The sequence below is a fragment of the Streptomyces sp. NPDC031225 genome (assembly GCF_055570355.1).
In genome coordinates this window covers 120481-176700 of sequence record NZ_JBVIHJ010000021.1, presented here as the reverse complement: position 1 = coordinate 176700, position 56220 = coordinate 120481, and the positions used below count along the sequence as shown (strand labels likewise).

At 71.3% G+C, this 56220-nt stretch carries 52 protein-coding genes (1 of these 52 only partly in view); 26 read left to right on the top strand and 26 right to left on the bottom strand.

What is annotated here, in order from left to right:
* Positions 1-574, top strand: partial view of a DUF3048 domain-containing protein gene (locus tag ACZ48Z_RS31700; protein ID WP_468739313.1) — the 3' portion only. Its footprint begins 419 nt before the window's first position; 574 of the gene's 993 nt are visible here — the last part of the coding sequence; the start codon falls outside the window, past its left edge; it ends in the stop codon at positions 572-574.
* 3 nt (positions 575-577) lie between these two features.
* Here ACZ48Z_RS31700 and ACZ48Z_RS31695 read toward each other — a convergent pair whose 3' ends face one another.
* Positions 578-1042: a MarR family winged helix-turn-helix transcriptional regulator gene (locus ACZ48Z_RS31695; RefSeq protein WP_468739312.1), complete on the bottom strand. Its 465-nt coding sequence runs from the start codon at positions 1040-1042 to the stop codon at positions 578-580.
* Positions 1043-1235: 193 nt separating this feature from the next.
* On the opposite strand from ACZ48Z_RS31695, the gene ACZ48Z_RS31690 reads away from it, so the two are divergent.
* From ACZ48Z_RS31690 to ACZ48Z_RS31655, 8 genes are all read left to right on the top strand, one after another.
* Positions 1236-2018, top strand: coding sequence for a CoA transferase subunit A (locus ACZ48Z_RS31690; protein WP_468739311.1), 783 nt, complete (start codon positions 1236-1238; stop codon positions 2016-2018).
* Positions 2018-2662 (top strand): CoA transferase subunit B, encoded by a 645-nt coding sequence (locus ACZ48Z_RS31685; protein WP_468739310.1) that lies wholly within the window; start codon positions 2018-2020, stop codon positions 2660-2662. The genes ACZ48Z_RS31690 and ACZ48Z_RS31685 overlap by 1 nt, the downstream gene beginning before the upstream one ends.
* Positions 2659-3861 carry a thiolase family protein gene (locus ACZ48Z_RS31680; protein WP_468739309.1) on the top strand — a complete coding sequence of 401 codons (1203 nt, stop codon included), beginning with the start codon at positions 2659-2661 and terminating at the stop codon, positions 3859-3861. Before ACZ48Z_RS31685 ends, ACZ48Z_RS31680 begins: the two co-directional genes overlap by 4 nt.
* A 144-nt stretch (positions 3862-4005) precedes the next feature.
* Positions 4006-4779, top strand: a complete 774-nt coding sequence (gene pcaH / locus ACZ48Z_RS31675; protein WP_468739308.1) for a protocatechuate 3,4-dioxygenase subunit beta — start codon at positions 4006-4008, stop codon at positions 4777-4779.
* 6 nt (positions 4780-4785) lie between these two features.
* Complete coding sequence (gene pcaG / locus ACZ48Z_RS31670) at positions 4786-5391, top strand: protocatechuate 3,4-dioxygenase subunit alpha (RefSeq protein ID WP_468739307.1); 606 nt, start codon at positions 4786-4788, stop codon at positions 5389-5391.
* Positions 5388-6719 (top strand): 3-carboxy-cis,cis-muconate cycloisomerase, encoded by a 1332-nt coding sequence (pcaB, locus tag ACZ48Z_RS31665; RefSeq protein WP_468739306.1) that lies wholly within the window; start codon positions 5388-5390, stop codon positions 6717-6719. The genes pcaG and pcaB overlap by 4 nt, the downstream gene beginning before the upstream one ends.
* Positions 6716-7849, top strand: a complete 1134-nt coding sequence (pcaDC, locus tag ACZ48Z_RS31660; protein WP_468739305.1) for a bifunctional 3-oxoadipate enol-lactonase/4-carboxymuconolactone decarboxylase PcaDC — start codon at positions 6716-6718, stop codon at positions 7847-7849. The genes pcaB and pcaDC overlap by 4 nt, the downstream gene beginning before the upstream one ends.
* Before the next feature lie 64 nt (positions 7850-7913).
* Positions 7914-8705, top strand: a complete 792-nt coding sequence (locus tag ACZ48Z_RS31655) for an SDR family NAD(P)-dependent oxidoreductase (protein ID WP_468739304.1) — start codon at positions 7914-7916, stop codon at positions 8703-8705.
* A gap of 260 nt (positions 8706-8965) precedes the next feature.
* Here ACZ48Z_RS31655 and ACZ48Z_RS31650 read toward each other — a convergent pair whose 3' ends face one another.
* Entirely contained in the window at positions 8966-11650 is a 2685-nt protein-coding gene (locus tag ACZ48Z_RS31650) for an ATP-binding protein (RefSeq protein WP_468739303.1), read from the bottom strand.
* Between the two features lie 738 nt (positions 11651-12388).
* Between ACZ48Z_RS31650 and ACZ48Z_RS31645 the strand changes: the two genes are divergently transcribed.
* On the top strand, positions 12389-13396 hold the full coding sequence (locus ACZ48Z_RS31645) for a DUF2510 domain-containing protein (protein WP_468739302.1): 1008 nt from the start codon (positions 12389-12391) through the stop codon (positions 13394-13396).
* 151 nt (positions 13397-13547) lie between these two features.
* Here the strand turns inward: ACZ48Z_RS31645 and ACZ48Z_RS31640 are convergent, their stop codons facing one another.
* On the bottom strand, positions 13548-14162 hold the full coding sequence (locus ACZ48Z_RS31640; protein WP_468739301.1) for a TetR/AcrR family transcriptional regulator: 615 nt from the start codon (positions 14160-14162) through the stop codon (positions 13548-13550).
* A 232-nt stretch (positions 14163-14394) separates the two neighbouring features.
* On the opposite strand from ACZ48Z_RS31640, the gene ACZ48Z_RS31635 reads away from it, so the two are divergent.
* Positions 14395-15213 carry a phosphatase PAP2 family protein gene (locus ACZ48Z_RS31635; protein WP_468739300.1) on the top strand — a complete coding sequence of 273 codons (819 nt, stop codon included), beginning with the start codon at positions 14395-14397 and terminating at the stop codon, positions 15211-15213.
* The gene (locus ACZ48Z_RS31630; RefSeq protein ID WP_468739299.1) at positions 15210-16157 is read left to right on the top strand and encodes a DMT family protein; all 948 of its coding nucleotides are present in this window, start codon (positions 15210-15212) and stop codon (positions 16155-16157) included. The genes ACZ48Z_RS31635 and ACZ48Z_RS31630 overlap by 4 nt, the downstream gene beginning before the upstream one ends.
* Before the next feature lie 42 nt (positions 16158-16199).
* Here the strand turns inward: ACZ48Z_RS31630 and ACZ48Z_RS31625 are convergent, their stop codons facing one another.
* The 14 genes from ACZ48Z_RS31625 to ACZ48Z_RS31560 all read right to left on the bottom strand — a co-directional run bounded on the left by ACZ48Z_RS31625 (position 16200) and on the right by ACZ48Z_RS31560 (position 31507).
* Positions 16200-17021: an LURP-one-related family protein gene (locus ACZ48Z_RS31625; RefSeq protein ID WP_468739298.1), complete on the bottom strand. Its 822-nt coding sequence runs from the start codon at positions 17019-17021 to the stop codon at positions 16200-16202.
* A 62-nt stretch (positions 17022-17083) separates the two neighbouring features.
* Positions 17084-19138 carry a phosphocholine-specific phospholipase C gene (locus tag ACZ48Z_RS31620; RefSeq protein WP_468739297.1) on the bottom strand — a complete coding sequence of 685 codons (2055 nt, stop codon included), beginning with the start codon at positions 19136-19138 and terminating at the stop codon, positions 17084-17086.
* A gap of 166 nt (positions 19139-19304) precedes the next feature.
* Positions 19305-20267 carry a sugar phosphate isomerase/epimerase family protein gene (locus ACZ48Z_RS31615; protein WP_468739296.1) on the bottom strand — a complete coding sequence of 321 codons (963 nt, stop codon included), beginning with the start codon at positions 20265-20267 and terminating at the stop codon, positions 19305-19307.
* Entirely contained in the window at positions 20264-20875 is a 612-nt protein-coding gene (locus tag ACZ48Z_RS31610; protein ID WP_468739295.1) for a nucleoside deaminase, read from the bottom strand. Before ACZ48Z_RS31610 ends, ACZ48Z_RS31615 begins: the two co-directional genes overlap by 4 nt.
* 22 nt (positions 20876-20897) lie before the next feature.
* Positions 20898-22409 carry a GMC oxidoreductase gene (locus ACZ48Z_RS31605; protein ID WP_468739294.1) on the bottom strand — a complete coding sequence of 504 codons (1512 nt, stop codon included), beginning with the start codon at positions 22407-22409 and terminating at the stop codon, positions 20898-20900.
* Between the two features lie 31 nt (positions 22410-22440).
* Positions 22441-23586, bottom strand: coding sequence for an ROK family transcriptional regulator (locus ACZ48Z_RS31600; RefSeq protein ID WP_468739293.1), 1146 nt, complete (start codon positions 23584-23586; stop codon positions 22441-22443).
* Positions 23580-24899, bottom strand: coding sequence for a carboxylesterase family protein (locus tag ACZ48Z_RS31595; protein WP_468739329.1), 1320 nt, complete (start codon positions 24897-24899; stop codon positions 23580-23582). Before ACZ48Z_RS31595 ends, ACZ48Z_RS31600 begins: the two co-directional genes overlap by 7 nt.
* A gap of 2 nt (positions 24900-24901) precedes the next feature.
* The gene (locus tag ACZ48Z_RS31590; RefSeq protein WP_468739292.1) at positions 24902-25729 is read right to left on the bottom strand and encodes a carbohydrate ABC transporter permease; all 828 of its coding nucleotides are present in this window, start codon (positions 25727-25729) and stop codon (positions 24902-24904) included.
* Entirely contained in the window at positions 25726-26667 is a 942-nt protein-coding gene (locus tag ACZ48Z_RS31585) for a carbohydrate ABC transporter permease (RefSeq protein WP_468739291.1), read from the bottom strand. Before ACZ48Z_RS31585 ends, ACZ48Z_RS31590 begins: the two co-directional genes overlap by 4 nt.
* A complete protein-coding gene (locus ACZ48Z_RS31580) occupies positions 26667-27971 on the bottom strand; it encodes an extracellular solute-binding protein (RefSeq protein WP_468739290.1) in 1305 nt (434 codons plus the stop codon). The genes ACZ48Z_RS31585 and ACZ48Z_RS31580 overlap by 1 nt, the downstream gene beginning before the upstream one ends.
* 209 nt (positions 27972-28180) lie before the next feature.
* Entirely contained in the window at positions 28181-29215 is a 1035-nt protein-coding gene (locus ACZ48Z_RS31575; RefSeq protein ID WP_468739289.1) for a chitinase, read from the bottom strand.
* Positions 29216-29518: 303 nt separating this feature from the next.
* Positions 29519-30526, bottom strand: coding sequence for a cytochrome c oxidase assembly protein (locus ACZ48Z_RS31570; protein ID WP_468739288.1), 1008 nt, complete (start codon positions 30524-30526; stop codon positions 29519-29521).
* Positions 30527-30689: 163 nt separating this feature from the next.
* Complete coding sequence (locus ACZ48Z_RS31565; RefSeq protein WP_468739287.1) at positions 30690-30968, bottom strand: STAS domain-containing protein; 279 nt, start codon at positions 30966-30968, stop codon at positions 30690-30692.
* A gap of 50 nt (positions 30969-31018) precedes the next feature.
* The gene (locus tag ACZ48Z_RS31560; RefSeq protein WP_468739286.1) at positions 31019-31507 is read right to left on the bottom strand and encodes a GNAT family N-acetyltransferase; all 489 of its coding nucleotides are present in this window, start codon (positions 31505-31507) and stop codon (positions 31019-31021) included.
* A gap of 185 nt (positions 31508-31692) precedes the next feature.
* Here ACZ48Z_RS31560 and ACZ48Z_RS31555 point away from each other — a divergent pair, with 185 nt between their 5' ends.
* From ACZ48Z_RS31555 to ACZ48Z_RS31545, 3 genes are read left to right on the top strand one after another with little or no spacing between them, the layout of a single operon-like run.
* Entirely contained in the window at positions 31693-32766 is a 1074-nt protein-coding gene (locus tag ACZ48Z_RS31555; protein ID WP_468739285.1) for a Rieske 2Fe-2S domain-containing protein, read from the top strand.
* Positions 32763-32981: a hypothetical protein gene (locus ACZ48Z_RS31550; protein ID WP_468739284.1), complete on the top strand. Its 219-nt coding sequence runs from the start codon at positions 32763-32765 to the stop codon at positions 32979-32981. Before ACZ48Z_RS31555 ends, ACZ48Z_RS31550 begins: the two co-directional genes overlap by 4 nt.
* Positions 32978-33916, top strand: a complete 939-nt coding sequence (locus tag ACZ48Z_RS31545; protein ID WP_468739283.1) for a PDR/VanB family oxidoreductase — start codon at positions 32978-32980, stop codon at positions 33914-33916. Before ACZ48Z_RS31550 ends, ACZ48Z_RS31545 begins: the two co-directional genes overlap by 4 nt.
* Here the strand turns inward: ACZ48Z_RS31545 and ACZ48Z_RS31540 are convergent.
* Entirely contained in the window at positions 33831-34685 is an 855-nt protein-coding gene (locus tag ACZ48Z_RS31540) for an IclR family transcriptional regulator domain-containing protein (RefSeq protein WP_468739282.1), read from the bottom strand. The two genes, ACZ48Z_RS31545 and ACZ48Z_RS31540, sit on opposite strands and share 86 nt — an antisense overlap.
* A gap of 205 nt (positions 34686-34890) precedes the next feature.
* Between ACZ48Z_RS31540 and ACZ48Z_RS31535 the strand changes: the two genes are divergently transcribed.
* From ACZ48Z_RS31535 to ACZ48Z_RS31520, 4 genes are read left to right on the top strand one after another with little or no spacing between them, the layout of a single operon-like run.
* Entirely contained in the window at positions 34891-35862 is a 972-nt protein-coding gene (locus tag ACZ48Z_RS31535; RefSeq protein ID WP_468739281.1) for an ABC transporter substrate-binding protein, read from the top strand.
* Positions 35859-36632, top strand: coding sequence for an ABC transporter permease (locus tag ACZ48Z_RS31530; protein ID WP_468739280.1), 774 nt, complete (start codon positions 35859-35861; stop codon positions 36630-36632). The genes ACZ48Z_RS31535 and ACZ48Z_RS31530 overlap by 4 nt, the downstream gene beginning before the upstream one ends.
* The gene (locus tag ACZ48Z_RS31525) at positions 36629-37408 is read left to right on the top strand and encodes an ABC transporter permease (RefSeq protein WP_468739279.1); all 780 of its coding nucleotides are present in this window, start codon (positions 36629-36631) and stop codon (positions 37406-37408) included. Before ACZ48Z_RS31530 ends, ACZ48Z_RS31525 begins: the two co-directional genes overlap by 4 nt.
* Before the next feature lie 26 nt (positions 37409-37434).
* Positions 37435-38253 (top strand): ABC transporter ATP-binding protein, encoded by an 819-nt coding sequence (locus tag ACZ48Z_RS31520; protein ID WP_468739278.1) that lies wholly within the window; start codon positions 37435-37437, stop codon positions 38251-38253.
* 112 nt (positions 38254-38365) lie between these two features.
* On the opposite strand, the gene ACZ48Z_RS31515 is transcribed toward ACZ48Z_RS31520, so the two are convergent.
* Positions 38366-39016, bottom strand: a complete 651-nt coding sequence (locus tag ACZ48Z_RS31515) for an MmyB family transcriptional regulator (RefSeq protein WP_468739277.1) — start codon at positions 39014-39016, stop codon at positions 38366-38368.
* A gap of 224 nt (positions 39017-39240) precedes the next feature.
* Here ACZ48Z_RS31515 and ACZ48Z_RS31510 point away from each other — a divergent pair, with 224 nt between their 5' ends.
* Complete coding sequence (locus ACZ48Z_RS31510; RefSeq protein WP_468739276.1) at positions 39241-39897, top strand: helix-turn-helix domain-containing protein; 657 nt, start codon at positions 39241-39243, stop codon at positions 39895-39897.
* A gap of 32 nt (positions 39898-39929) precedes the next feature.
* The gene (locus tag ACZ48Z_RS31505; protein ID WP_468739328.1) at positions 39930-40460 is read left to right on the top strand and encodes a toxin-antitoxin system, toxin component; all 531 of its coding nucleotides are present in this window, start codon (positions 39930-39932) and stop codon (positions 40458-40460) included.
* A gap of 37 nt (positions 40461-40497) precedes the next feature.
* Here the strand turns inward: ACZ48Z_RS31505 and ACZ48Z_RS31500 are convergent, their stop codons facing one another.
* Positions 40498-41529: an alpha/beta fold hydrolase gene (locus tag ACZ48Z_RS31500; RefSeq protein ID WP_468739275.1), complete on the bottom strand. Its 1032-nt coding sequence runs from the start codon at positions 41527-41529 to the stop codon at positions 40498-40500.
* A gap of 251 nt (positions 41530-41780) precedes the next feature.
* Here ACZ48Z_RS31500 and ACZ48Z_RS31495 point away from each other — a divergent pair, with 251 nt between their 5' ends.
* Complete coding sequence (locus ACZ48Z_RS31495) at positions 41781-42020, top strand: hypothetical protein (protein WP_468739274.1); 240 nt, start codon at positions 41781-41783, stop codon at positions 42018-42020.
* A gap of 27 nt (positions 42021-42047) precedes the next feature.
* Here ACZ48Z_RS31495 and ACZ48Z_RS31490 read toward each other — a convergent pair whose 3' ends face one another.
* Positions 42048-42728, bottom strand: a complete 681-nt coding sequence (locus ACZ48Z_RS31490; RefSeq protein WP_468739273.1) for a 4'-phosphopantetheinyl transferase family protein — start codon at positions 42726-42728, stop codon at positions 42048-42050.
* On the bottom strand, positions 42725-43585 hold the full coding sequence (locus ACZ48Z_RS31485) for a metallophosphoesterase family protein (RefSeq protein ID WP_468739272.1): 861 nt from the start codon (positions 43583-43585) through the stop codon (positions 42725-42727). The genes ACZ48Z_RS31490 and ACZ48Z_RS31485 overlap by 4 nt, the downstream gene beginning before the upstream one ends.
* Before the next feature lie 265 nt (positions 43586-43850).
* Here ACZ48Z_RS31485 and ACZ48Z_RS31480 point away from each other — a divergent pair, with 265 nt between their 5' ends.
* On the top strand, positions 43851-44993 hold the full coding sequence (locus ACZ48Z_RS31480) for an ATP-grasp domain-containing protein (protein ID WP_468739271.1): 1143 nt from the start codon (positions 43851-43853) through the stop codon (positions 44991-44993).
* Between the two features lie 372 nt (positions 44994-45365).
* Entirely contained in the window at positions 45366-47051 is a 1686-nt protein-coding gene (locus ACZ48Z_RS31475) for a carbohydrate binding domain-containing protein (protein ID WP_468739270.1), read from the top strand.
* 80 nt (positions 47052-47131) lie between these two features.
* Here the strand turns inward: ACZ48Z_RS31475 and ACZ48Z_RS31470 are convergent, their stop codons facing one another.
* The 4 genes from ACZ48Z_RS31470 to ACZ48Z_RS31455 all read right to left on the bottom strand — a co-directional run bounded on the left by ACZ48Z_RS31470 (position 47132) and on the right by ACZ48Z_RS31455 (position 53612).
* Positions 47132-48382, bottom strand: a complete 1251-nt coding sequence (locus ACZ48Z_RS31470) for an alpha-L-fucosidase (protein WP_468739269.1) — start codon at positions 48380-48382, stop codon at positions 47132-47134.
* A gap of 3 nt (positions 48383-48385) precedes the next feature.
* The gene (locus ACZ48Z_RS31465; protein ID WP_468739268.1) at positions 48386-51436 is read right to left on the bottom strand and encodes an alpha-mannosidase; all 3051 of its coding nucleotides are present in this window, start codon (positions 51434-51436) and stop codon (positions 48386-48388) included.
* Positions 51437-51513: 77 nt separating this feature from the next.
* Positions 51514-52851: a 6-phospho-beta-glucosidase gene (locus ACZ48Z_RS31460; protein ID WP_468739267.1), complete on the bottom strand. Its 1338-nt coding sequence runs from the start codon at positions 52849-52851 to the stop codon at positions 51514-51516.
* Entirely contained in the window at positions 52848-53612 is a 765-nt protein-coding gene (locus ACZ48Z_RS31455) for a DeoR/GlpR family DNA-binding transcription regulator (protein ID WP_468739327.1), read from the bottom strand. The genes ACZ48Z_RS31460 and ACZ48Z_RS31455 overlap by 4 nt, the downstream gene beginning before the upstream one ends.
* A gap of 127 nt (positions 53613-53739) precedes the next feature.
* Here ACZ48Z_RS31455 and ACZ48Z_RS31450 point away from each other — a divergent pair, with 127 nt between their 5' ends.
* Positions 53740-54756 carry a carbohydrate kinase family protein gene (locus tag ACZ48Z_RS31450; protein ID WP_468739266.1) on the top strand — a complete coding sequence of 339 codons (1017 nt, stop codon included), beginning with the start codon at positions 53740-53742 and terminating at the stop codon, positions 54754-54756.
* Between the two features lie 65 nt (positions 54757-54821).
* The gene (locus ACZ48Z_RS31445) at positions 54822-56099 is read left to right on the top strand and encodes an extracellular solute-binding protein (RefSeq protein WP_468739265.1); all 1278 of its coding nucleotides are present in this window, start codon (positions 54822-54824) and stop codon (positions 56097-56099) included.
* The last annotated feature ends 121 nt before the right edge of the window (positions 56100-56220 follow it).

Here is a 56220-nt window from a genome sequence, read left to right as displayed (position 1 = left end):
GCTCATGCCGCTGATCAACCGGGCGCCGCTGGACGCCCGGACCCCCGAGAAGGTGTCCGGAGCCTACTTCCGCGGCACCGCCAAGCCCGCCCCGCACAACCTCTATGTGCGCCCGAAGCGCCTGCTGCCCGCCACGCCGGGCGCGGACGCGCTGACCACCGGCTTCCGCTACGGCCCCGCGCCCGCCGGCGGTACGAAGGACACCTCCGAGACGGTCCGCTTCCCCGCCGCCCGCTTCACCTTCAGCTGGTCGGCGAGCCGGGAGCGCTGGCTGGTCTCGATGGACGGCGCACCGGACGTGACCACCGACGGGAAGCGGCTGGCACCCGCGACGGTCGTCGTGCAGTACGTGAAGGTGCGCCGGTCCGCCTTCCACGACTTCCTCGGCAACTACACGCCGTACACCCAGACGGTGGGCTCGGGAAGGGCGAAGGTGCTCCGCGACGGACGGTCCTTCGACGTGAACTGGAAGCGGCAGAAGGCCACGGACGGAACCGAGTTCACGACGAAGGACGGTGCTCCGGTGAATTTCGCGAAGGGCCAGGTCTGGGTCGTGTTCGCGAAGGTGTCGTAGCCGCTACGACGGTGCGGCCACGGGCTCCGCCGGGTTGCGGAGCCCCTCCGCCGCGTCCGAGACCCGGCGGATCAGCTCGAAGAAGAGGTCCTGTTCCTCGGCGGAGAGAGGGGCCAGGAAGACCTGGTTCATCCGGGCCGTGCGCACGGTCAGCTTGCGGTGGGTCCGCTCGCCGTCGCCGGTCAGGCGGAGCAGGAAGCGGCGGCCGTCCTGCGGGTCGCGGACCTTGTCGAGCAGTCCGCGCCGGCCGAGCCGGCTGATGACCTCGGCGATGGTCGACCGGTCGAGCCCCACCCGCTCCCCCACCGTGCGCTGGTCGAGCCCCGGCTCGGCGACGAGGGCGTTGAGGACCGCGAACTGCGGCGAGGTGATCTCCTCGGAGACCATCGTGTTCCACAGCAGGTAGTGCGCCTGCTGGAACCGCCGGGCGAGGTGCCCGGGGTGGGTGGTGAGGTCCACCGCCGCCATGTGCGCTCCCGAGGTCGAATTCGTTGGTGCACTGAACGATACCTGGAGCCTCCCGCATCCGTCTGTACCGCGGACTCGCCACTGACCTGCTTCTACGCAGAGGTCTTGACGCCCGGCTGTCGCGGTGACAGCGTGAGGGAGACCTCGCTGAAATACTCAGTGCCCTGAGTAATTGGAGAGATGGGGCTTTCGGATGGACAAGGTGGTCGCCACAGCCCGGGAGGCGGTGGCCGATGTGCCGGAGGGCGCGTCGCTCGCGGTGGGCGGTTTCGGGCTGAGCGGTGTGCCGAACGTGCTCATCCAGGCCCTGTACGAGCAGGGCACCGGCTCGCTGTCGGTGGTCTCCAACAACTGCGGGGCGATGGACTCCGGCCTCGCGATCCTGCTCGCGGCCGGTCGGATCGCCCGCGTGACCGGCTCCTACATCGGCGCCAACAAGGAGTTCGCCCGCCAGTACCTGGCCGGTGAACTGGAGGTCGAGATGATCCCGCAGGGCACGCTCGCCGAGCGGCTGCGGGCCGGCGGCGCCGGGATCCCCGCGTTCTTCACCCCGGCCGGGGTGGGCACCCAGGTCGCCGACGGCGGGCTGCCCTGGCGCTACGACGGCCAGGGCGGCGTCGCGCTCGCCTCGCCGCCGAAGGAGGTGCGGGAGTTCGACGGCGTGGAACACGTCCTGGAGCACGGGATCCGCACCGACTTCGCGCTCGTACGGGCCTGGCGGGGCGACCGGCACGGCAACCTGGTCTTCAACAAGTCCAGCCGGAACTTCAACCCGCTCGCCGCGATGGCCGGCAAGGTCACGATCGCCGAGGTGGAGGAGCTGGTGGAGCCCGGCGGGATCGATCCGGACGCGGTGCATCTGCCGGGGATCTTCGTCCAGCGGGTCGTCGCCCTCACCCCCGGACAGGCGGCGGCGAAGGGCATCGAGCGGCGCACGGTCTCCGCGCCCGCGGCACGGGGGACGGTGAGCGGCTGATGGCCTGGACACGGGAAGAGATGGCCGCGCGGGCCGCACGCGAACTCCGGGACGGCCAGTACGTCAACCTCGGCATCGGTCTGCCGACGCTGATCCCGAACCACCTCCCCGAGGACGTCGAGGTGATCCTGGAGTCCGAGAACGGCATCCTGGGCACCGGCCCCTACCCCACCGAGGAGCAGGTCGACCCCGATCTGATCAACGCGGGCAAGGAGACCGTCACCGTGCTGCCGGGGGCGTCCTTCTTCGACTCGGCACTGTCCTTCGGGATGATCAGGGGCGGGCACATCGACGTCGCCGTGCTGGGCGCCATGCAGGTGTCCGAGACCGGCGACCTGGCCAACTGGGCCGTCCCCGGCAAGATGATCACCGGGATCGGCGGGGCGATGGACCTGGTCCACGGCGCCCGCACGGTCATCGTGGTGATGACCCACACCGCCAAGGACGGCTCGCCGAAGATCCTCACCGAGTGCGCGCTGCCGCTGACCGGCAAGGCGTGCGTGAACCGGATCATCACCGACCTCGGCGTCCTGGACGTCACCGAGGACGGCCTGGTCCTCGTCGAGACCGCGCCCGGGGTGAGCGTCGAGGAGATCACCGCCAGGACCGACGCCAAGCTGACCGTCACGGAGGGTCTGAAGTGAAGAACGTCTACATCGTCGACGCGGTCCGCACACCGGTCGGCCGCTACAACGGCGCTCTCGCGTCGGTGCGCCCCGACGACCTGGGCGCCCACGCGATCCGTGAACTCCTCGCCCGTACGCCCGACTTGGACCCGTCCCGGATCGAGGACGTCTACTTCGGCAACGCCAACGGGGCCGGTGAGGAGAACCGCAACGTCGGCCGCATGGCCGCGCTGCTGGCCGGACTGCCCACCAGCGTGCCGGGTGTGACCGTCAACCGGCTGTGCGCGTCGGGTCTTGAGGCGGTGATCCAGGCGGCCCGCGCCATCGCCGTCGGGGACGCCTCCGTCGCCGTGGCGGGCGGGGTCGAGTCGATGACCCGGGCGCCGTACGTACTGCCCAAGTCCGACAAGCCCTTCCCCGCCGCTCACACCGAGCTGTACTCGACCACCCTGGGCTGGCGCATGGTCAACCCGAGGATGGAGCCGCAGTGGACGATCCCGCTGGGCGAGTCGGCCGAACTGATCGCGGACAAGCACAAGATCACGCGTGAGCAGCAGGACGAGTTCGCCCTGGCCAGCCACCAGAAGGCGGCCGAGGCCCAGGCAGCGGGGCTGTTCGACGCCGAGCTCGCCCCCGTCGCCGTGCCGCGGCGCAAGGGTGACCCCGTCGTGTTCGGTGCCGACGAGTGCGTACGGCCGGATGCGTCGCTGGAGGCGATGGCGAGGCTGAAGCCGTCGTTCCGCACGGACGGAGGGACGGTGACCGCGGGCAACGCGTCGCCGCTGAACGACGGTGCCGCCGCCCTGCTGCTGGTGGACGACGAGGGTCTCGCCGCCACCGGCCGGGAGCCGTTGGCCCGGGTCTCCGCGACCGGCGTCAACGCCCTCGACCCGCACTACTTCGGGCTCGCCCCCGTGGAGGCGGTGACGCGTGCGCTGGCCAAGGCGGGCAAGGGGTTTGACGATCTGTCAGTGCTTGAGTTGAACGAGGCGTTCGCTGCGCAGGTGCTGGGGTGTGTTGCCGAGTGGCCCGAGTTCGATCCGGCGGTGCTCAATCCGCAGGGCGGGGCGATTGCGCTCGGGCATCCGCTCGGTGCGTCGGGAGCGCGGCTCGCGGGGACAGTGGCTCATCAACTGGCCCGTGCGGGCAGCGGCGTTGGTGTCGCGACGCTTTGCATCGGTGTTGGTCAAGGGCTGGCCCTCGTGCTTGAGCGATAAGAGCTCCGTTGTCGACTGCGGGCCCGTCGTGGCTGGTCGCGCCCGCGCGGCGGAGCCGCATGTCGATACAGCCCCGCGCCCCTTCGGGGGCGCCTCCTCTCCCCCGACTTCGACGTGAACGTCAGGAACTCCCAGGAAGTACCTATGACTCTCACCCAGCACGACATCGACCAGGAGATCGCCGCCGAGCACGCCGCGTACGAGAAGCGGCTCGCCGACGGCGCCCCCGTCGAGCACCAGCCCCGCCGCGACTACGCGCCCTACCGTTCCTCGGTGCTGCGGCATCCGAAACAGCCGCCGATCACCATCGACGTGTCCAAGGACCCGGAGCTGGTCGAGCTGCACTCCCCCGCCTTCGGCGAGCGGGACATCACCGAGATCGACAACGACCTCACCCGGCAGCACACCGGGGAGCCGGTCGGCGAGCGGATCACCGTCGAGGGACGCCTCCTCGACCGTGCCGGCCGTCCGATCCGCGGGCAGCTGGTGGAGATCTGGCAGGCGAACTCGGCGGGACGCTACGCCCACCAGCGCGAGCAGCACGACGCCCCGCTGGACCCGAACTTCACGGGCGTCGGCCGCACACTGACCGACGACACGGGCTTCTACCGCTTCACGACCGTCCAGCCGGGCCCCTACCCCTGGCGCCAGCACGTCAACGCCTGGCGGCCGGCCCACATCCACTTCTCACTGTTCGGCACGGCGTTCACCCAGCGCCTGGTCACGCAGATGTACTTCCCGAGCGACCCGCTGTTCCCGTACGACCCGATCATCCAGTCGGTGACGGACGACGCGGCCCGGCAGCGGCTCGTCGCCACATACGACCACAGCCTGTCCGTACCGGAGTTCTCGATGGGCTACCACTGGGACATCGTGCTCGACGGACCGCAGGCCACCTGGCTCGAAGAGGGGCGCTGACCAGCCATGACGAAGATCGACACGAACCGCCCCGAGACCGTGCTGCCGACCCCGTCGCACACGGTGGGTCCCTTCTACGGTCACGCCCTGCCGTTCCCCGGCGGCGGTGACATCGCCCCCGTCGGGCACCCGGACACGATCGTCCTGCAGGGGTACATCACCGACGGTGAGGGCAACCCGCTGCCCGACGCGTTCGTGGAGCTGTGGGGCCCCGACCCGGACGGCGACGTCCCGCGGGCCGACGGTTCGATCCGGCGCGACCCCGCGAGCGGCGGCTACCTGGGCCGCAACGGCGTGGAGTTCACCGGGTGGGGCCGCATCCAGACCGACGCCAACGGTCACTGGACCGCGCGTACCCTGCGGCCGGGCGCACGAGGGCAGAGCGCACCGTACATCAGCGTGTGCGTGTTCGCGCGCGGTCTGCTGGTGCATCTGTACACGCGGATCTACCTGCCGGGCGAGGAGGCGGCGCTCACCACCGACCCGCTGCTCTCGCGGGTGCCCGCGGAGCGACGCGACACGCTGATCGCGCGTCAGCAGGGCGACGGCACCTACCGTTTCGACATCCGCCTTCAGGGCGAAGGCGAAACGGTCTTCCTGGAGTTCCAGTGACTTCTCCCGATCCGGACACCGGCCTGCTCGCCCCCGGGTGGGCAGGCTCCCCCGCCGCCTTCGCGACCTCCGACGGCGCCTACCTCCAGGCGCTGCTGGACGCCGAGGCGGCGCTGACCGGGGCGCAGGCCGGGCTGGGCCTCGCCCCGGCCGAGGCCGCCGACGCCGTCGCGGCGGCCGCCGACGCGGGCCGGTTCGACGTACGGTCGCTCGCCGACCGTGCGCGCGGCGGCGGCAACCCCGTCATCCCCCTGGTCGCCGACCTCACCGAGGCGGTCGGCGAGGAATACGGTCCGTACGTCCACCGGGGTGCCACCAGCCAGGACATCCTGGACACGGCGACGATGCTGGTGGCGACCCGCACGCTCGGCCTCGTCCTGGCCGACCTCGACCGCGCCCAGCAGGCCCTGGCCCGGCTCGCTGCCGAGCACCGCGACACCGCGATGTCCGGCCGGACGCTCACTCAGCACGCCGTGCCGACGACGTTCGGGCTGAAGGCGGCCGGGTGGCGGTCACTGGTCCTGGACGCCCGGGACCGGGTCGTCGACGTGCGGGACGCCCTCCCCGCCCAGCTCGGCGGTGCCGCCGGGACCCAGGCGGCTTTCACGGCGTACGGTGCCCGGAACATGGTGCTGCTCACAGCGGCGTTCGCCCGTGAACTCGGCCTCGACGCGCCGCTCCTCCCCTGGCACACCCTGCGCACCCCGATCGCCGACCTCGCCGGGTGCCTCGCCTTCACCGCCGGCGCGCTGGGCAAGATCTCGGCCGACGTGCTCGTGCTGGGCCGCACCGAGATCGCCGAGGTCTCGGAGGGCGGCGGCGGGGGTTCCTCCGCCATGCCGCACAAGGCGAACCCCGTGCGGGCCACGCTGATCGCGGCCGCCGCCCGGCGCGCCCCGCAGCTCGCGGCGACGCTGTACGGCTCGCTGGCCGCCGAGGACGAGCGGCCCGCCGGTGCCTGGCACGCGGAGTGGGAACCGCTCAGGGACCTGCTGCGGCTGGTCGGCGGAGCGGCCCGGGACGCCGCTGAGCTGGCCGAGGGGCTGCGGGTCCACCCGGAGGCCATGCGTGAACACCTGGGCCTGACCCACGGGTTGATCGTCTCCGAGCGGCTGTCCGCCGAGCTGGCGCCCGTGCTGGGGCGGGCCCGCGCCAAGGCGCTGCTGACGGAGCTCGCCCGGCGGACGTACACCGAGGGGCTGTCACTGGCCGAACTCCTGGCCCAGGAACCCGACCTGAAGGACGTCGACCTCGACGAGCTCACCGACCCCGCCCGCTACACCGGCTCCGCCGGAGCCCTCACCGACCGTGCCCTGGAGCGACGTTGACCGAGAAACTCCTCAACCACCGTGCAGAGGGGCCCGCTTCCGCTCCCCCTCTGCTGCTCGGGCCGTCGCTCGGGACGTCGTACGCCCTGTGGGACAAGGTGGCGCCCGAGCTGTCCATCACCCACCGGGTGGTCCGCTGGGACCTGCCCGGGCACGGCGGTTCGGCACCCGCGCTGATCGGTCCCGGTGCCACCGTCGGTGACCTGGCCGACCTGGTGCTGGCGCTGGCCGACTCGCTCGGCATCGAGCGGTTCGCGTACGCCGGGGTGTCGCTCGGCGGTGCCGTCGGCCTGCATCTGGCCGCGCATCACCCGGAGCGCGTCGAGTCGCTCGCCGTGATCTGCTCCTCGGCCCACTTCGGCGGTCGAGGTCCGTGGGAGGAACGGGCCGAGCGGGTCCGGCGGGAGGGACTCGGGTGGCTGCTGGAGAGCGCGAACTCCCGTTGGTTCGCCGGTGACTTCACCGTGCCGGAACTCCTGCGCGACCACGCCGAAACCGACCCGGAGTCCTACGCGGCCTGCTGTGACGCCCTGGCCGCCTTCGACCTGCGCGACCGGCTGGGCAGGATCGCTGCGCGCACGCTGCTCGTAGCCGGCCGTGCCGACCCGGCGACCCCGCCCGCGCACCTGCGGGAGATCGCCGACGCGGTGCCGGGCGCCGCACTCGTCGAACTCCCCGGGGCCCCGCATCTGGCGCCCGCGCAGTGCCCGGAGGCCGTCCTCACCGCGCTGCGGGCACACCTTGACGGCGGTGCCGGGCGGGGCATGGAGGTGCGGCGCGAGGTGCTCGGGGACACCCACGTGGACCGGGCGCAGGCCCGGCAGACTCCGTTCACCGCGCGCTTCCAGGACTTCATCTCGCGCTACGCGTGGGGCGAGATCTGGACCGATCCGACGCTCAGCCGCCGCGAGCGCAGCATGATCACACTGACGGCGCTCGTCGCTCACGGCCACTACGACGAACTGGCCATGCATGTGCGGGCGGCGCGACGCAACGGGCTCACGCCGGAGGAGATCGGGGCCGTACTGCTCCAGACGGCCGTGTACTGCGGGGTTCCGGCGGCGAACTCGGCCTTCGCGACGGCTCAGCGGGTGCTGGCGGAGGAGGATTCCGTGGCCGGGGAAGGGTGACCCTGCCGGTAGTACCTCCAGCAGCAGCACGCGCGTGCCCGCACGGTCTGCCTACGGTGGGGGCATGTCGACGATCCTGATCACCGGCGCCACCTCGGGCCTGGGCCGCCATGTCGCCTTCGAACTGGTCCGCTCCGGCCATGTCGTCCTCGCGCACGGCCGCGACCCGGGCCGTACCGAGGCTCTCGTCGGGGAACTGCGCGCCGAGGGCGAGGCCGAGCCGTTCGTGGCCGACCTGGCCTCCCTGGCCGAGGTGTGCGAGCTGGGCGCGAAGGTGGCCGGGGCCCACCCCGGGCTCGACGTGCTGATCAACAACGCGGGGGTGGGCGCCGGTTCACCCGGTTCGGGCCGGGAACTGAGCGCGGACGGCCACGAACTCCGCCTTGCGGTCAACTACTTGGCCCCGGTGGTGCTGACACGCGCACTGCTGCCGACGCTCACCGCGAACTCACCCTCGCGGATCATCAACGTCGGTTCGGTGGGCCAGGAGCCCCTCCCCCTCGACGACCCGGAGTTCACCCGCGGCTACTCCGGCTTCGCCGCGTACTGCCGGGCCAAGTTCGCCCTGGCGGCCCACACCTTCACGCTCGCCGAGGAGTTGGCGGGCACCACGGTGGCGGTGAACGTCATCCACCCGGCCACGTTCATGGACACGGCGATGGTCCGGGAGGGCGGGATGGCTCCCTGGTCGACGGTGGCGGACGGCGCCCCGGGCGTCCTCGCCCTGGCCACCCAGGAGCTGGGCACGGGCCGCTTCTTCGACGGGACGAGCCCGGCACGAGCGCACGAGGAGACGTACGACAAGGACGTGCGCCAACACCTGCTGGCCCTCACCGACCGGCTGATCGCGGCCTGAGGGGGCGGGGGGCCGTACCGCTGGGCGGTGCTGTGCCGATGCGCGCGGTGCCGTACGGATGCGCGGTGCTGTCCCGACGCGCGGGACCGTGCAGAGCGCGGTGTTGTGGCGAGCGCGGGACCGTACCGAGCGCGGGACCGTACCGAGCGCAGGGCCGTGCTGATGCGCAGGACCGCGCCGATGCGTGAGGCCTTGTCGGTGCGCGGCCCCGCCGGGTGAGCGGGACGAGCCACGAGGGTGCGGCAGCCGCGCTCACGCTCTCAACGCAACCCGCGTCCCGTCTCCAGTACGTCCCTGGCCTGTGCCACCAGCCCGTCCGCCCCGCAGGACCGCGCCAGCGCCATACCCCGGTTGATGTCACCCACCGAACGCGCGAGGATTCCGTACTCCACCCGCGCCGCCGCGTACTCGTACTGGCACGGCGAGGCCTCCAGGTAGGTGACGGCCTGCGCGGCCAGCCGCACCGCGCGCTGGCCCGTCTCCAGCGCCGCCGCGCACCGCAGCGCCTCACCGATCGCGGTATCGGTCCCGAGCCGCTCGGCATGCCGGCGGACATCGGTGGCCAACTGCGCCGCCCGGACCGGATCCTCGACGGCGAGCGCACGGGCGAGGTCGAAGGCCCACGGCACCAGAACGGGATTGTGGTGCCCCCGGACCGCCGCCGCCTTCTCCGCGGCGTCCAGTTCGTTGATCCCGTCCTTGGTCCGGCCCACGGCCAGCAGCAACCGCCCCCGCACGGACCGCGGATCGGGCAGCACGATCGTGGACGGATACGGCGGTGCGAAACCGTACTGCTCGGCGATCGCCCACGCCTCCTCCACATGGCCGCGCGCGAGCAGCGTGTCGACGAGGTTGCAGGTCGCCGACCAGTGCAGCGGCAGCCCTCGGCCCACCCGCTCGGCGAGCCGCAACGACTCGCGCAGGGACGTCTCGGCCTCCCTGAGGCGTCCGCGCCGACGGTGCCCGATGCCGACGTACGCGTGAGCCAGGGCGAGATGCCCGCCGCTCCAGCCGGCCGACTCGTAGGTGCGCAGTGCCTCGGTGTACAGGGCTTCGGCGCGGTCGAGCCGGTCGGTGTAGGCGTACGCGCTGGCCAGCATCAGGGGCAGTTCGAGGCCCCACTCGGTGTCGGTCCAGCCGAGCCCGGGAGCCAGTCGGCCGTTCACCAGTGAGCGGTCGCACAGTTCGACGACCTCTTCGGCGCTCTCGCCCCGCGCCATCGCGTCGAAGCCCCGCAGCATCAGCAGGGCCCGCTCGGAGTTGTCCCGCCCGGTGCAGGTGCGGGCGAGTTCGGCGAGGCGCTCGGAGCGGCCCGGTGCGCCGGCCTCGCCCGCGTGCAGGCCCTCCCACATGTACTGCACGGCCTGGAGGCGGAGCTTGGCAGGGCCCTGCTCGTGCCGGGCGGCCTCCTCCTCGACCGTGCGGACGGCCTCCTCCAGCTGGTTGTTGTGCATGAGGGCCTGGGAGAGGCGGAAGACGGCGTCGACGCGCTCGGTTCCTTCCAGGCCGGGCATCGCGAGCGCCGTCTGGAGGTGGCCGATGGTCTTGGCGGGAGCGGTCAGGAGGGTGGCGCAGCCGAGTTCGAAGAGCACACGCGCGTGGACCTCGGGCGCCGGGGGTTCCAGCAGGGCGCGCTCCAGGCAGCGGCGGGCCGCGTCGGGGGCGCCGACGGCGACGTGGTCACGGGCGGCCTCACGCAACTGCTCGACGAGTTCCTCGTCGTCGTCCGGGTGGACCAGGAGGAGGTGCCGGGAGGCGGCCGCGGCACCACGCCCGGAGTCGGTGACCACCTGGGCGGCGATGCCGTGCATGGCGGTGCGCAGGGCGTCCGGGATGGAGTTGTAGACGGCGGAGGCGATCAGCGGGTGGACGAACTCCAGCTCGGCCTCCTCGGCACGGGGACCGGCCGGGTCGGAGTCGGTGAGGATACGGGCGTTGCGCAGCAGGCCGGCGCAGACCACCGCTTCCCGGGTCTTGAGGGTGGCGAGCTTGGCCACCAGACCGATCGTGATGTCGCTGCCGAGGATCGCGGCGGCCCAGGCGAACCGGGTGGCGTCGATGCCGAGTTCCTCCAGCCGGGCGACGAGGCCGCCGCCGCGGGCGGAGCGGTTCAGCTCGCGCAGTTCGCTCGCGGAGCCCTCGCCCGGTTCGATCTCGCTCTCCTGCACCTTGGCGAGGAGTTCGACGGTCTCATAGGGGTTGCCGCCCGTGACGGCCCACACCTCGCGGCAGAACGGGGCGTCGGCGTGCTCGCCCAGGGTGGCGCGGGTGAGGCCGGCCGTGGCCTCAGGGGTGAGGGCACTGAGGTGGGCGGCGGGGCGGTCCGCGGCGGAGGCCACCGTCTCCAGGAGGCGGGCGCGTTCACCGGCGGCCTCACCGGGGCGGCGGGCCACCACGACCAGGACGGACAGGTCGTCCAGGCGCTCGGCGAAGGCGGCGAGCCAGCGCAGGGTCTCCTGGTCGGCCCAGTGGGCGTCGTCGACCAGGAGGACGAGCGGCCAGTTCCGGCGGGCCAGCCGGCGCACCGCGGCGACCAGTCCGTCGCACACGCCCTGCGGGTCGGCCTGCCGCTCCCCCGGGTCGGCGATGCCGAGGGCGGGGCCGGCGATGTCGTACCAGTCGCCGAGGTACTCGCGGGCCTCCGCGGGCATCAGCGACAGGAGGGCCGGCTGGAGGAGTTGTCGTACGACGTTGAAGGGGACGGACCTGAGGGTCTCGCCCCCGCGGGCCGACCAGACCGTGCAGCCGCGGGCCTCGGCGATACGGCGGGTCTCGGCCAGCAGGGCGGTCTTGCCGAAGCCCGCCTCGCCTCGGATCACCAGCACGCTGCCCGAGGACGCGCGGCCCGCGCACAGGGCGTCGATCGCCCCCTCGACGGCGGCGACTTCCTCCTCGCGCTCCCACAGCGAGGCCGGGGCGGCCTCGATGGGCCGGACCTCCGTCATCCCGCTACCTCCCCAAGTCGCCTGAACGACGTACAGATCTCGAGCGTAGCCGTCCGGGTGCGGGAGCGGAGGCCGGTCGGGGCAGCTGTTGCCTCGACGGGTGACCTCGGGTACGGCGGGCGACGCGCAGTGCCCCTGACCAGCCGTCGACAAACCTGACCGACAGTCAGTCATCGACCACGGCCCGGTGCCGATGCGGTGGCCGGTGCCGGCCGGATGGTCACCGGGGTCCGCATTGCGAACCTCCGACGCACGCGTACCGATCGCGACGAGCTGCGCCTGCCGACGCCCGCGCGGGGAGGGCGATACCCCTCCCTCCGGAACCGACCGCCGCACCCCCTACGAACCTGCCACGCACGCGTGCGGGAGGTACCGGCTGCGTCTGCCGCGGACTGCGCGGCACGAGCCGATGCGCCTCATCCGGAACCGCCGCCGCACCCCCTACGAACCTGCCACGCACGCGTGCCGGGTTCGGCCGCACCCTGTGGGACGCCACCGGCCGCGCGGCAAGGGCCTACGCGACTCCTCCGGAACGACCGCCGCACACCTGCCAACCTGCCGGGTTCGGCCGCATCCGGCGGGACGCCACCGCCCACGCGGGAGGGCTGGTTCTGCTCGTGCGGGAGTGGTCGCCGCATGGTGCCCTCTGCGTTCCGGAGCGGGCTGTGTGGCGAAGTCGAGGGAATCGGCCGGCGCCCCTCTCATCCCTCTTTCACCGAGGCCTCATACGGTGGGGGCATGACGCAGGAGACTCCCCCCGGGTGGTACAGCGATCCCGGGCAGACAAGTGACGGTCCCGCCTCCGAGCGCTGGTGGGACGGCAAGGCGTGGACGGAACGGACCCGGCCCGCCGGATCGGCCGCCGCATGGGGTCCTCCGGAACAGGTCGTGAGCCCCGGTGGGTACCCGGCCTACCCGCCGTATCCCCAGCAGCCGCCGACCGGATCGCGGCGCGGCCGCATGGGCATAGCCGTGGCGGTGGCGGTCGTGGTCCTGGCGAGCATAGGCGTGGGCGTGTACGCGCTGGCCGACAGCGGCAACGGGAACGGCACCACCAACTCGCAGGGCCCGGGCGGTCAGGGCGGTACCGGTGGCACCGGTGGCCCGGGTGGGCAGAACGGCCAGGGCGGCCCCTTCGGCGGCAACGGAGGTTCGGGGGGTTCGGGCGGCTCCGGAGGCGCGTCGCCCTCCCCCCAGGGTTCCGAGGCGCCGAAGATCGAGAGCGGTTCGGTGCCCGACTCGATCGACGGGATCAGCCTGCCCATCCCGGACGGCTGGTACGGGCAGGAGATCTCGGCCGGCGCGTCCGTCACGTCGAACGACTCCTACGCGTGCCCCGGCGCCACCTCCGAGAAGTGCACGAAGGGCGGTGCCTACTCGGCGCCCGCCCTGGCGCTGGGCACCTCGGGCAGCACGGCCGAGCAGGTCGCCAAGGCCGACATCGCGGCGAACGCCGAGCAGTCGTACGGCGGCAAGACCTACGGCTCGATCACGTCGCACGACGTGCTCGCCTCCGAGGCGGTGACCGTCGCCGGGCAGAAGGGCTATCTGGTCCGCTGGAAGGCGGTCACCAGCAAGGGCTCCGACGGCTATGTCGAGTCGCTGGCCTTCCCCTCCCCGGCGAACCCGCAGCAGATCGTCGTGGTGCGCTTCGGCGTCGACGTCGGCGAGGGCCAGAGCGTCATCGACGACATCACCAAGGGGATCAAGGTGTCGACGGGCGGCGGCAGCGGCCAGGGCGTCTGACAGCCGTACCCCGGACACCGTTCGGCCGGGTGGGGAGCACCTCCGCCGAAGAGGCTCCCCACCCCGGCCGGGGCGTGCGCGCCGCCCCCGTCCCCACGGTGCGGCGCGGCCAGGTCACCGTCCGGTCATCGGGTGGACGGCGGCCCGGGTCTCAGGTCAGGCCCAGCGCCGGCAGTACGGCGGCCTCCATGAAGCGGAGCAGGTACTCCGGGTCGGCGTACTCCCCCTCCACGACGGGGCGGGCGCGGATGACGCCGAACAGCTGGGTCGGGATGTACTCCAGCGCCGGGTGCCCGGAGGGGACCTCGCCCCGGTCGACCCCACGCTGGAGGATGCGCCGCAGCTCGGCGATCTCCGGGTCGACCAGCGCCTCACGCAGGGCCTGCGCGAGTTCCTCGTCCTGGGTGACGGCGTGGCCGAGCGCCTGGAGAAGCTTGGTGTCGTGCATCGACCACCGGCCCGCGGACCGTGCGGCCTCGCGCAGGTCGTCCGCGAGCGACCCGGTGTCGATCCCCTCGAACTTCGACCTGCGGCGGGAGCGCAGGGCGGCCACCACGAACTGCGGCTTGGTCTTCCACTGCCGGTAGAGGGTGGACTTGCTGCACCGTGTGCTGGCGGCGACGCCCTCCATGGTCACGGCGTCGTATCCGCATTCGCGGACCTGCTCGAGCACAGCGTCGAAGAACTCCTGCTCACGCTCGGGCGTGATCTTGGAGCGGCGCGAGGCGGCGACCGTTTCCGGTCCGTCCGCGGCCTGCGACGTCATCTGCCCTTCTCCTCACTCGCCTGGGCGGGCGGCCCGTTGTCGGGGCCCGCGCGTTTCATTCCCGGATTCCAGTGTGTCCTATGTCTATCGATACGCCAGTGTACCGGTACCCGAACGTATCGGTACACTGGCGTATCGGTACGATCCCGTACCGATGAGTTTCGGGAGCTGGGCGAGTCGTACCCGTGTCCAGCTTCAGCACCTGTACCACCGTCAGCGAAAGGGCCGGGGGATGAATGCCCGCACCGAGCCTTCAGAAGCGGAGACCGACGCGCCAGCGCGGCCGCCGCTCGTCCGTGAGCTCCTGCTCGTCGTAGGACTCTTCCTCGTCTACAAGTTCGGCCGGCAACTGGCCGCCGGCCACACGGCCGAGGCCCTTCGCAACGCCGACCGCGTATGGGACTGGGAACGAACCCTGCACCTGCCCGGAGAGGGATCGGTGCAGTCGCTGCTGCTGCACGGCGACGCCCTCGCGCACCTCGCGAACACCTACTACGCGACCGTCCACTTCCCGGCCACGGTCGCCTTCCTGGTCTGGCTCTACCTGAAGCGCCCCGCGCACTACGTCTGGACCCGCCGCATCCTGGCGACCGTCACCGGCGCCGCCCTGGTGCTGCACCTCGTCTTTCCGCTGGCCCCGCCACGGATGCTCGCGGCGGCCGGCCTGGTCGACACCGCGAAGGTCTACGGCCCCTCCGTGTACGGCCCGCCGCAGACCGACACCCTCTCCAACCAGTTCGCCGCGATGCCCTCGCTGCACTTCGGCTGGGCCCTGATGGTGGCGATCGGCCTGATCGTGGCCACCCGGTCGCGGTGGCGGTGGCTGTGGCTGCTGCACCCGCTGGTGACGCTGGCGGTCATCGTCGGGACGGCGAACCACTACTGGATGGACGCGATCGCTGCGGCGGCCCTGCTCGGCATCGCGCTCGCGGTGATCCGCCCCGCCCGGCTTCCCTCGCCGCACCGGACGGCGACCACGGCGGGCCGGACGCAGGAGAAGCCCGCGCCGGTCGAGAAGAAGAACGACGTCCTGGTCGGAGCGGCCCGATGAACGCCACCCTGCTCGCCGTCGTCCTGTCCCTGTTCTCGTCCGTCGCCTACGCGGCCGCAGCCGTCGCCCAGGAACGTCTCGCCTCCCGCGACCCCGGCTCGGGCGTGCTGCGGATGCTGAGCTCGGGTGCCTGGTGGGGTTCCGTCGGCCTCAACGCCTCGGCCGCGCTGCTGCACGTCGTGGCCCTCAAGTACGGCCCCCTGACCGTGGTGCAGCCGCTCGGCGCACTCACCCTGGTCGCCGCGGTGCCGCTGGGTGCACGGATCGCCGGGCGCCGGGTCGGCGCGGCGGAGTGGCGGGGCACCGCTTACACCCTGGCCGGTCTCGCGGCGATCCTCGTCGTGGCGTCGGGGTCCTCGCCCGGCCAGGTCCTGACCGTGCCCGAGGCTCTGATGGTGGCGGGCGCGACGGCCGCCCTGATCGGTCTGCTGACCCGCCGCGGGGCCCGCCGCCCCGGCCTGCGGCACGCGACGGCGTCCGGCTTCGCCTCGGGCGTGGCCTCCGCTCTGACCCAGACGGTGACGGTGGCGGCGACGGACCGTTCCGACTCGCTTCTGAGCATCCAGGTGATCGGGGTCGCACTGCTGGTCGCGGCCTTCGCGGCAGGCGGCCTCCTGCTGTCCCAGACGGCGTACCGCGACGGCCTGGGTGCCCCGCTCGCCGTGGTGACCCTGGCCAACCCGATGGCCGCCGCGGTGATCGGCCTCTCGCTCCTCCATGAGGGCCTGCGGGGCGGCGCGGCGGGCGTCCTGCTGGCACTGGCGGGTGCGGGCCTGGCGTCCTGGGGAGTGGTCCTGCTGAGCCGGGCCCCCAAGCTCGTGCAGGTGGCCGAGGTGGTCGAGGACGAACACCCGGTGGCCGCCGTACTGGCGCTGGAGCCGTCGTTGCGGGACGTGACGGTGCCCCGGCCCACCGAGCCGGGGCACCTGACCGCGCCTCGTTAGAGGTGCGGGACGGCATCGGTCCGCGGCGACGCGGACCGATGCTCAGCCGAACCCGCGGGCATCCTGCTTGAGGGCCGTGTCCACGGTCAGCGCGGTCGCGACCACCAGGCTGAGCAGCGGCTCGGGCAGCTGGTGGTGGATCTGCAGCACGTAGTTGTCCGCGGTCGTGAACATCGTCTTGGCGAGCCCCTCCCACGTCTTCGTGATGCGGGCGACCTCGTTCTCCGTGTGGTCGACGATCGCGAAGTTCCAGGCCCGCCAGTTCTCCGCCTTGATCGCCCCGACCTGCCGGCCGTTCACGTTCATCGCGAAGTTGATCTTCCCGATCATGTTCTGCTGGACGATCTCACCGACCGGCGAGCCGTCCGGACGCTCCACGATCACCCGCGACTTGAAGATCTTGGCCGGCCGGGTCAGCAGCAGCACCGGCTGCCCGTGGGCGTCACGGATCTCCAGCTTGTGGGTCATGTACTGGTCCAGGCTGGAGACGACGCGCAGGACCTTCTTCAGCGCGCTCTGCCCGACCTGGGTGACGGAGCCGAGCTGGTTGCCGTTCTGGTCCATGACCTTGTACTCGTTGGTCACCTCGATCAGCTTGGCCTTCTGGTTCACCACCAGGACCGGCTCGGTGAACAGGGTGCCGCCGCCCGCACCGCCCGCGGTGACCCCGGCCTGCTGCTGCACCTGTCGCTGCACCTGCGGGTCGGGGCCGGCCGCCTGCTGCGGCATCTGGGGCGCCTGAGCCGCCGCCTGCTGCTTGTCGGTGTGCTGGGTCCACTGTGCCCCGTCCCAGTAACGGAGCGTCTGGGACGCTCCGTGCGGATCGGGGTACCAGCCAGCAGGTGTGTTCGAATGCGTGGTCACCGGGGCACAGTACCCCGGGACCCTCGCGATCCGGCCACCTCGACGGCGGCTCCCCAGCGGCTTTACCCGGTGATTACGGCCGGGTCGCTGACCCCGGGCCGCCCGTTCTCGACATGTCCGGCGAATCGTCGCAGAAACGCCTTGTCGGCTTCCGACGTGACCGTGAGGTCGTACCAGCGACGGCTCCCGGCGAGGTTGACGAGGTGCTTGACGGTGGTGCCGACCCGCACGGTGAAGGTCTTCGCCCGGCCGCCGTAGCCGTTCGTGACGTGCAGACGGACCGTGCCGGAGCCCTTGTTGGTGAAGGTGAGCTCGACGTCGTCGCCGCGGTGGCGAGCGGTGACCTCGGGACCGGCGGTCTTGTTCGACCCCTTGAAGGAGCGCAGGAAGCCGCCCGGGCCGTGGACGGTCAGGTCGTACGACCCCTGCGAGTACGTCGAGTTCCACGTGTCCGACACGGACTTTCCGGCCTCGGTGGTGTAACTCCAGGGCCCGTCGGTGCGGTTGCCGGAGGTCACCAGGAACGCGGCGCCCGCCCTGGCGCCGGAGCCGAAGGTGAGCGTGAACTTCCCGGCCCGGGTGTCGGCCGAACCGTCCACGTGCGGGGCGTACTTGAGGGGCCGGGCGGGGCGCAGTCCGCGCTCCTGCTTCGGCAGCGCACCGACCGCGGGCGGGACCGGCACGTAGTCGGGGTGACGTACGCGGTCCGGAGGCTCGTAGCCGTCGGTGTCGGGCAGGGCGACCGGCTTCACGTCCCTGTGGGAGAAGTCGAAGGCCGAGGTCAGGTCGCCGCACACGGTGCGCCGCCAGGACGAGATGTTGGGCTCGTGGACGCCGAAGCGGGTCTCCAGGAAGCGGATGATCGAGGTGTGGTCGAGCGTCTCGGAGCAGACGTAACCGCCCTTGCTCCAGGGCGAGACGACGAGCATGGGCACCCGCTGGCCGAGGCCGTAGGGGCCGGCCGGGTGGTTGGTGTCGCCCTTGAACAGGTCGGGGGCGGGGTCGACGGTGGACTTGCCCTGAGCCGCCGAGCCGGGCGGGAACGCGGGGACCACGTGGTCGAAGAAGCCGTCGTTCTCGTCGTAGGTGATGAACAGCGCCGTCTTCGCCCACACCTTCGGGTCGGAGGTGAGCGCGTCCAGGACCTGGGAGATGTACCAGGCGCCGTAGTTCGCGGGCCAGTTGGGGTGCTCCGTGAAGGCCTCGGGGGCGACGATCCAGGAGACCTGCGGCAGCTTTCCGGCCTTCACGTCGGCCCTGAGCCGGTCGAAGTAGCCCTCACCCTTGGTGTAGTCGGTGCCGGTGCGGGCCTTGTCGTACAGCGGGTCGCCGGGCTTGGCATCGCGGTACTGGTTGAAGTAGAGCAGCGAGTTGTCGCCGTAGTTGCCGCGGTAGGCGTCCGGGATCCAGCCCCAGGAGCCGTTCGCGTCGAGGCCGTCGCCGACGTCCTGGTAGATCTTCCAGGAGACGCCGGCCTTCTCCAGGCGCTCGGGGTAGGTCGTCCAGCCGTAGCCGACCTCGTCGTTGCCGAGGACCGGGCCGCCGCCCTTGCCGTCGTTGCCGGTGTAGCCCGTCCACATGTAGTAGCGGTTCGGGTCGGTCGAGCCGATGAACGAGCAGTGGTAGGCGTCGCAGATGGTGAAGGAGTCGGCGAGGGCGTAGTGGAAGGGGATGTCCTCACGGTTCAGGTACGCCATGGTCGTGGAGCTCTTGTTCGGAACCCATTTGTCGTACTTACCCCCGTTGAAGGCGGCGTGTCCGTCGTTCCAGCCGTGCGGGAGGTCCTGGATGAACTGCAGTCCCAGGTCGTCGGCGTCGGGGCGGAAGGGCAGGATCTCCTTGCCGTTCGCGTCCGTCTGGTGCCAGACGGACTTGCCGCTCTCCAGTGTCACCGGACGCGGGTCACCGAAGCCGCGGACGCCTCTGAGCGAGCCGAAGTAGTGGTCGAAGGAGCGGTTCTCCTGCATGAGGACGACGACGTGCTCGACGTCCTCGATCGTCCCCGTGCGGTGGTGGGCGGGGAGCGCGGCAGCCCGCTGGATGCTGTTGGACAGCGCGGTGAACGCGGTGGTGGCGCCCGCGACCTGGAGGAATCTGCGCCGGTTGACGTCGGTCATGTGTGAGGGACCTCTCATCCTGCGCATCGATGGCCGGAACGTGACGGAAGGTGCGCGCAGCGAGTTTTCCAAGCCCAACGAACGTCAGGGAAGGGTCCGGTGGCGCTGATGTGAAAGTCGCGGGTACGGGAGATGTTCCGGCCCTCGGCCGGAAGGGCGGTCGCGATCATGTGACGGGTACGGCGGCACGGTCCTGGCCCGCGCCTGCGAGGGCCCTCTTGGCCACCGCCGTTCCCGACCGCAGGGCCGCGACCGGGTCCGCCGCCTCGTCCAGTTCGATGAGGACCGTGTGGGCGCCGGGGGTGCGGGACATCGCCCCGGCCCAGCCGTTCCAGTCGACGATGCCCTTGCCCAACTCTGCCATGTAGGGCTGCTGTTGGGCGTACACCGTGTCGTCGACGGTGAGGTGGGCGGTGATCGGCTCGACCGCGTCCTTCCAGTGGGCCAGGGCGATGCGCGGGGCGTGGCGGCCCGCCAGCGCGACCGGGTCGCCGCCCCCGAGCGCGATGTGGCAGGAGTCGGGGCACAGCCAGACGTAGCGGGGGTCGGTGAGGGCCATGAACAGGTCGACGTCCCGCTCGTACCAGAGCGTGCTGTGGGATTCCGTGTGGAAGGCGAGCTTCACCCCGTGGCGGGAGACCGCCTCGCCGACCACGTGAGCGATGTCGGCCATACGGGCCATGTAGGCGGCGTCGACGAAGAACGGCGGGCGGGTGCCGTACGTCGTGCGCATCGGCAGTCCCGCGACGAGGAGTTCCGCGCCCGCCTCGGCGAGGAAGGCGGCGCGGCGCTCGGCGTCGGCGACGATCGCGGGGAGGTTGTCGCCGTGGCGCCAGTCGGGGGCGTCGCTGTCGGCGATGAAGGCGCTGACGACGGCGAGACCGCGGTCGGCCAGTTCGCGCCGGAAGGAGGCCGCGCTGCCGAAGGCCCGCACGGCCGAGTCGATGTCACCCGGCGCGAACGTCAGCTCGATACCGGTGACTTCGGTCTCGGCAAGGGTGTCCAGCACCCGCTGCCAGAACCGGTCCGGGTGCGCCGCGGCCCATTCGCGCACCGCGGCGGCGGACTCCAGGTCCCAGAACCCCGGGTGGAAGAACGTGATCACGTCCGTCGCGAAGCGCGGATTCACTCGGCTCCCCCGCGCGCGTTGTAGACGACGACCCCGTCCGACTCGTCGACGGCCTTGCGGTACCCGCGGAACACCGCGAGCGCCTCGTCCCGCAGGACATCCCCCACGACCTCGATGCCGCGCGCCTCGAACTGCTCGGCCCAGTCTGCGCCGAGCGGGCCCTCGTCGAACGTGGTGATCTCCTCCAGTTCCGGGCCCTCCCCCGCCACCACCAGGCCGCGCACCCCGGACCACATGGCGGCGCCGTAACACTGCACGCAGGGACGCCAGTTGACGACCAGTTCGTGGGACGGCAGGCCTTCGGCGCCCAGGTCCCAGCTGCCGGTGGCCGTCTGGGCGAGGCCGAGCGCGACGACCTCGGCGTGGGCGCTGGAGACGCCGGTGGACAGGACGACGTTCACCCCGACGGAGACGATCCGGCCGCTCTCGCGCTCGGCGACGAGCGCCGCGAACGGACCGCCGTTGCCCTCCCGCCAGTTGCGGTCGGCGAGGCGGTGCACGAGACGCATCCGGTCCTCGGGGGAGGGCACGACGGCCGGCGCGTCGGCGAGTTCGTCGTCGATCCACGCGGGCAGGGCCACGCGGTATTCCTTCGCGATGTCGATCACTGTTCTGTTCCTCTCGGGTGGTTCACATGCGCGCGGCGACGGCACGGGCAGCCCGTACCGCGGTGACCGCGCCGGTCAGGGTGACGTTGGCGGCCATCGCCGTGGGAACGACTCCGTTGCCCGCCAGATAGAGGTTGTCGAAGCCCCACACCCTTCCGTCCGGGTCGCACACGCTGGTGCCGTCGTCGGTGGCCCCTGCCCGCACCGTGCCGGTGAGATGCAGCGACGACCCGGGCGGCAGCACCGCGCACTCGGTCGCCGGGTCGAAGGGGCCGAACTCCGCGGCGAGGAGCATGACTTCGTCCCGTGCTCGGCGGATCAGCGCACGGTCGGCGTCGGAGTAGGCGAACTCGACCTGGATGCGGGGCATTCCGGCGAGGTCCTGCTCGCCCGCCGAGAACACGAGCCGGTTCTCCGGGCGGGACTCCACGGGGACGTACAGCGACAGCCCCACGGAGTGCGCGAGCGGGCTGCCGTTCTCGTCTACGTAGGTGCGGTTCATGATCTGGCCGTGGAAGGGCTGCGCGGGTCCGTTCTGCGGCAGCCAGAGGGAGTCGGTGCTGAACTCGCCGGGGCGCGGCAGCGGCAGGTCGTCGAGGGCGAGGCCGAACCGGTCGACGTCGAGGAGGACGCGGGCGGTGACGAAGGCGTGCTCGTTGAGCCGGCGGCCGAGGGCATCGGGGCGGATGCCGGAGGCGAACAGGAGTTGCGGGGTGCGCAGCGCGTCGGCGCACACCACCACGGCGTCGGCACGGACTTCGTGGTCGGTGCCGTCGACGACGCGGCGCAGCCGGGCGCCGGCGATGCGGCCGTCACCGGCCCGGATCAGGGACGTCACGAGCGTGCCGGTCAGCAGGGTGAACGCGGGGTCCCCGCCGGTCGCGATCGCGGGGAAGATCGTCCCGGGCGCGGTGCGGGGCATGGGGCCCGCGGGGGTGGGGGTGACGGCCATGGGCATGGGCTGCGGGGCCCGGTCGGGGGGTCCGAGGGCGCCGTAGCGTCGGCTGAGGGCGTCGAGGACGAGTGCGCCGACCTTGGTCGGGCCGATCGGGGCGGGGGTGACGGCGAGCAGTGCGCGCGCGGTGTCGAGATCGGCCGTCCAGCGGTCCGGGTCACCGAAGTCGAACACCTCGTCCCCGGCCGGCCACGGGGTGGCGGCCGTCCAGTGCACGCCCATGCCGCCCGCGTTCCAGGCGAGCGCGGCGTGTGGCATCGCCTCGGCGTCCTGGCCGAAGGCGAGCGCGTGGAACATGCCGGGCGTCAGGTCGGTGAGCCGGTCGGCGACCTCGCGGACGACCTCGGCTCCGGTGTACATGCCCTGGATTCCGGTGGCGACCTTTTCGTTGTAGCGGGACCACAGGCCGGGGTCGTCGAGGTCGTGCAGATGCAGGCCGGGGGCGCTGCCGATCGCGGTGCCGCCCTCGACCATGGTGATGCGCAGGCCGGGGTCGCCGTCGCGCAGCAGCCGGGCCACGAGGGATCCCATGATGCCGCTGCCCACGACGAGGACGTCGGTGCGGGGGTCGTGCGTCAAGTGAGGCTCCATCAGGAGGGGTTGTGGGGGGTCATGTGCTCGGCACGAGCGGGCCGAACAGCTCGGTGTCCATGTGGTCCAGCACGAGCTTCACCGCGCCGATGAGCGGGCCTTCATGGCCGAGCGCGGTCGCGCGGAGTTCGACCGCCGGGGTGCGGGCGTGCCGCAGCGCGGCCCTGACCCGGGGCAGCAGGACGTCGGCCGCGTCCTCCAGCCCGCCGCCGAGGACGATGAGGGACGGGGCGACCGTCCAGGACAGGGTGGTGAGGATCGATGCGATGTTCTCCACGAACTCGTCGACCTCGGCGAGCGCATCGCGGTCCCCCGCTCTCGCCGCGTCGAACCGGGCGCGCGCGAGGGCGCGTTGGGCGGGCAGCGGTGAGGTGAGTGCGGCGACGGGCCGGTCCTCGACCGAGCCGGCCGGCATCGACGGCGCCTCGACGATCTCGCCCGCGGCACCGTCGAGACCGCGGTGCACGGCGCCTCGGATGAGGATGCCGAGGCCGGTACGGTTGCCGAGCATCGCCCATACGACGTTGTCGTGGTCGCCCGCCACTCCTCGCCAACGCTCCGCCAGCGCACCGAGGTTGGTGTCGTTGTCGGCGAACCAGGGCACCGGGACGCGCCGCGCGAACTCCTCGGGCAGACGCACGCCCTCCCAGCGCGTGGTGTGCACCAGGCGCCGTACGACTCCCTCGTCGTCGATGGCACCGCCCGCGGCGATCGCCCCGGCGCGCAGCCGGTCCACCGAGCCACCGGCGTCGTCGAGGGCCCGGAGCACCAGTTCGGCCGCGTCGTCGAGCGTGGTCCGCGGGTCCTGGTAGGCGCGCAGCGGCCGGTGCGCCCGGCCGAGGATGTGTCCGCGCACATCGGCGACGACCGCGCTGACGTCGACGGTGGTGATGCGTACGGCGGCCAACAGGGCGTGTTCGGCGCGCAGTTCGTAGCGGCGGGCGGGTCGTCCCGCTGAGCCGCTGACCGGCATCCGGTCCAGTTCCGCGACCCAGCCCGCCTCGACCAGGAAGTCCAGGACGCTCTCGACGGTGCGACGGGACAGGCCCGTCTGCGCGGCGAGTTCGGTCAGCTTCCTCGGTCCCGCGGACACCGCCAACGCCCGCAGGACCACCGAGGTGTTGACGCGTCGTACGGCGCTCTGGTTCATGCCCGACATCAGCATGCCGTCCCCTCCGTCCCGGTCACGGGGTCGTACACGCCCCGGGTGTCGGCCGCGAGGGGCGCGCCGGGGCGGCCGTACTCGCGGGCCGGGTCGCCGAGCGCCCCGGTCGCCCTCTCCCAGGCCGGTGTCCCGCCGCGGACGAAGGCGACGAGGTCGGTGTGCATCCGCGCGGCCAGCTCCGCGGGCGGGCGGGGTCCGAGTGCCTCGGTGACGCCGGGTGCGTCCAGCAGGTCGAAGAAGAAGGGCAGGTCGACGCAGTGCACGGCACCGCCGAGGGTCGGCGAGGGCCATTCGAAGGAGTACAGCCAGGTGCCGGCGGGGGCCGTACGCCTGGCGGTCGCGGCGCGGGGGCAGGCGGAGCGGAACAGGGTGTCCGTGACCCGGATGCCTCGCGCGCGGTCCTCCGGCGGACCCGCCCCGTCGAACTCGTCGCCGGTGGCACCGAGGAGGAGCGGCACGTCGTGTCCATGGGCGGTGAGGCCCTCCGCGACCGGTACCGGCAGGAGGTCGTCGCCGACGACCGGGCCGAGGACCGGCGTTTCGGTGCGGCGCAGGTCGAGGACGGCCCGTTGGAGCTGTTCCGGTGTACGGCGGGAGAATCCGGCGCGCGTCGCCGGGACCCCGAGGGTGTGCCCGAGCCCGGCGAGGAAGTCGTCCGGCGGGTCGATGTCGAAGAACCCGCCGGACAGGCTCACCGCGCGGTGGAAGCGGCCCCGGCCGGCCGGCGACGAGAGCAGGGCGAGCACCGCCGCTCCCCCGGCCGACTGACCGGCGACGGTGACCCGGTCCGGGTCGCCCCCGAAGGCGGCGATGTTCTCCTGGACCCAGTCGAGCGCGAGCAGCAGGTCACGCAGCCCGAGGTTCGGCGGGACGCCGTCCAGTGCGGAGAATCCGTCGACGCCCAGCCGGTAGCCGGCGGTGACGGTGACGACGCCGTCGCGGGCGAAGGCCCGGCCGTCGTACCAGGGGCTCGCGGGACTCCCGGCCAGGAACCCGCCCCCGTGGATCCACACCAGTACCGGACAGGGCTCCGTGTGCGCCGCGGGTGCCGTGACGGACAGGTTCAGCACGTCGTCGCCCGGCACCGAGGGCTCGGGGATCGTGGTCACGGCGGACAGCGGCACGCGCTGCGAGGTGGCGCCGTGCCGGGAGGCGTCGAAGGGCTCCGCGAAGCGTCCGCGCGCAACCGGCGCGGCGAACCGCCGTGGACCGATGGGCGCTTCGGCGTACGGGATGCCCAAGTACCGTCGCACGTGCGCTTCTTGACGCCCCACGACGGTACCGGCGGGGGTGTCCAGGATCGACTCCGTCATGGTCATCGCATGCCCGTCCCCGCGATGCCCTGCACGAAGTACCGCTGCAGGAAGAGGAACAGCACGAGCACCGGCAGCATCACCACGATCGCTCCGGCGAGCATGAGGCCGTAGTCGGTGACATGGGCCGCCGCCTGGCTGGTGGCGGCGAGGCCCACCGGCAGGGTGTAGGTCGACATGCTCTGGGCGACGATCAGCGGCCAGATGAAGTTGTTCCACGAGGCGAGGAACGACATGATCGTGATCGTGGCGACGGCGGGACCGGCCAACGGCAGGAAGATCCGGAAGAAGATCCGGAACTCGCCCGCCCCGTCGATGCGGGCCGCCTCCAGGAGTTCGTCGGGGACCGACAGCGCGTACTGGCGCATGATGAAGACGGACATCGGCAGCGCCGCGCTGGGCAGGGCGATCCCGGTGAGGGTGTCCGCGAGCCCCGCGTCGACGGTGATCACGAACTGCGGCACGAACACCGCGGTGAAGGGCACCATCAGTGCGGCCATGACCGCGCCGAACGCGAGCTTCCTGCCCGCGAAGTCGAGCTTGGCGAGCGCGTAGCCTGCGGCCGAGGCCGCCACGATGTTGCCGGCCACCACGATCACCGCGACCACGACGCTGTTGGCCATGAACCGGCCGAAGCCCTGGGTCTCGAACAGCCGCGTGAAGTTGTCGAAGGTCAGGTGGTGCGGCAGCCAGGCGCCGGGGTCGGAACGGATCTCGTCGAGGCCGCGCAGCGAGCCGCTCAGCACCCAGAGGAAGGGGAGCAGGGTCAGCAGCGCGCAGAGGACCAACGCGGCGTACAGAAAAGAGCGTTTGGACAGGTGAGTGGTCATGTGCGGGACCTCAGCAGCCGGAACTGGACGGCGCTGACCACGGTCACGAGGACGAGCGTCACGAAGGACGCTGCCGAGGACATCCCGAACTCGCCCGCCCCGAACTGACGGTAGGTGTACAGCGCGACCGACTCGGTGGAGCCCAACGGGCCGCCGCCGGTGAGCAGATAGGGCTCGTCGAAGACCTGGAGGTAGAAGACGGTCAGCAGGACGGAGACCATGAGGGTGGTCGGCAGCAGCAACGGCAGGGTGATGTGCCGGAGTTGGCGCCAGCGGCCGGCTCCGTCCAGGGCGGCCGCCTCGTACACGTCCTGCGGGACGGCCTGGAGACCGGCGAGGAACAGCACCATCGCGGTCCCGAAGTTGCGCCAGACGCCCAGCAGGACGACCACGGGCATGGCCAGGTGCGGGTCGTCCAGCCAGTTCGGTCCGGCGAGGCCCAGACCGCCGAGCACCTTGTTGACGGTGCCGTCGGCGTTGAAGGCGTACCGCCAGATCAGGGCGACGGCCACGACGTTGGTGACGACGGGTGCGAAGAAGACGGTCCGGAAGGTACCGCGCAGCCGCCGGATCCCGGAGTTCAGCGCCAGGGCCAGCGCGAACCCGGTGCCCATGGTCAGCGGCACCCCGACGGCCACGAACAGGCCGGTGTTCAGGAGGTCCTGCCGGAAGCTCTCGTCCTGGAACAGCCGTACGTAGTTCTCGACGCCGGTGAAGTCGACCGCGAACGGGGTGCGCAGGTCCGCGCCCCGGATGTCGGTGAGGCTCAGGCCGAGGGCGGCGACGGTGGGGACGGCCGTGTAGAGCAGGAAGACGACGGCGAAGGGCGCCAGGAACAGCCAGGCGACCGCGGTACGGCGGGCGCGGGACGCCCTGCGCACCACCGTCCTCGGAACGGCCTTGGTCTTCTCGGCCGCCGAAACGAGCGTCGTGCTCATCACTTCGTCCCGGTGCCGACGCTCTCGGCGTACGCCTGGATGTTCGCGGCCGCCTTCGCCGCGGTCTCCTTGCCCTTGGCGACGGCCTCCATCTCCTTGCCCAGCCGGGTCGCGACCTGCTGCCACGTGCTCACCTGCGGGAAGGCCCGGGTGTTCTTGAGCTGGGTGAAGAACGCGTCCAGGAGCGGCTGGCTCTTGATCGCCGGGTCGTCCCAGGCGGAGATGACGGCCGGCAGCGAGCTGTACGCCTTGTACTGCGCGACCTGGGCGCTGGGCTGGGCCAGATACCGGACGAGCTTCCAGGCGGCGTCCGCGTTGCCGCTGTCGGCGAGGACGCCCCAGGTGCCGCCCGCGGAGAAGGAGACGCTGCCGGCCGCTCCGGCGGGGAGCGGGGCGGTGGCGACGTGGGAGGACGTCCAGCCCTTCTTCTTGGCGGCAGTGTCGAGCTGGCCGACGACCCACGGTCCGGTGATCATGCTCGCCGTCTTCCCGGAGACGAAGTACGGCTGTGCGTCGAGGAAGGTGGGCCCGCTGGTGTCGGCGGTCCCGGCGGTGAAGAAGGCCGCGTTGTACTTGAGGGCGTCGGCCATCTCGGGGGTGTTCAGGTTCCACTTGCCGGCAGGGGTGACGAGGGAGCCGCCGGCCTGCCAGGCGTACATGGCGACGTCCTGGCCGTTGAAGATGTCCCACCCGATGTCGGCTCCGAGCGCGTGGGCCGCGCCGGCGCCCTGGAGTGCCTTGAGGAACGGCTCCATGCCGGCCCAGGTGGTGGGCGCCTCGACACCCGCCTTCTTGGCCAGATCCGATCGGTAGACGAGCGCGTAGGTGTACGCGTACCAGGGCACCGTGTACGCCACGTCGCCCACGACTCCGGCGTCCCAGAGGCTCTTGAAGAAGCTGCCCGGTTCGACCAGGCCGTCCGGCACGGGCAGCAGGGTCGACGGGTCGAGGAACTGCGCCTGCGACTCGGGGAAGAACTGGGCGACGTCCGGTCCCTTGCCCGCTGCGATCGCCGCCTGGAGCTTGGTGTAGTACTCGGCGTTCGGTATCAGCGTGGTCTTGACGACCAGGTCGGGATTGGCGGCCTTGAAGGGCTTGACGACGGTGCCGAGGACGTCGGCGTCGCCCTGGGCGGCCCAGACGTTCACGGTGCCGGTGGCCGGGGACGCGTCGACCTTCTTGGCGCCGGCCGCGGGGACCGCGTCGGTGTCGCTGCGGCCGCAGCCGGCCAGCGGGAGGGCGGCGGCGCCGAGCGCCAGACCGGCGGTCAGCCGCAGGGCGGTGCGGCGGGAGAGAGAGGACACGGGAGACTCCTGTCACACGGGGTGCCTCACGGAGCGGAGGTCAGTGACGTGATGTGCCCCCGACGCTATGAACCGCGTGTTTCGGCCACGTGGCGGTCCCGGCCCTCGTTAATTTCGGAACTTGTAGCGAAATCGCCGCGACGAGGGCCCGGGGCGCATGACGCGCACCGGGCCCTCGTCGCGGCACTCGGGCGTGCCGCCTGTCCGTGCTACCGGTGGCCGCCGCTCGTGAACGGCTCGAAGGCGTGGCTGAACGCCCAGGTGTCCTGCGCGATGCCGGAGCACGAGTCGGAGCCGCCGGTGCCCGGGCAGCCGCCGTTGTCGCGCTGGAGCGCCCAGAACGAGAGCGTGTTGATCTTCCTGGCCTCGGCCCACTTCTCCACCGCGAGAGCGTCCTCGGTGGTGAAGGTCTCCTCGGGGCCGTAGTCGTCGATGCCGGGCATCTCGATGACGCCGATCATGCTCCACAGCTTCGCGGAGCTCTTCTTCGGGAACAGCGCGGCCAGTTGGCCGTGCAGTCCCGTCGCGGCCGTCTTGGTGTCGGCTGCCATGTCGTGGGCGGCGCCGTCGTAGTAGTCGAACGTCATGAGGTTGACGACGTCCAGGCGGGCGCCGTTGTCGACGGCGTTCTTCAGCACGGCGAGGCCGTTGGCCTCCAGACCGTGCGTGGAGGTCGGCAGGGTGTAGGAGAACTGCACGGTGCGACCGGTGCGGTCGGCCCAGCGCTGGACCTTGGCGATCGCCTTGTTGCGGCGGTCGATCCCGGCGGCGTTGTCGATCGAGTCGCCCTCGACGTCGAGGTCGATGCGGGTGATGCCGTACGTCCTGACGAGGCTCTTGTACACCTCGGCGATGGCGTCGACGCTGGTGCAGCTGTCCGCCAGTTCGGTGCCGGTGGTGTCCGCGGACCAGCCGCCGAAGGACGGGATGACGTTACCGCCGCGGGCCTGGATGGCGGCGATGTCGCGCCCGAAGGTGGCCTTGGAGATCGGCTGACCGCTCTCGCCGTTCCAGTAGGCGGTGCAGGAACCCGCGGTGGCCGTCTGGAGGAAGGCCATGGTGAGGTACTTGTTGCCCGAGGCGGCGGCGAGCGCGGCCGGGCTCTCGCCGGTCCAGGTCTCGACGTAGGGGGCCGCCACCTGGGCGGGCAGTGGCTTGCCGAAGGCGGAGGGCACGGGCGAGGTCGGCGCCGCGAGCGCGCTCCCTCCCCCGATTCCGACGAGCCCGGCGGACAGAGCGCTCACGCTCAGACAGGACAGCAACGCACGAAGGTGACCAGGTCGTCTCACTGACGCTCCCATGGGGAAAGGGCATGCGGGGACAGCGGAAGGACAGAACCGCTGGGGACGAACGGTGACCATAATTGGACTAGACCAAATAACTGTCAAGGTTCTTTACAATTAGGTTGCCTGATGCTGGACATGGCCGAGAAGCGCCCATAAAGGCGCCGGCCGGGCGTGGGCCCAGCCGCCTTCCCGGCGGGTGTGTGATCCTGTCAGTGGGCGCGGGTGCAGCCGGCCGCGTCGCCGTGATGAGGCCGCAGCCCGTCAGCGGTCCTTGTTCTGGCGGCGGATCGTGGCGGCCACGTCGTTCTGCTCGGTCTCCCACCAGGGGCGTACACGGTCGGGAGTGGGTGTCGCGGATTCGGGGCCCGGTGAGGCGGCGAGTTCCGCGTCCAGTCGGCGGTCGAGGGCGATGGTCTGGACGCGTTCGGCGCGCGCCCACTGGAACAGGAGCGCCAACAGGAAGGGCAGGGCGACCAGTTCGGCGATGCCGAGCATCGCGCCGCCGCCGACCTGCTGGTCGTGGTGGACGTCCGGCGACCAGGACGGGGCGTGGTGCAGATACCAGGCACCCGCGATCAGGGTTCCGTGCGTCATGACGACGATCCCGGGCACCGCGTCGACGATGCCGTCGAGGAAGACCAGCGCCGCCCGCACCGGATGCGTGCACCAGGACGGCAGCGTCTCCTCCCTGGTGAGCACCGGTACGACGACCAGGCAGCCGGCCGCCAGCAGGTGCAGGTACATCAGCTCGTGCAGCCAGCCCACCCGCAGCGCCGTGGCGAAGTACGGCGTGAAGTACACCGTCAGCTCGGTGGCCAGCACCAGCGCGGTGCTGACCAGGGGAAAGGTCAGCGCCCGTACGACCCGCCCGGTCATGACCCGCCGTACGCGACCGGCGGCACCCTCCGGCAGCGCCTCGACGGCCAGCCTCAGTGGGTCACCGAGCGCCAGGCCCAACGGCACCACCAGGTCGAGCAGGACGTTCTGCACGGCGGCCGGCCAGAACAGCACGTGGTCGTAGACGGCGAGCCCGGACATCGTCGCCACGACCAGCCCGCCGAGCCCGAGAAGTGCGAAGGCGGCGGTCCGGGCGGGCGACCAGGAGGTCCCGCGCCGACGGAGTCTCCGCACGCCCCAGCCGTAGAGCGCGCCCAGGGCGAGGGCCAGCAGGAGCGCAGGGACGTCCAGTCGCCACGAGGACAGCAGCCGGCCCGCGGTCAGCTCCGCGAGCTGTCCGGCCGCCAGATCGGTCACCGCGTACCCGGCCATCCGGCTCTCCTCCCCCGCCCCGCTCAGGAACGAGTCGGCTCAGTCGCACAGCCGGACGGTATGCCCCGCCGCCCGCGCGCCGGGCGGCGGGGTGTCCCTGTCGAGGGGGCCACCAGGCCGGGCAGACCCGCTCCGCGCTCACCACAGCCCAGCTGTGCCCCTGTCAGTCGTCGAGCAGGGTCGCCGTGGGTGTGTCGGGGAGCAGCTGGGCGAACTCCAGGGCGGGGTTGATTTCGGCGGCCAGGAGCAGCAGCCGCAGCGGCTGGGGCGCGAGGTTGGTCACCGTCGTCTTGCGGGGCGGGCCCTGTGGCGATGGCTGTTCGAAAAGCAGGTGGAGGCCCGCGACATCCATGAAGCGGGCGTCATGCAGGTCCCGGACCAGCTCGGTCACATGCGGCGGCAGCCCGGCAGCGGAGGCCGCCCGATGACGTTCCCCGGACATCGCCGCCGCACTGTGACCTGTACGGCCTCCGCGCCGGCCGGCGCACCGCGTCATCCGGAAGAGATGCGGAACTCGAATTCGGGACGGTCCCACGGCACGGCGGGCGGGTTCGCGAACGCGGTCCCGGTCCGCACCGCACCGACGCGGTGGTAGAAGTCCTCGGCGGGAACGTGCGACACGACCCTGAGACGGTCGATGCCTGCGGCACGGGCCTCGGACTGCATGTGCCCGATGAGCAGCCGTCCGATTCCCCGTCCCTGCACGTCGTCGGCGACGAACAGCAGGTCGAGCTCCGGTGGGTCGAGGACGAGCGAGTAGAACCCGAGGATTCGGCCCCCGTGCTCGTCCGTGCCGACGGCCACGAAGGCGCGGTGGGCCTCGATGTAGTCAGGGCCGACCCGGTAGTCCGCGACTGCGGCTGCGTACTTGCCTTCGTAGGCGCCTGAGCCACGGACGAGCCGCGTGAGCCGCCTGGCATCCCGCGCGACAGCCCTCCGTATCGTGACCGGCTGACGGATCGGGGACCTGCGAGAACTCATCGGGAGAGTATGCCGCAGCACGGAAGACCGTCGCGCGGCGGGTTCGCCGCCCGCGGGGAAAGACGAGGGCGCCGCTCTCACCAGGAGCTTTCCAAGCACTCTTCCGTGACGCGGAAGCCGTATTGCGCCCCCGCGCATCCCTTCCCGACGATGTCGCCACGACCCAACGACGGGAGCCGAACGCCATGCCGCACACGACCGCCTTCGCCAGGAACCAGTGGTACGTCGCCGCCTACAGCCACGAGGTCGGGCGCGAGGAGTTGCTCGGCCGGACGGTCCTCGGTGAGCCCCTCGTCTTCTACCGCAGCGAGGAGGACGGGACGCCCGTCGCGCTCGCCGACCGCTGTGTGCACCGCCGGTTCCCGCTGCACGAGAAGCCCAGCCGGCTCGACGGCGACCGGATCGTGTGCGGGTACCACGGATTCACCTACGACAAGTCGGGCACCTGTGTGTACGTGCCGGGCCAGAAGCGCGTACCGCGTACCGCGCGGGTCGCCTCCTACCCCGTCGCCGAGCTGGACTCCCTGATCTGGGTGTGGATCGGCGACCCGGCACTCGCCGACGCCGACACCATCCCGCGGGCCAGGCACCTCGACTCCCCCGGCTGGGTCACCGTCCGCGGCATGGAGCCGATCGACGCCGACTACGGGCTGCTGGTCGACAACCTCCTCGACCTGTCCCACGAGACCTATCTGCACGGCGGCTACATCGGCACCCCCGAGGTCGCCGAGACGCCGATCACCACGGAGGTCGACGAGGGCGCGGGCATCGTCCGGGTGAGCCGGCACATGGACGACGCCGCGTGCCCGCCGTTCTACGCGAAGTCCACCGGCATCGAGGGCCGGATCACGCGCTGGCAGGACATCGAGTACCACGCCCCCTGCCTGTATCTGCTGCACAGCCGCATCGCCCCGGTGGGTGTGCTGCCCGAGGCGGACGGCAGCGACCCGAACGGTTTCCACACCGAGATCACGTACGCCATCACGCCGTCCGCCGACGGCAAGGTGTACGACTTCTGGATGGTCTCGCGCGACTGGGCGACCGAGGACGCCGAGGTCACGGAGTTCCTGCGGGGCAACAACCACACAGTCGTCATGCAGGACGTCGACGCGCTCAACCTGCTGCAGAGGACGCTGGGCACCGAGCGCACCGGCTACCAGGAACTGAGCATCAACATCGACACCGGTGGCCTCGCCGCCCGCCGTATCCTCGCCCGTCTCGTCGAGGAGGGCGACAAGCCCGTGGAGAAGGTCCTGTGACTGCCGGAGCCACGGGGGAGATCTACCGCATCGACTGGCTGCCGGGCACCGACACCCTGCACGGCACCTGTCACTGCGGACGCGAGCACACCTCGCAGGACCCGATCGAGATGTGGGAGTGGATGCTCGCGCACCCGACCGGACACTCCCCGCAGGAGAAGGCGTCGCGGGGACACGAGCCGCCCTCACCCGAGCCTCGAGGAAACCGCTCATGAGTGACGCCTACGAAGCCGAACTCGTCGTCGCCCGCCGGGACTCGGCCGCCGACGGCGTGCTCGCCCTCACCCTGCGCCACCCGCTGGGCGAACAGCTCCCGGAGTGGGAGCCCGGCGCCCACATCGACGTGCTGCTCGGCCCCGGGCTGGAGCGCCAGTACTCGCTGTGCGGCGACCCGGCCGACCGTACGGGATGGCGGATCGCCGTCCTGCGCGAGCCGGCCGGGCGCGGTGGATCCGCCCATGTGCACGAGCAGGTGCAGCCGGGCGACAAGGTGCGGGTGCGCGGTCCGCGCAACCACTTCGCCCTGCGCTCCGCGCCGCGCTACCGGTTCATCGCGGGCGGCATCGGCATCACGCCGATCCTGCCGATGCTCGCGGCTGCGGAGGCCGAGGGTGCGGAGTGGAGCCTGCTGTACGGCGGCAGGACGCGTGACTCCATGGCGTTCACCGAGGAGTTGAGCCGCTACGGCGACCGCGTCACCGTCGCCCCGCAGGACGAGACCGGTCTGCTGGACCTCGCCTCGGTGCTGGGCGACGTACCCGAGGGCACGCTCGTCTACTGCTGCGGTCCCGGTGCGCTCCTCGACGCGGTGGAGGCGCGCTGCCCGGCCGGACTGCTGCACGTGGAGCGGTTCGCACCGAAGGAACAACCGGTGGGCGACGACACGGAGTTCGAGGTCGAGCTGGCGCAGAGCGGGAAGAGCCTGACCGTCCCCGCGGATGTCTCCGTGCTGGACGCCGTGCGCGCCTCGGGTGTGGAGGTGCTGTTCTCCTGCACCGAGGGGACCTGCGGCACCTGTGAGACCGACGTCCTCGAAGGCACCCCGGACCACCGGGACTCGGTGCTCACCGACGAGGAGCGGGAGGCCGGGGAGACGATGATGATCTGCGTGTCCCGGTGCCGGGGGAAGAAGCTCGTACTGGACCTGTAGCGATCCGCAGGTCGGCCTCGATCCCGGCCACCGTCGCCAGCAGTGCCGGCAACAGATCCCGCCGCACCGCCGCCAGGGTCGTACGGCCCGCCTGGACGGGGATGTTGACCGCCGCCACCACCTCGCCGCCCCGGCCCCGCACCGGGGCGGCGACCGAGCGCAGCCCCTCCTCCAGTTCCTGGTCGACGAGGGCGTACCCCTGCCGCCGTACCCGCTCCAGTTCCGTCCGCAGCAGGTCGGCGGAGACGATCGTGCGTGCGGTGACGGGGCGCAACTCGACGCGGGCCAGCCGGACTTCGAGGTCCTCGGCGGGCAGGTGGGCCAGGATCGCCCGGCCCACCGAGGTGATGTGGGCCGGGAAGCGCGTCCCGACGGTGATCGCCGCGGTCATGATCCGGTGTGCGGGCACCCTGGCCACGTACACGATCTCGTCGCCGTCGAGCACGCACAGGGACGTCGACTCCCTGGTGTCGTGGCCGAGTTGCTCCAGATGCGGTTCGGCGATCTGGGCCAGCGAGAAACTCGACAGGTAGGCGTAGCCGAGCTCCAGCACGCGCGGGGTGAGCCGGTGGGTACGGCCGTCGGCGCGGACGTATCCGAGGTCGGCCAGGGTCAGCAGGAAGCGGCGGGCCGCGGCCCGGGTCAGTCCGCAGGCGCGGGCGACCTCACTGAGGGTCAGTTCCGGGTGGTCGGCGTCGAAGGCGCGGATGACGGCGAGACCGCGTTCCAGGGACCGGACGAAGTGCGGGGCGCGGTCGGCTTGGGACATCGTCGCCTCCGGAGGGACGCGAAAGGTGCGCTCGACGTGCGGGTCGGGCGCACAAATCGGCAACTGTCAACAATATTGTTAGCCAAAGGCATTGACCTTGCCTCGTGAGACCAATACCTTTCGCGCTGAGCACCACTGTGCGGTCTGCGCACAGCCTGTCGTAAGCACAGCCTGTCGGAACAACCAAGTCTGCACAGGAGGAGCCATGCGTCGTCTGCTCGCCGCCCTCGCGTCCGGAGCATTCCTGGTCACCGTGTCGGCCTGTGGCTCGTCCGGCGATTCGGGAGCCCCGGACGGGGGATCGTCGTCCGGCGGGACCACCACCGTCAAGCTCGGTCTCATTCCGATCGTCGATGTCGCGCCGGTCTATCTGGGTCAGAAGAAGGGCTTCTACAGCAAGCACGGGCTGAAGCTGCAGATCTCCAACGCGTCGGGCGGTGCCGCGATCGTGCCCGGGGTCGCCAGCGGGCAGTTCCAGTTCGGATTCTCCAACGTCACCTCCCTCCTCCTCGCCCAGTCGTCGGGGGTGCCGATCAAGGCGGTCTCCAACGGCATCGCCTCAACCGGCTCAGCGGGCAAGGACTTTGCGGCGATCGCGGTGAAGAAGGGCAGCCCGGTCAAGTCCGCGAAGGACCTGGAGGGCAAGAAGGTCGCCATCAACACCCTGAAGAACATCAACGAGTCCGCCGTGCGCGAGTCGGTCCGCAAGGACGGCGGCGATCCGGACAAGGTGAAGTTCGTGGAGCTGGCCTTCGACCAGATGCCCGCAGCACTCGACAGCGGCCAGGTCGACGCGGCGTGCGCGGTCGAGCCCGCGCTCGCCACGATCAAGAGCCAGGGCGGCCAGGTGATCGCCTCTCCCCTGGTGGACGTGGCGAGGGACACCACGGTCGCCATGTACTTCACGTCCACGAAGTACCAGCAGCAGAACGCCGACGTGGTGAAGAAGTTCCAGGAGGCCACCGCCGAGTCCCTCGCCTACGCCGGCTCCCACCCCGACGAGGCGCGCCAGATCATCACGACGTACACCAAGATCCCGGCGTCGGTGCTGGAGCAGGTGATCCTCCCGAAGTGGCCGGCCGAGCCGAACAGGGCCTCGATCGAGGCGCTGGCGAAGCTGGGCGAGGAGGACGGGTTCTTCAAGAAGACCCCCGACGTCGACGCACTCCTTCCATGAGGTTCGAGAACGCGGCGCTGGGCGCCGCCGGTCTCGCGGCCTTCCTCGCGCTGGGCGAGGTGGTGCCGCGCATCGGCCTGGTCAAGGAGGAGTACTTCCCGCCGACCAGCAGGATCGCGACCGCCTTCGCGGACGAACTCTCCGACGGCGCCTTCTGGACGGCACTCGGCGACACCCTCACCGGCTGGGCCCTGGGCCTGGCCATCGCCGCCTCCGCGGGCGTCGTCATCGGGGTGATCGTGTCGGTCGTGCCGTACCTGCGCGAGGCGACGGCCTCGACGATCGAGTTCCTGCGCCCGATCCCCTCCGTCGCCCTCATCCCGCTGGCGGTACTGCTGTACGGCAGCGAACTGCGCTCGGTGCTGCTGCTCGTCGTGTACGCCAGCTTCTGGCAGGTCCTCATCCAGACGCTCTACGGCGTCCAGGACGTCGACCCCGTCGCCGACGAGACGGCACGGTCGTACGGGCTCGGCACCTGGGCGCGGATCCGGCACGTGCTGTGGCCGACCGCGCTGCCGTATGTGTTCACCGGCGTCCGGCTCGCCGCGGCCGTCGCGCTGATCCTCGCCATCACCGGTGAACTCGTCATCGGGGCACCGGGGTTGGGCGCGCGGATCGCGGTCGCGCAGAACTCGCAGGCGGTGCCGGAGATGTACGCGCTGATCGTGGTGACCGGCCTGCTGGGGCTGCTCATCAACGTCGGCGCGCGTACCGTGGAGCGACGGGCGCTGGCCTGGCACCAGTCGGTGCGCGGGGAGGTGGCGGTGTGAAGCGCTTCGCACTCCGGTCGGTCTTCGTGCTCGCGCTGCCCGCGCTGCTGGTCGCGACCTGGTGGCTGGCGTCCGCCGGCAGCACCGACGTGTTCTGGCCGCCGCTGAGCACGATCGTCCGGACCTTCCCGGACGTGTGGACCGGTGAGCGGCTGCGCCACGACGTCCTGCCGAGCATCTGGCGGCTGACGGCCGGGTACGCGCTGGCCGCCGTCGTCGGCGTGGCGGTCGGCACCGTCATCGGCACCTACCGGCGGGTGCGGGCGGTGTGCGAGCCGGTCCTGGAGTTCCTGCGGGCGGTCCCGCCGCCGGTGCTGATACCGGTCATCATGCTGTTCGCGGGCATCGGCGACACCATGAAGGTCACGGTGATCGCGAGCGGCTGCGTGTGGCCGATCCTGCTCAACACGGTCGAAGGTGTGCGCGCGGTCGATCCGGTGATGCTGGAGACGGCCCGCTCCTACGGCATCACCGGCCCGTCGCGCATGCGTCATCTGGTGATGCGTTCGGCGAGCCCGCAGATCTTCGCGGGCCTGCGCCAGGCGCTGTCCATCGGCATCATCCTGATGGTCATCAGCGAGATGTCCGCGGCCAGCAGCGGCATCGGCTTCACCGTCGTCCAGTTCCAACGCAGTTTCGCCGTCCCCGACATGTGGACCGGGATCATCGTCCTCGGCCTGCTCGGCTATTTGCTCTCCGTCGTCTTCCAGCTGGTCGAGCGGCGGGCACTCGCCTGGTACCACGGCCTGCGCGCCTCGGCCCGGCGGTCCCCGTGAGTCACCCGAACGCGAAAGGGCGGTCCATGCTTGACGTGCGCGGCCTGAACAAGGTCTACGAGGGGTCCGGCCGCCGCGTCGAGGCGGTACGGGACCTCACCTTCACCGTCGAGGCGGGCGAACTCGTCTGCCTCGTCGGCCCGTCGGGCTGCGGCAAGACGACCCTGCTCAAGTGCATGGGCGGTCTGCTCGCTCCGACGGCCGGCGAAGTCCACCTGGCCGGGCGGAAGGTGAGCGGTCCCCCGCCCGGCATGGCGTTCGTCTTCCAGGAGTACGGGCGCAGTCTCTTCCCCTGGATGCGGGTCACCGACAACGTCGAACTCCCCCTCAAGCAGAAGAACTTGAGCAAATCCAGACGACGGGATCTGGTCACCGACGCACTGGAGTCGGTGGGCCTGTCCGACGCCGCCACCGCCTACCCCTGGCAGCTCTCGGGCGGTATGCAGCAACGGGTCGCGATCGCCCGGGCGCTGGCCTACGAGCCCGAAGTCCTGCTGATGGACGAGCCGTTCGCGGCCGTGGACGCGCAGACCCGTGCCGATCTGGAGGATCTCGTACGACGGCTGTGGCGGGAGCGCGGCATCACGATCCTGTTCGTCACGCACGACATCGACGAGGCGGTGTACCTGGGCGAGCGGGTGATCGTGCTCTCGGCGTCCCCCACCGTCGTGCAGGAGCAGCTGAAGGTCGATCTGCCGGAGGAGCGGGACCAGTTGCACACCCGCGTGGCCCCGCGGTTCGCCGAGCTGCGCACCCATGTGTACGAGCAGATCCAGGCGGCCAAGCGCGGGGTCGCCGTGCAGGACGCCCCCGTGGCGGAGCCGGACACCATCCCGCCGCGCTGACATGCCCTGAGAGCCCCGGCCGGTCGGCGGCCCCGTGAAGCACCGTTGCTCCACGGGGGACCGACATCCGCTGACGAGGCGCCGTCGACGACCTGAACGCCGACGGTGCCCGTCAGACCCGGGGGGTGGGGACCACCGTGAGATGGGCCGCCTCCCGGCGCGGGCGACGCCGGGCGGGCGCCGCGCGGAGCACCAGCGTCAGCCTGGTGTAGCCCAGATCGCGCAGGGTGGGCGGAGTCTCGTCGACGACCCGGCACTCGGTGGTGCCCCGGCGCGGGTCGGGGTGCGTCAGGGGGCGTACGGAGCCGTCGTGCTCCACGGCCTGCTCGCCGACCGCCCGGATCCAGTGCGGCAGGCCCTGCCGGTAGGCGGCCTCCATGATCGGGTCCTGGGCGATGTCCCGGCGGATCGCCTGGAGACCGTGGTCGTGGCCGTGCCGCTCCACGGCGGCCGCGAAGTGCGCGAGCATCGGCAGGCACCAGCGGGACTCGTGCTCGCCCAGGACGCTGCTCGCGTCGGGGTGGAAGAGGACGAACCTGAGGAAGTTGTCACCCGGCATGGCGGTCGGGTGCGGGCCCACGGCACGGAAAAGTGACGCGAAAGCGGCGTTGGCGAGGACTACGTCCCAGCGGTGGTCGAGGACGACGGACGGGAAGGGGACGGCTTCCAGGAGCGTGGCGTAGTCCTGCAGATATGCCTGAGCTTCGAGCCCCTCGGGGACGGGCCGCAGTTCCGACCGCTGCCCGCCTGCCTGATATGCCATCGGGAGGTCACCCCTCTTGCCTATGCGGCCTTCACGCGGCGCCTTGATCCTGCTTCCCTGGAGCGAGCCATGTCAACTATCGTGGCATTCCGCGGCGGTTGACGGCTGAAATTGGCCACAGTTGTGGCGAGACCTGGATGTGAGTTCGAACAACCGGCTACTCTCCGGGAAGTTCACGGCGACCGCCTGTGAGACGTCGGGTGAGAGACGTAGGAGATCTGTCGGTGTCGGATGGCTTCGGGAGCCCGGACGGCGCGGCAACGGTCGTGCTGACGGCCGTCGTCGCCCGCGTCACCGCACTCGCCGACCGGCTCGGCGTGGCACACGCGCGGGTCTTCGACACCGGTCGCCTGTCCGTCGCCTCCGGTGTTCCCGAGCCCGTGGTCAAGGCCCTGCTCGGCGGGCGCCCGGCCGGTGAACCGGACGTCCAGGAGCGGTTCCTGCAACGGCTCGACCTGCTGCGCCGTACCCGGCTCAAGCCCAACGGGCGCAAGTACACCCAGCAGGAGATCGCCGACGGTGCGGGCATGTCCCGGCAGCAGGCCGGCGCCCTGATCAACGGCGACCGGCGCCCCACCATGGAGCACTGCGACGCCATCCAGCGGTTCTTCCGGGTGCACGCCGGGTTCCTGACGGCCGAGGACCCGGAGGCGCTCGCGGGCGCGCTCCAGCACACCGAGCAGGAGCTCCTGCACAAGCTCGCCGACCGGGAGCGCGAGGCGGCGGCGTCCGCCGGTGACCCGTTGGAGCGGCTGCTGCTGGACCACGGGGTCCGCGGGATCGCCTGGCGGGCCGCACAGCTGCCCACCGACCAGCACCGTGACAAGGTCGCCGAGTGGCTGGACATGCTCCTGGAGAGCGTCAAGCGGCCCGAGTCCTGATCCGGGAGACAACTGTGGGCATCGGTAAGCACATGCGCCGCCTGAGCGGCGAGTTGGTGGCGGAGCTGGAACTCACCGCGCCGGCACGGCCCGACGACCTGTACGGCGCCCTGTGCGACGCGATGAGCAGACGCCGGGGCCGCCCCGTCCACTTCCGTACGGCGCCCTTCCCGGTCGGCACGGCGAGCGGGCTGTGGCTCGACATGGCCGACCAGGACCTCGTCGTGATCGAGGAACGCACCGCCCCCGACCACCAGTTGGTCATCCTCGGCCACGAGCTGTGGCACATGAACGCCGGCCACTGCTCGCACCACGTCGAGGGCGCCGCCGTCGCCGCCCGGCTCCTCAGCGACGGCGCCGACCTCCAGGCCACGGTCCGCAAGGTGGCCGCCCGCAGCCGCTTCGAGCTCGACGACGAGCGGGAGGCGGAGAGCTTCGGCCTGCTCCTCGCCAGCAAGTGCCGTACCTGGCTGGCGGGTTCGTCGCTGCGGGGCCCGGTACAGCGCGATCACCTGGCGGGGCGGATCGAGACGTCGCTGGGCTATCTGGGACCCCAGGGCTGACGACGACCGGGGAGCTGCGGGCCCGGGTCCACGGGTCTCACGTGGCGCTGCGTTCGCTCGCCTCTCTCCGCTCGCGCTCCACACCACGGGTCAGCGGCGTGCCCGGGCTGCCCGGACTGCCCTCCCGCAGCAGTTCCCGCCAGTGCTCCCGGCTCCAGTGGGCGGGGTCCGTGGTCGTCGTGAACTCCTCGACCAGGGAGACGAACCGGGCGGGGTCGGTGTGGAACGGGAAGTGGCCCGCGCCCTCGAAGATCTCCAGCCGGCTGCCGGGCATCGCGTCGTGCGCCCCGAAGGCGTGCCGGACGGGCACCACGCTGTCCCGGTCCCCCCACAACAGCATGGTCGGCATGCCCTCGGTGAGATAGCAGCGGTCCAGCATGGTGACGACCTGGCCGCGCCAGTCGACGACCGCGCGCAGGGTCCGGATGAAGGCGTTGCGCGAGGTCTCGTCGGGGAGGGCGTCGACCAGGTTCAGCAGGTCCGGGGCGTCCTGGCCGAGGTCGGTGTCGAGCAGCTTCATCAGCCGCACCACGAGGCCCACTTGGAGCCGCATGCCGGGCAGCTGCAGCGAGGACAGCATGAGGTGGGCGCCGGGCAGGGACACCAGCCGCAGCACGGGGTTGACCTCACGGCCCACGCCGCCCGCGCTGACCAGGATGAGCCGCTCGGTGCGCTCGGGGAACTGGTAGGCGAACTGCATCGCCACCCCGCCGCCCAGCGAGTGCCCGACCAGCGTGGCGGACTCGATGCCGAGGGTGGTGAGCAGATCGCGCACGCCGTTGGCGTAGGCGGCCACCGAGTAGTCGGCGCGCGGCTTGTCGGAGTCGCCGTGGCCCAGCAGGTCGGGGGCGATGACGGTGTGGGTGCGGGCGAGGTCGGGGATCAGATCGGCCCAGGTCGCGGAGGAGTCCCCGATGCCGTGGATGAGCACGAGCGGCGGGCCCTCGCCGGCCATGCGGAAGGCGCGCCGGTAGCCGTGCACGACGCGGTACTGCAGCTCCAGTTCGCCGTCGCCCACCGAGCGCAGCCGGACGGCGCGCACCGGGCGCCGTCGCGGGTCGTCGACCACGTACTCGCCTCCCTTTCCCTGGCCTTCCGCCGGCCGCGACGAGGCGGCCGAAAGCCCTTCCGTCCAGCGTAGAACCGCTTTCCCCACGGTGATTTCGGGGAGGTTTCGCCTCCGCTAAGCGGGCGGACGGGCGGGCGCGGGAGCCTGATTGTCAGTGGTGGACGGCAAGCTGGAGATGCACGCCCGTGCGGAGTGCGACCGACGTGCCCCGTCCGGGGGTGCGACCGACGCCGACCTGGGGAGAGCCGACGATGCCCACCGCCGTACTGACCGACCGTGAGCGCACCGCCGTCCAGGCGTATCTGCGGCTGCTGCACACGGTCCGAGCCGCTTTCGACACCGCGTCCGGTCCGCCGGACACCGCCCGGCCACCGGTGGTCCCGCCGGCGGTCCTCGCCGAGGCCGAACAGGCGCTGGCGGACGCGGGCCTCGCGGGCAACGAGGAGGCGTTCTTCAGGCTGTTGAAGAGCTGGTGCCCGCCGGAGGCGTAGCCGGGACCGGAGGTCCGTGCCGTGCCCTCAGCCGTGCGGCACGGTCACGGACGTCGCGACGAAACCGTCCCGGACCGTCCAGCGGCCCTCGAAGACGCCGCGCCGTTCACCGCCCACCAGCGGGCCGGGGACGAGGAGTTCGGCGCGCAGGGTGCCGCTGAGGCGCTTCCCCGGCTCGACGAGGATCCTGATGTCGGCCTCGGTGAACTCCAGCCACGTGCCGGTGAGCGGGAACCACGCCTTGTACACGGACTCCTTGGCGCTGAACAGCAGCCGGTCCCAGTGCACGGCCGGCTGCGTCTCGGCGAGTTCCCGCAGCCTGTCCCGCTCGGCCGGCAGGGAGACGCTCTCCAGCACGCCCTCGGGGAGCGGGCCGTGGGGTTCGGCGTCGATGCCGAGGGAGGCCAGGTCGGTGGCGCGGACCAGGGCCGCGGCGCAGTAGCCGTCGCAGTGGGTCATGCTGCCGGTCAGGCCGGCCGGCCACTTCGGGGCACCGCGTTCACCGGGCAGGATCGGCTGCGGTGGTACGCCGAGCTTCTCCATGGCCCGGCGGGCGCAGGCCCGCACGACGGCGAACTCACGGCGGCGTTTGGCGACGGCCCGCACGACGAGCGCCGCCTCCTCGGGGTACAGCGTCGCGTGGTCCGGCTCGTCGTGGCCGTACCTCTCGACGGCCACCACCACGTCCGGCAGAAGGTCCTCGATCATCGTGCGCCGACCTCTCCCGGCACGATCCGGCGCAGCCGTCCCGGCGGCTCCGCCCGCTGCCGCCACTCCCGCGGATAACCCACCGACACCTCCTCGAAGCGGACCCCCTCGTGCCAGGTGGTCCGCGGGATGTGCAGATGGCCGTAGACCATGGTCTCGACGCGGAACCTGCGGTGCCAGTCGGCGGTCAGCGTGGTGCCGCACCACATCGCGAACTCGGGGTACCACAGGACGTCCGTGGGGTGCCGGTCCAGCGGGTAGTGGTTGACCAGGACGGTGGGCAGGTCCTCGGGGATGCCGGCGAGCCTGCGCGCGGTCTCGGCGACCCGGGCCCGGCACCAGGCCTCGCGGGAGGGGTAGGGGTCGGGGTGCAGCAGGAACTCGTCGTTGCAGACGACGCCGGTGCCGTGCGCGTACTGAAGTCCCTGCTCCTTGGTGGTGCAGCCGGCCGGCAGGAACGAGTAGTCGTACAGGAGGAACAGCGGGGCGACGGCGACGGGGCCGCCGGGGCCCTCCCAGACGGGGTAGGGGTCCTCGGGGGTGAGGACGCCGAGTTCCCGGCACATCTCGACGAGGTGGTCGTAGCGGGCGACGCCACGCAGGGTGACGGTGTCCTTCGGGTGGGTCCACAGTTCGTGGTTGCCGGGGGCCCAGACGACCTTGCGGAAGCGCCCGGCGAGGGTTTCCAGGGCCCAGCGGACGTCGGCGACGGTCTCGGCCACGTCGCCGGCCACCAGGAGCCAGTCGCCGTCGGTCCCGGGGCGCATCTCCTCGACCAGGGTGCGGTTCTCGGGGTAGCCGATGTGCAGATCGCTGACGGCCAGAAGCTGTGCCGCGGCACCGGCCGTAGACGTCACCTCTCGCCCCCTCCGAGCTCCCGGGTCAGACCACCAGAACACATTTGCCTGCCTGGTACAAGAGTGGATCGCGGCGCCGGCACTCCATGATCGCCGGATCCGTAACACCGGCGTTGCACGCGCACCCCTCGGGACGCCGTATGATCGCCCCAACACCACCGTATGGAACTTCCCTTCGCAAGGGGCGGTTTGGTGTCCCTCCAAGCACACTGCCCGGGCACGGGCTTGCTTCGCCCTGCCCGAAAATGCCCGAAAGGCGGCCTGCATGATCTCTCGCGTACGCGTCTGGCTCAACCGCACGTACGCGGAGAACGTGTTCTTCATGGATCAGCTGCGGCGAAATCCCAGCGACCGGGCCGTCGAGATCCACGCGACCCATGGAGACGCCGACTCGCCGGTGCTGGCCGCCGCCGACACCGCCGATCTGGAGCCGGAGGGCCTCTCCCCCGCCGCCTACGTCGAGTTCGCCCTCGACCAGTGCCAGCGGCGCGGCATCGACGTGTTCGTGCCGCGGCTGCACCAGGCCGCGATCGTCGCGCACCGCGCCGACTTCGCCGCGGTCGGCACGGCGCTGCTCGCGCCGCCGCCGGAGGGTGTCGCCGTCTTCCACGACAAGGTCGTCGCCTACGAGGCGGTCCAGGCGATCGGCGTGCCGGTACCGCCGTGGTGGCGGGTGCGGACCGCGGACGAGCTGGTCACGGCCGTGGAGCAGCTGGAGGCGGACGGCCACAAGGCGTGCTTCAAGCCGGCGTCCGGTGCGGGCGGGGTGGGCTTCCGGGTCATCACCCGCGCTCCCTTCTCGCTCTCGCAGCTCAACGGGTTCCCGAGCCCGTACGTCTCGCTCGACATGGTCGTCGAGGCGCTGGAGCAGGCCGACGAGCAGGTGGACTGGCTGGTCATGCCGCGTCTGGAGCAGCCCGAGGTGTCGGTGGACACGCTCACCGGGACCGACAACCGGGTGCGGCTGGCGATCGGCCGCACGAAGAACGGGCGGCGGCGTGGCTTCACCCAGGACGAGCAGTGGCTGGAGCCTGCGCGGCTGATCGCGGAGGGGTTCGGGCTGCACTATCTGTCCAACATCCAGTTCCGGATGTTCGGTGACCGGCCGGTGCTCATGGACGTCAACACGCGGCCGGCGGGCGGCCTGCACCAGCTGTCGCTGTGCGGGGTCAACGTGCCTTGGGCGGCTGTGCAGTTGGCGCTCGGGGAGGACCCGGGTGTGATCGAACCGCCGTTCCTTGGACAGGACTACACCGTCGTGTCGGGAGCGCGTCCGCTGCGGCCCGTCTCGGTTCCGGCCCAGCGCATGGAGGAGACGGAACCCCTGCTGCCCGCGGTGCCGGCACCGGCGCCGATGGTCGACGAGGTCGACTCCGTCGAGGCTGCGGCTTCGGCCCTGCCGCTGTAGGTCTCCGACCGGGTGCGGGGCGTCTGTGGCTTGTCGCGCAGTTCCCCGCGCCCCTAAGCGGCTCACCTCAACCGGTGTGCGCCCTTCCCGCATGCCGCTTCAGGTCGTCGGCCGGGTGCGGGGCGTCTGTGGCTTGTCGCGCAGTTCCCCGCGCCCCTGAGTCGCCGGCCTCGACCGGTAGAACTGTCCGATGCCACGTCAGAGTGCGGGCCCGCTGTGGCTTGTCGCGCAGTTCCCCGCGCCCCTGGGTAGGTCACCTCAACCGGTATGGACCAATTCGGCGTCAGGTCTTGACACTCTCATTGGTCCATACCAACTTGGTTGCGCACCCCCTTGCACTCCCGAACACCCCCATATCTTCAGGGAGATCGCGTGCGCAACCCACTCAGACGTCCCGGACGTCGGCTTCTCGCTCTGCTCGGCACCGCAGGTCTCGCGCTGGCCGGGGCGGTCGCCCTTCCCCAGACCGCTCAGGCGGCCAATGTGCTGACCGACCCCGGCTTCGAGTCCGGGAGCCTCTCCTCCTGGACCTGCACCGGCAACCTCGGGTCCGTCGTCTCCTCTCCCGTCCACGGGGGCTCCAAGGCCCTTCAGGGCGCGGTGAGTTCGAGCGACAACGCCCAGTGCAGCCAGTCCGTCCCCGTCCAGCCGAACACGACGTACCGTCTCAGCGGCTGGGTGCGCGGCTCCTACGTGTACCTCGGCGTGGACGGCGGCGCCTCCACGTGGACGTCGTCGCCGGCGGCGTACACCCAGCTGAGCACCTCGTTCACCACCGGCGCCGCGCAGACCAGCGCCAGCGTCTACGTCCACGGCTGGTACGCGCAGGGCACCTACTTCGCCGACGACATCAGCCTCGACGGGCCCGGCGGGGGCGGGGGTTCGGACACGCAGGCTCCGAGCGCGCCGGGGAGTCTGCGGTCCACCGGGAAGACCTCCTCCAGCGTGTCGCTGGCGTGGAACGCCTCCTCCGACAACGTCGGGGTGACGGCGTACGACGTGTACAGCGGGTCGAACCAGGTGCTGAGGGTGTCCGGGACCAGCGCCACCGTGAGCGGGCTGGCCGCGAGCGCCTCCTACAACTTCACCGTGAGGGCGCGGGACGCGGCCGGGAACGTGTCGGCGGCCTCCAACGCCGTGGCCGTGACGACCGACGCGGGCGGCGGTGGCGGCACCGGGTTCAAGCAGGCCGCGCCCTATCTGTACCTCGGGTGGGGTGATCCGCCGAGCGCGACCTCGGTGATGAGCGCGACCGGGATCAAGTGGTTCACGATGGCGTTCATCCTGTCCTCCGGTGGCTGCACCCCGGCCTGGGACGGGAGCCGGGCGCTGACCGGCGGCAACGACCAGTCCGTCATCAACTCCATCCGGTCCGCCGGCGGGGACGTCGTCCCCTCCATCGGCGGCTGGAGCGGCAACAAGCTCGGGCCGAACTGCTCGACCCCCGAGGCGCTCGCGGGCGCCTACCAGAAGGTGATCGACGCCTACGGACTCAAGGCGATCGACGTCGACATCGAGAACACGGACGAGTTCGAGAACGCGACCGTGCAGGACCGGATCCTCAACGCCCTGAAGATCGTCAAGGCGAACAACCCGGGCCTGCGGACCATCCTCACCTTCGGCACCTCGACGACCGGCCCGACGTACTGGGGCAACCGGCTGATCGAGCAGTCCAAGGCCCTGAACGCGAACATCGACGTCTTCACGATCATGCCGTTCGACTTCGGCGGCGGCAGCGACATGTACGGCAGCACGGTGAACGCCTCGGAGGGGCTGAAGACCAAGCTGAAGTCCACCTTCGGGTGGGACGACACGACGGCCTACGCCCACATCGGGATCTCCGGCATGAACGGGCTCAGCGACCAGCAGGAGCTGACCAGCACGGCGGTCTGGACCCAGATCCGCGATTGGGCGAACTCCCGTCACATCGCCCGCCTCGCGTTCTGGGCGGTCAACCGCGACCGGCCGTGCCCGGGCGGCGGCGTGACGAGCAACTGCTCCGGCATCAGCCAGAACACCTGGCAGTTCACCTCGATCACGGCCGGCTTCACTGGCTGAACCGAGCAGTGGGCCGACCCGTCGGCCACCCCCACGCCTGCGCCGACTCGGGCAGGCGTGGGGGTGGTTCGCCGTCCGGGTCAGAACCTGCCCGCGCCCCGGTACAGCTCCACGTCGCCGTCCAGCTCGACCTTGAGCACCGTGGCGTACGGATCGAGGTCGGCCTGCGCCGGCGGGTCGATCCACACGACGCCCACGGCCTCGTGCAGGCCGCCGACCACCTCGTGCCCGAGCTCGGTCCCGGTGCCGAGGACGCTCACCCTGCGGACCGGGGTGACCAGTCCCCGCAGCCCGATCTCGGCGCGCGGCGCGTCGAAGAGCACCAGGTAGAGCGTCCGGCCGTCCGCGGAGAGCGTGCTGGGCCCGTAGTGGTGCCCGGCGGGCAGTCCGCGCACGGTCCCGTACACGGCCTCGGAGTGCTTCGCGATCCACTCCCCCAGGCCTTCGAGGCGCTCGACCTGGGGTGCGGGGATGGTCCCGTCCTCCATCGGGCCGACGTCGAGCAGCAGGTTGCCGCCCGCGCCGATCGTCTCGGTGAAGTAGCGGATCAGCTGTGCGAGGGACTTGTGGTGGTGGTCCTGGTGCTGATACCCCCACGAGTCGTTGATCGTCAGGCACAACTCCCATGGCCCGTCCGGCGGTTCGATGGGAGCGCCCTGTTCGGGGGTGGCGTAGTCACCCTCGCTGAGCATGCGCGCGTTGAAGACGACGTCCGGCACGTACGACCGTATGAGCGCGGCGAGTTCGGGGATACGCCACTGCTCCTCGCTGCGGTCCCACTCACCGTCGAACCACATCAGGTCGGGCCGGTAGCGGGAGGCCAGCTCGCGGATCTGGCCGTCCCGGTAGGCGATGTACCGCTCCCAGGCAGCCAGGTCCTCGTCCTCGGCCGCGACCTCGGAGTAGCGGTTGTCCTCCTGCTCCGGCGGGCGGCCCGGCTTGCGCGTGGAGGCGTAGTCGGGGTGGTTCCAGTCGGAGTGCGAGTAGTAGAAGCCGACCTTGAGGTCCTTCTCGCGCAGGGCCTCGGCGTAGGGACCGATGTAGTCCTTGCCGAGGTTCAGGTCGCCGAACTCCGTGTCCCACAGCGCCACACCGTCGTGGTGACGGGTCGTCAGGACGGCGTACCTGGCCCCCGCGCGGGCGAACAGGTCGGCCCAGTCACGGGGGTTGTACCTGGCCCCCGTGAACCGCTCCAGCTGGGACATGTACCGGTCGTGCGGGACGATGTCGTCGTAGAACGACCAGGACTCCTGCACGCCGTCGACGGCGTAGATGCCCCAGTGGACGAAGATCCCCAACTTGGCGTCGGTGAACCAGGGTTGCATCGGCATACGTCAGCCCCTCCGCAGCCGGAGCGTCAGTACCTGGAAGGGACGCAGCGAGACCTGGACCCCGCCGTCGGAGACCTCGGCCCTCTCGTCCTGCAGGGGTCGCTCCAGCAGGTCGGTCACCTGCGCGCCGGCCAGCGGGAAGCCGGTGCGCAGCACGCCCTGGGCGCGGCCGCCGTCCGACTCGTACAGGCGGACCACGACGTCGCCGGACCCGTCGTCGGCGAGCTTGACCGCCTCGACGGTCACGCCCCGGCCGTCGACCGAGACGACCGGCTCGGGGGCGCCGGCCGCGTCGGCCACGCGGAGCGGGAGGTTGAGGGAGTAGCCCTCGGCGACGGTGTCCTCGATGCTCGCGCCGGGCAGCAGCGCGTAGGTGAAGCGGTGCTTGCCCTGGTCGGCCTCCGGGTCCGGGATGCGCGGGGCGCGGACCAGGCTGAGCCGGACCGTGGTCGTCGTACCGCCGTCCGCACGGACCGTGCGGGAGACGTCGTGGCCGTAGGTGGAGTCGTTGAGGACCGCGACGCCGTAGCCGGGTTCGGCGATGTGGACCCAGCGGTGGCCGGGCACCTCGAAACGGGCCGCCTCCCAGGTGGTGTTGGTGTGGGTGGGCCGCTGGACGTGGCCGAACTGGATCTCCGCGGAGGAGTGCGCGGCGCGGACGTCCACCGGGAAGGCCGCCTTGAGGATCTTCTCGGCCTCGTGCCAGTCGATCTCGGTCTCGAAGTCGATCCGGGGACTGTCGGCGCGCAGGGTGATGGTCTGGGTGATCGTCGAGCCCTTGCCGAAGGACCGCGTCACGCGGATCGCACCCGACAGCGGGTCCTCGGAGACGACCTCGACCGACGACGTCTCCAGCAGATCCGTGTACCGGTTCTTGTAGTGCTTGTCGATGTCCCAGGCGTCCCAGTAGTTCGGGAGGTCGGTGTGCAGGCGGAGCAGGTTGCCCTTGTCGCCCAGCACCTCCCGGCCGAAGCGCTGGTCGAAGACGGATGACAGCGTGCCGTCCTCCGCCACCTCCACGCGCACCAGGCCGTTGTCGAGGACGCGGCCGGACACGCGGACCGGCTGCGCGGGCTCGGTGCTGCCGGTCAGCGGGGCGCTGCCGTTCGCGGGCACCCGCACGTACGCCAGAGCCCCCTCCGACGTACGGACCACTTCGGCCCGGTCGAACGGGCTGGTGTTGAAGACCCGGGTGTCACCGGCCCCCAGCGCGGCCACCGCCTCGGCGGTCAGCGCCTCCAACTCCTCGGCCACGCGGGCGTATTCGGCCTCGGCCTCGCGGTGCACCCAGGCGATCGAGGAGCCCGGCAGGATGTCGTGGAACTGGTGCAGCAGGACCGTCTTCCACAGCCGGTCCAGCTTCTCGTACGGGTAGGAGTAGCCCGGTGCGTGCAGTGCGGCCGTCGTCGCCCACAGCTCGGCCTCGCGCAGCTTGTGCTCGGAGCGGCGGTTGCCCTGCTTGGTGCGGGCCTGCGAGGTGTAGGTGGCGCGGTGCAGCTCCAGGTAGAGCTCGCCGACCCAGACCGGGGCGTCCTCGTACTCGGCGCGGGCCTTGGCGAAGAACTCGTCGGGGTGCTCGACGACGACCTTGGGTGAACCCTCCAGGTCGGCGAGGCGCCGGGCGCGTTCCATGATCTCGCGGGTGGGGCCGCCGCCGCCGTCGCCCCAGCCGAAGGGGGCCAGCGAGCGCGTACCGACGCCCTTCTCCGAGTAGTTGCGGACCGCGCGGTCCATCTCCTCGCCGCTGAAGCGGGCGTTGTAGGTGTCTACGGGCGGGAAGTGCGTGAAGATGCGGGTGCCGTCGATGCCCTCCCACCAGAAGGTGTGGTGGGGGAACTTGTTGGTCTGGTTCCAGGAGATCTTCTGGGTGAGGAACCAGTCGTTGCCGGCGAGCTTGGCGAGCTGCGGGTAGGCGGCGGTGTAGCCGAAGGAGTCCGGGAGCCAGACACCCTTGGTCTCGACGCCGAAGTGCTCGATGAAGAACCGCTTGCCGTGGACGAGCTGGCGGGCGATGGCCTCGCCGCCGGGCAGGTTGCCGTCGGCCTCCACCCACATGCCGCCGACCGGGGCCCACTGGCCCTTCTTCACGGAGTCCTGGATGCGGGCCCACACGTGCGGGTAGTTGTCGCGCACCCACTCGTACTGCTGGGCCTGGGAGCAGGCGAAGATGAAGTCGTCGTACTCGTCGGCGAGCGCGGTGACGTTGGAGAAGGTGCGGGACGTCTTGCGCTTGGTCTCGCGGATGGGCCACAGCCACGCGGAGTCGATGTGGGCGTGTCCGACGCCGGAGACGGTGTGCGCGCTCGCGTGGGCGGGCTTGGCGAGGACCGGCGCGAGCACCGCGCGGACCGCCGCCGCGCTGCCGGAGACGTCGTCCAGGTCGAGGGCGTCCATGGCCCGGTCCAGGGCGTGCAGGATCTCGTGGCGGCGCGGCTCGTGCTCACCGAGGTGGACCATGACGCCGAGCAGCACCTGGAGGTCCAGGTCGAGGTGGAAGACCTCCTCGTCGAGGACCGCGAGGTCGGCGCGCTGGAAGGTGTACAGGGGCGCGGAGCCCGCCGTGAGCTTGTCGCCCATCGGCGTGACCTTGGAGAAGTTGTCCTTGAGGATGTCCGGGTTGGAGGCCGCCTCGACCAGGTAGTCGATCTCCTCGCCGCCGGTGGCCGGGTTGGCGATGGGGACGTACTGGTTGAGGGGGTTCACCGCCTTCAGGGGGCGGCCGTCGACGAGGTGCACCAGGGCCTCGGCCTGGTTGCCGGGCCAGTCGCCGACGAAGCCGAGGTCGATGACGGCCTCGACGCGCTTTCCGGCCCACTCGGCGGGCACCCGGCCGCGCATCCGGAACCAGGTGGTGCCCCAGGGCGGGCCCCACGGGGTGTCCATCGCGAAGGGCGTGTAGCGCGCGGCCGCGGCCTCCTCGAAGGAGACCGGCTCCCCCGGTGCCTGCCAGGCCTCGACCTCGAAGGGGACGGTGGCCGCGTAGATCGCGGGCTTGATGCGCTGGTCGTGGGCGCGCTGGACGCGCTCCTCGATGCGGCGGCTTTCGTCGTGCATGAAGGATCTCCAGGGAGGGAGAGGGCTGGCTGGCGGGGCCGAAAGGCGAGGGGAAAGCGCTTTCCCACGATGGAACGCTACATAAGGTACGCGAGCCCCGGATGCACCGAGGTGTACCCCTCGACCAGCCTGTGGGCGACGTTCACGGAGTCCACCAGGGGGTGCAGCGCGAAGGCCTTCACCGCGGTGGCGCGCGAGGCGGACTCGGCGGCGGCCAGGACCTCCCGCTCGACCGCCTTGACCGAGCAGACCAGGCCGGTGGCGTGGTCGGGCAGCGGGGCGACGGTGACCGGGTGGGCGCCGTTGGCGTCGACGAGGCAGGGCACCTCGATGACGGCATCGCTGTCGAGCACCGACAGGGTGCTGCGGTTGCGGACGTTCAGGATCAGCGTGGTGCGCTCGTCCCGGGCGATGGCCCGCATCAGGGCGAGGGCGACCTTCTCGTAGCCGCCGGAGAGGTCGTCGGCGTCGCGCTCGCCGGCGCCGGCCGTCTCCCGGTTCTCGGACATGTAGGTGGCCTCGCGCTCGGCCCGGGTGCGGTCCCACACGTCCAGCGCCTTCACCCCGGGGGCGCCGACCTCGTCGTAGAACCGCCCCTGCTGGTCGGCGAGGAAGGCGCCGCGGGTCTTCTCGGCCTGCTGGTAGGAGCGGACGGCCTCGCGGTTGAAGTAGTAGTAGTGCAGGTACTCGTTGGGGATCGCGCCGAGCGACCGGAGCCAGTCGACGCCGAAGAGTTTGCCCTCCTCGAAGGAGCCGAGGAGGTCGGGGTCGGCGAGCAGACGCGGCAGCTCGTCCCGGCCGGCGATCTTCAGGCCGCGGACCCAGCCGAGGTGGTTGAGGCCGACGTAGTCGATCCAGGCCTCGTCGGGGTTGGCGCCGAGCACGCGCGCGATGCGGCGGCCGAGGCCGACCGGGGAGTCGCAGATGCCGATGACACGGTCGCCGAGGTGGCGGGACATGGCCTCGGTGACCAGTCCTGCCGGGTTGGTGAAGTTGATGACCCAGGCGTCGGGGGCGAGCCGGGCCACGCGCCGGGCGATGTCCACGGCGACCGGGACGGTCCTGAGGCCGTAGGCGATGCCGCCCGCGCCGACCGTCTCCTGGCCGAGGACGCCCTCCGCGAGGGCCACCCGCTCGTCCTCGGCACGGCCCTCCAGGCCGCCGACGCGGATCGCCGAGAAGATGAAGTCGGCGCCGCGCAGGGCCTCGTCGAGGTCGGTCGTGGTGGTCACCGTGGGGGCGCCCGGGACGGCGGCCGCCTGTTCGGCCAGCACCCGGCCGACCGCGGTGAGCCGGCCGGCGTCCAGGTCGTGCAGGACGACCTCGGTCACCCGGCCCTCGCCGCGGTCGGTGAGCAGCGCGCCGTACACGAGCGGGACGCGGAAGCCGCCCCCGCCGAGAATCGTCAGTTTCACTTCTGAGCCTTTCCTGCCAGGACCACCTCGACGCCCGCCTCCTCCAGGGAGGAGCGGGTCGCCGCGTGGACCGGCGCGTTCGTCACCACCATGTCCAGGTCCTCGGGACCGCAGACCTTCGCCATGCCGGTACCCGGGAACTTGGCCGTGTCGGCGAGGAGGACGATCTTGTCGCTCGCCTTGATCATGGCCCGTTTGACCGGCACCTCGACGACCGTCGTGTCCATCACCTGCCCGCCCGGCCGCACTCCGCTGGTGCCGAGGAAGAGCCAGTCGGCGTGCAGCTGGCGCAGGTTGTCCTCGGTGAGGAAGCCGACCAGGGAGCGGTACTCGCGGCGGACCATGCCGCCGAGCAGCACCAGTTCGATGCCCTCGTCGTCGGCGAGCTCCTCGTAGACCACCAGGTTGCTGGTGATCACGGTGAGCCGGCGGCCGTGCAGCTGGCGGGCCAGCCGGTAGGCGGTGGTGCCGATGTCGAGCAGGACGGACTGGCCGTCCTGGACCAGGGCGGCGGCCCGGGCCGCTATCGCGTCCTTCTCGGCCACCCGGACCTCGGCGACCTCGGCGAAGGGCTGGTCACCCTCCTCGGCGCGCGCTCCGCCGTGCACCCGGGTGAGCAGCCCGTCCTCCTCCAGCTTGACGAGGTCGCGCCGGATGGTGGCGGGGCTCACCCCCAGTTGCTCGGAGAGGTCGGTCACAGCCGCGGGGCCGCCGGAGCGCAGGGCCCGCAGGATGAGTTGGTGTCGTCGTTCTGCCAGCACGGCGTGAACACTACTCGTCATCTTCAATCATTTCTATGCTCAGTTCTGCTTAGGTATTGACCAATCTCATGGATCAGCGCACGATTCCGGTCATCGAAATGACGAGTTTTGACGAGAGGCTGTGCGAGTGGACGACGACAGGCCCGATGTGCTGTTGACCGGGCTGCTCTTCTACGACCTCGTCCTGACGGGGCTCGGGAAGCCCCCGACACCGGGCGAGGAGATCTGGACGGCCGGCATGGGCTGCGGCCCCGGCGGCATCGCGAACCTCGCGGTGGCCGCGTCCCGCTTCGGCCTGAGGACCTCCCTGGCCACGGTGTTCGGCGACGACTTCTACGGCGAGCACTGCCGTGACGTGCTCGACGACCAGGAAGGCGTCGACCTCGCCCTCTCCCGCACCGCGGACGGCTGGCCCACCCCTGTCACCGTGTCGCTCGCACACGGTCACGACCGCGCCCTCGTCACCCACGGCCAGGAACCCCCGTACTCCCAGGACGTGCTGATGGGCAACCCGCCCGAGGCGCGTACGGCCCTCGTCCACCTGGAGGCCGAGCCGCGCGCCTGGCTCGCCAAGGCCGCCGCGAACGGCACCCACATCTACGCGGACGTCGGCTGGGACCCCACCCAGGAGTGGTCGAAGGACCTCCTCGACCAGCTCGCGCTGTGCCACGCCTTCCTCCCCAACGAGGGCGAGGCGATGGCCTACACCCGCACCGACAGCGCGGTCGCGGCGCTCGGCACGCTCTCCGAGCTGGTGCCGGTCGCGGTCGTCACCCGGGGCGGGGACGGCGCGGTCGCCGTCGACCAGGTCACCGGCGAGTACGCGGAGGTCCCTGCCCTTCCCGTCGACGTCCTGGACGCGACGGGCGCCGGTGACGTCTTCGGCGCCTCGTTCGTCGCCGCCTCCCTGGGCGGCTGGCCGCTGGAGGAACGCCTGCGGTTCGCCGTCCTCGCGGCCGGCCTCTCCGTCCGGCACCACGGCGGCGCCCTCGCGGCTCCCGGCTGGTACGGCGTCGACCGCTGGTGGCGCTCCCTGACCGACCCCGGCCTGCGCAGGACGTACGGCTTCCTGGCCGACCGCCTGCCGGCGGACGTCGGCCCGCCGGTGCACCACGCCCCGGTCACCCCGCCCCGGCAGCACTGACCCTCACAACGCCCCCACTGTCCAACACCCCTCAGCACCACGAACAGGAACAACAGGAGTGACCCGTGGACCTTTCACGTAGAGGCTTCCTCCAGGCCGCCGCGCTCACCGCGGCCGCCTCCGGACTGACCGTCGCCTGCGGCGGCGGCTCGGGCTCGGGCGGCACCAAGAACGGCAAGAACCTCACCCTGTGGTACTGGGGCGGCGCGCTCAGCGACAAGGTGGTCGCGGAGGCGAAGAACCACTTCAGCAGCGAAATCAAGCTGACGACGGCGTCCATCGGCGGCGACTTCAAGCAGAAGCTCACCACCACCCTCGCGGCGGGCAGCTCGGTGCCCGACATCACCGGCATCAAGGGCGAGGACATCGCGTCCTTCCTGCCTAACGCCAACCGCTTCCTCGACCTGAACGACCTCGGCTTCAAGAAGGTCTCGTCGCAGTACCTGGACTGGAAGACCAAGCTCGCCCAGAGCGAGGACGGCAAGCAGATCGGCTTCCCGATCGACATCGGCCCCACCGCACTCTTCTACCGCGAGGACCTGTTCGCCAAGGCCGGGGTGGACACCGACCCCGCCAAGGTCGCCGCCCTGGTCAAGACCTGGGAGGACTACTTCCAGCTCGGCACCGAGCTGCAGAGGAAGAACCCCGGCACCTACCTGGTCAACAACCTCGGCTCGATGTTCGACATGACCGTCGGCCAGGGCACCCAGCGGTTCATCGACAAGAACAACCACTTCATCGGCGACCAGGACCACATCCGCGCCGCGTGGACCACGTCGGTGCGCCCCTACACCCTCGGCCTCGACGCCAAGATCAACGACAACACCTGGAACGCCGCCATCGGCAAGACCCTCCTCACCGAGCTCGGCGCGGCCTGGCACGCGTTGGACATCGAGCAGGCCGCGCCGCAGACCAAGGGCAAGTGGCGGGTGTGCCCGATGCCCGTCGGACCGGCCAACCAGGGCGGCTCGTACCTGGCCCTGCCCAAGCAGTGCCGCAACCCCGAAGAGGCGTTCAAGATCATCAGCTGGATCCTCAGCCCCGCCAACGACGCCCGCGGCTTCACCGACGCCGCCATCTTCCCCGCCGCCCCGGCCGCCTACACCACGCCGGCCATGACGGGCCCCGACGCCTTCTTCGGCGGACAGAAGATCATCGAGGTCTTCGGCCCTGCCGCCAAGGCCGTTCCGCTCGCCTACGAGGCCCCGGCCGACGCCGCTGTCATGGCCCCCTACAAGACGGAACTGACCAACATCGAGGCCAAGGGCAAGAAGCCCGACGACGCCTGGAAGGACGCGGTCAGCCAGGCCAAGCAGATCGCCCGGCGGCAGGGGGTGAGCTGAGGTGACGTCACCTCCGGTCACCGGTCCCGGGGGGGGGGTGGGGGGGGGGGGGGGGGGGGGGGTGGGGGGGGGGGGCGGGGGGGGGGGGGGGGGGGGGGGGGGGGGGGGGGGGGGGGGGCGG

Coding starts and splice junctions, on each gene's coding strand:
- ACZ48Z_RS31495 (WP_468739274.1), top strand. CDS start 41,781: ATGCCCACCGCCGTACTGACCGACCGTGAGCGCACCGCCGTCCAGGCG.
- ACZ48Z_RS31600 (WP_468739293.1), bottom strand. CDS start 23,586: ATGCTGATGTCGGGCATGAACCAGAGCGCCGTACGACGCGTCAACACC.
- ACZ48Z_RS31565 (WP_468739287.1), bottom strand. CDS start 30,968: ATGTCCGGGGAACGTCATCGGGCGGCCTCCGCTGCCGGGCTGCCGCCG.
- ACZ48Z_RS31530 (WP_468739280.1), top strand. CDS start 35,859: ATGAGGTTCGAGAACGCGGCGCTGGGCGCCGCCGGTCTCGCGGCCTTC.
- ACZ48Z_RS31590 (WP_468739292.1), bottom strand. CDS start 25,729: ATGACCACTCACCTGTCCAAACGCTCTTTTCTGTACGCCGCGTTGGTC.
- ACZ48Z_RS31540 (WP_468739282.1), bottom strand. CDS start 34,685: ATGTCCCAAGCCGACCGCGCCCCGCACTTCGTCCGGTCCCTGGAACGC.
- ACZ48Z_RS31465 (WP_468739268.1), bottom strand. CDS start 51,436: ATGCACGACGAAAGCCGCCGCATCGAGGAGCGCGTCCAGCGCGCCCAC.
- ACZ48Z_RS31505 (WP_468739328.1), top strand. CDS start 39,930: ATGCGCCGCCTGAGCGGCGAGTTGGTGGCGGAGCTGGAACTCACCGCG.
- ACZ48Z_RS31555 (WP_468739285.1), top strand. CDS start 31,693: ATGCCGCACACGACCGCCTTCGCCAGGAACCAGTGGTACGTCGCCGCC.
- ACZ48Z_RS31480 (WP_468739271.1), top strand. CDS start 43,851: ATGATCTCTCGCGTACGCGTCTGGCTCAACCGCACGTACGCGGAGAAC.
- ACZ48Z_RS31490 (WP_468739273.1), bottom strand. CDS start 42,728: ATGATCGAGGACCTTCTGCCGGACGTGGTGGTGGCCGTCGAGAGGTAC.
- pcaG (WP_468739307.1), top strand. CDS start 4,786: ATGACGAAGATCGACACGAACCGCCCCGAGACCGTGCTGCCGACCCCG.
- ACZ48Z_RS31650 (WP_468739303.1), bottom strand. CDS start 11,650: ATGACGGAGGTCCGGCCCATCGAGGCCGCCCCGGCCTCGCTGTGGGAG.
- ACZ48Z_RS31585 (WP_468739291.1), bottom strand. CDS start 26,667: ATGAGCACGACGCTCGTTTCGGCGGCCGAGAAGACCAAGGCCGTTCCG.
- ACZ48Z_RS31635 (WP_468739300.1), top strand. CDS start 14,395: ATGAATGCCCGCACCGAGCCTTCAGAAGCGGAGACCGACGCGCCAGCG.
- ACZ48Z_RS31535 (WP_468739281.1), top strand. CDS start 34,891: ATGCGTCGTCTGCTCGCCGCCCTCGCGTCCGGAGCATTCCTGGTCACC.
- ACZ48Z_RS31570 (WP_468739288.1), bottom strand. CDS start 30,526: ATGGCCGGGTACGCGGTGACCGATCTGGCGGCCGGACAGCTCGCGGAG.
- ACZ48Z_RS31630 (WP_468739299.1), top strand. CDS start 15,210: ATGAACGCCACCCTGCTCGCCGTCGTCCTGTCCCTGTTCTCGTCCGTC.
- ACZ48Z_RS31520 (WP_468739278.1), top strand. CDS start 37,435: ATGCTTGACGTGCGCGGCCTGAACAAGGTCTACGAGGGGTCCGGCCGC.
- ACZ48Z_RS31685 (WP_468739310.1), top strand. CDS start 2,018: ATGGCCTGGACACGGGAAGAGATGGCCGCGCGGGCCGCACGCGAACTC.
- ACZ48Z_RS31470 (WP_468739269.1), bottom strand. CDS start 48,382: ATGCCGATGCAACCCTGGTTCACCGACGCCAAGTTGGGGATCTTCGTC.
- ACZ48Z_RS31695 (WP_468739312.1), bottom strand. CDS start 1,042: ATGGCGGCGGTGGACCTCACCACCCACCCCGGGCACCTCGCCCGGCGG.
- ACZ48Z_RS31595 (WP_468739329.1), bottom strand. CDS start 24,899: ATGACGGAGTCGATCCTGGACACCCCCGCCGGTACCGTCGTGGGGCGT.
- ACZ48Z_RS31655 (WP_468739304.1), top strand. CDS start 7,914: ATGTCGACGATCCTGATCACCGGCGCCACCTCGGGCCTGGGCCGCCAT.
- ACZ48Z_RS31640 (WP_468739301.1), bottom strand. CDS start 14,162: ATGACGTCGCAGGCCGCGGACGGACCGGAAACGGTCGCCGCCTCGCGC.
- ACZ48Z_RS31690 (WP_468739311.1), top strand. CDS start 1,236: ATGGACAAGGTGGTCGCCACAGCCCGGGAGGCGGTGGCCGATGTGCCG.
- ACZ48Z_RS31560 (WP_468739286.1), bottom strand. CDS start 31,507: ATGAGTTCTCGCAGGTCCCCGATCCGTCAGCCGGTCACGATACGGAGG.
- ACZ48Z_RS31545 (WP_468739283.1), top strand. CDS start 32,978: ATGAGTGACGCCTACGAAGCCGAACTCGTCGTCGCCCGCCGGGACTCG.
- ACZ48Z_RS31620 (WP_468739297.1), bottom strand. CDS start 19,138: ATGACCGACGTCAACCGGCGCAGATTCCTCCAGGTCGCGGGCGCCACC.
- ACZ48Z_RS31645 (WP_468739302.1), top strand. CDS start 12,389: ATGACGCAGGAGACTCCCCCCGGGTGGTACAGCGATCCCGGGCAGACA.
- ACZ48Z_RS31515 (WP_468739277.1), bottom strand. CDS start 39,016: ATGGCATATCAGGCAGGCGGGCAGCGGTCGGAACTGCGGCCCGTCCCC.
- pcaH (WP_468739308.1), top strand. CDS start 4,006: ATGACTCTCACCCAGCACGACATCGACCAGGAGATCGCCGCCGAGCAC.